General features: G+C 57.9%; 53 protein-coding genes and 2 pseudogenes (2 of these 55 cut by a window edge). 18 read left to right on the plus strand and 37 right to left on the minus strand.

Features of this window, described 5'->3' with window-relative positions:
• On the plus strand, positions 1-558 hold the 3' portion of the coding sequence (locus AC1MEK_RS16825; protein WP_480397411.1) for a substrate-binding periplasmic protein. 207 nt of this gene lie to the left of the window's left edge; only the last 558 of its 765 coding nucleotides appear in the window; its start codon lies beyond the left edge, outside the window; the stop codon is at positions 556-558.
• 121 nt (positions 559-679) lie between these two features.
• On the opposite strand, the gene AC1MEK_RS16830 is transcribed toward AC1MEK_RS16825, so the two are convergent.
• From AC1MEK_RS16830 to gcvA, 9 genes are all read right to left on the minus strand, one after another.
• Positions 680-2491, minus strand: coding sequence for an FAD/NAD(P)-binding protein (locus tag AC1MEK_RS16830; RefSeq protein ID WP_480397412.1), 1812 nt, complete (start codon positions 2489-2491; stop codon positions 680-682).
• A complete protein-coding gene (gene sbnB / locus AC1MEK_RS16835; RefSeq protein ID WP_480397413.1) occupies positions 2482-3489 on the minus strand; it encodes a 2,3-diaminopropionate biosynthesis protein SbnB in 1008 nt (335 codons plus the stop codon). Before sbnB ends, AC1MEK_RS16830 begins: the two co-directional genes overlap by 10 nt.
• Positions 3482-4501 (minus strand): 2,3-diaminopropionate biosynthesis protein SbnA, encoded by a 1020-nt coding sequence (sbnA, locus tag AC1MEK_RS16840; protein WP_480397414.1) that lies wholly within the window; start codon positions 4499-4501, stop codon positions 3482-3484. Before sbnA ends, sbnB begins: the two co-directional genes overlap by 8 nt.
• A complete protein-coding gene (locus AC1MEK_RS16845) occupies positions 4498-5856 on the minus strand; it encodes a SidA/IucD/PvdA family monooxygenase (protein WP_480397415.1) in 1359 nt (452 codons plus the stop codon). The genes sbnA and AC1MEK_RS16845 overlap by 4 nt, the downstream gene beginning before the upstream one ends.
• Before the next feature lie 53 nt (positions 5857-5909).
• The gene (locus AC1MEK_RS16850) at positions 5910-6860 is read right to left on the minus strand and encodes an ABC transporter substrate-binding protein (protein ID WP_480397416.1); all 951 of its coding nucleotides are present in this window, start codon (positions 6858-6860) and stop codon (positions 5910-5912) included.
• Positions 6857-7981, minus strand: coding sequence for an NAD(P)/FAD-dependent oxidoreductase (locus AC1MEK_RS16855; RefSeq protein WP_480397417.1), 1125 nt, complete (start codon positions 7979-7981; stop codon positions 6857-6859). Before AC1MEK_RS16855 ends, AC1MEK_RS16850 begins: the two co-directional genes overlap by 4 nt.
• A gap of 16 nt (positions 7982-7997) precedes the next feature.
• Positions 7998-9506, minus strand: a complete 1509-nt coding sequence (locus tag AC1MEK_RS16860) for a methionine--tRNA ligase (protein ID WP_480397418.1) — start codon at positions 9504-9506, stop codon at positions 7998-8000.
• Complete coding sequence (locus AC1MEK_RS16865; protein WP_480397419.1) at positions 9506-9949, minus strand: cupin domain-containing protein; 444 nt, start codon at positions 9947-9949, stop codon at positions 9506-9508. The genes AC1MEK_RS16860 and AC1MEK_RS16865 overlap by 1 nt, the downstream gene beginning before the upstream one ends.
• A 362-nt stretch (positions 9950-10311) precedes the next feature.
• On the minus strand, positions 10312-11220 hold the full coding sequence (gene gcvA / locus AC1MEK_RS16870) for a transcriptional regulator GcvA (protein ID WP_480397420.1): 909 nt from the start codon (positions 11218-11220) through the stop codon (positions 10312-10314).
• A 158-nt stretch (positions 11221-11378) separates the two neighbouring features.
• Between gcvA and AC1MEK_RS16875 the strand changes: the two genes are divergently transcribed.
• Both AC1MEK_RS16875 and AC1MEK_RS16880 read left to right on the plus strand, forming a co-directional pair.
• Positions 11379-12302 carry a DMT family transporter gene (locus AC1MEK_RS16875; RefSeq protein ID WP_480397421.1) on the plus strand — a complete coding sequence of 308 codons (924 nt, stop codon included), beginning with the start codon at positions 11379-11381 and terminating at the stop codon, positions 12300-12302.
• Between the two features lie 198 nt (positions 12303-12500).
• Positions 12501-13421 (plus strand): LysR substrate-binding domain-containing protein, encoded by a 921-nt coding sequence (locus AC1MEK_RS16880; RefSeq protein WP_480397422.1) that lies wholly within the window; start codon positions 12501-12503, stop codon positions 13419-13421.
• A gap of 112 nt (positions 13422-13533) precedes the next feature.
• Here AC1MEK_RS16880 and AC1MEK_RS16885 read toward each other — a convergent pair whose 3' ends face one another.
• The 3 genes from AC1MEK_RS16885 to AC1MEK_RS16895 all read right to left on the minus strand — a co-directional run bounded on the left by AC1MEK_RS16885 (position 13534) and on the right by AC1MEK_RS16895 (position 15067).
• Positions 13534-13788, minus strand: a complete 255-nt coding sequence (locus tag AC1MEK_RS16885; protein ID WP_480397423.1) for a DUF2790 domain-containing protein — start codon at positions 13786-13788, stop codon at positions 13534-13536.
• 109 nt (positions 13789-13897) lie between these two features.
• Positions 13898-14368, minus strand: coding sequence for a cyanase (gene cynS, locus AC1MEK_RS16890; RefSeq protein WP_480397424.1), 471 nt, complete (start codon positions 14366-14368; stop codon positions 13898-13900).
• Positions 14369-14407: 39 nt separating this feature from the next.
• Positions 14408-15067 (minus strand): carbonic anhydrase, encoded by a 660-nt coding sequence (locus AC1MEK_RS16895; RefSeq protein WP_480397425.1) that lies wholly within the window; start codon positions 15065-15067, stop codon positions 14408-14410.
• 110 nt (positions 15068-15177) lie between these two features.
• On the opposite strand from AC1MEK_RS16895, the gene cynR reads away from it, so the two are divergent.
• Complete coding sequence (cynR, locus tag AC1MEK_RS16900) at positions 15178-16065, plus strand: transcriptional regulator CynR (RefSeq protein ID WP_480397426.1); 888 nt, start codon at positions 15178-15180, stop codon at positions 16063-16065.
• Between the two features lie 122 nt (positions 16066-16187).
• Here the strand turns inward: cynR and AC1MEK_RS16905 are convergent, their stop codons facing one another.
• The 3 genes from AC1MEK_RS16905 to AC1MEK_RS16915 form a co-directional block, all read right to left on the minus strand.
• Entirely contained in the window at positions 16188-16664 is a 477-nt protein-coding gene (locus tag AC1MEK_RS16905) for a nuclear transport factor 2 family protein (RefSeq protein WP_480397427.1), read from the minus strand.
• Between the two features lie 619 nt (positions 16665-17283).
• A complete protein-coding gene (locus tag AC1MEK_RS16910) occupies positions 17284-17787 on the minus strand; it encodes a hypothetical protein (protein ID WP_480397428.1) in 504 nt (167 codons plus the stop codon).
• 62 nt (positions 17788-17849) lie between these two features.
• Positions 17850-18059: a hypothetical protein gene (locus AC1MEK_RS16915; protein WP_480397429.1), complete on the minus strand. Its 210-nt coding sequence runs from the start codon at positions 18057-18059 to the stop codon at positions 17850-17852.
• Positions 18060-18899: 840 nt separating this feature from the next.
• On the opposite strand from AC1MEK_RS16915, the pseudogene AC1MEK_RS16920 reads away from it, so the two are divergent.
• A pseudogene (locus AC1MEK_RS16920) lies at positions 18900-19411 on the plus strand (transposase); the annotation flags it as partial.
• A 149-nt stretch (positions 19412-19560) separates the two neighbouring features.
• Here the strand turns inward: AC1MEK_RS16920 and glmS are convergent.
• The 21 genes from glmS to rpmH form a co-directional block, all read right to left on the minus strand.
• Complete coding sequence (glmS, locus tag AC1MEK_RS16925) at positions 19561-21396, minus strand: glutamine--fructose-6-phosphate transaminase (isomerizing) (RefSeq protein ID WP_480397430.1); 1836 nt, start codon at positions 21394-21396, stop codon at positions 19561-19563.
• A 9-nt stretch (positions 21397-21405) separates the two neighbouring features.
• Positions 21406-22173, minus strand: a complete 768-nt coding sequence (locus AC1MEK_RS16930) for a DeoR/GlpR family DNA-binding transcription regulator (RefSeq protein ID WP_480397431.1) — start codon at positions 22171-22173, stop codon at positions 21406-21408.
• A 164-nt stretch (positions 22174-22337) separates the two neighbouring features.
• Positions 22338-23702, minus strand: a complete 1365-nt coding sequence (gene glmU / locus AC1MEK_RS16935; RefSeq protein ID WP_480397432.1) for a bifunctional UDP-N-acetylglucosamine diphosphorylase/glucosamine-1-phosphate N-acetyltransferase GlmU — start codon at positions 23700-23702, stop codon at positions 22338-22340.
• A gap of 131 nt (positions 23703-23833) precedes the next feature.
• Positions 23834-24259 carry a F0F1 ATP synthase subunit epsilon gene (locus tag AC1MEK_RS16940; protein ID WP_274132100.1) on the minus strand — a complete coding sequence of 142 codons (426 nt, stop codon included), beginning with the start codon at positions 24257-24259 and terminating at the stop codon, positions 23834-23836.
• Between the two features lie 44 nt (positions 24260-24303).
• Entirely contained in the window at positions 24304-25680 is a 1377-nt protein-coding gene (gene atpD, locus AC1MEK_RS16945; RefSeq protein WP_480397433.1) for a F0F1 ATP synthase subunit beta, read from the minus strand.
• 28 nt (positions 25681-25708) lie between these two features.
• Positions 25709-26569 (minus strand): F0F1 ATP synthase subunit gamma, encoded by an 861-nt coding sequence (atpG, locus tag AC1MEK_RS16950; RefSeq protein WP_110951681.1) that lies wholly within the window; start codon positions 26567-26569, stop codon positions 25709-25711.
• A 50-nt stretch (positions 26570-26619) separates the two neighbouring features.
• Positions 26620-28164 carry a F0F1 ATP synthase subunit alpha gene (gene atpA, locus AC1MEK_RS16955; RefSeq protein ID WP_480397434.1) on the minus strand — a complete coding sequence of 515 codons (1545 nt, stop codon included), beginning with the start codon at positions 28162-28164 and terminating at the stop codon, positions 26620-26622.
• Positions 28165-28185: 21 nt separating this feature from the next.
• Complete coding sequence (locus AC1MEK_RS16960; RefSeq protein ID WP_480397435.1) at positions 28186-28722, minus strand: F0F1 ATP synthase subunit delta; 537 nt, start codon at positions 28720-28722, stop codon at positions 28186-28188.
• Positions 28723-28734: 12 nt separating this feature from the next.
• Positions 28735-29205 carry a F0F1 ATP synthase subunit B gene (locus AC1MEK_RS16965; protein WP_166593942.1) on the minus strand — a complete coding sequence of 157 codons (471 nt, stop codon included), beginning with the start codon at positions 29203-29205 and terminating at the stop codon, positions 28735-28737.
• Positions 29206-29262: 57 nt separating this feature from the next.
• On the minus strand, positions 29263-29520 hold the full coding sequence (gene atpE / locus AC1MEK_RS16970; protein ID WP_002555987.1) for a F0F1 ATP synthase subunit C: 258 nt from the start codon (positions 29518-29520) through the stop codon (positions 29263-29265).
• Between the two features lie 135 nt (positions 29521-29655).
• The gene (gene atpB / locus AC1MEK_RS16975) at positions 29656-30525 is read right to left on the minus strand and encodes a F0F1 ATP synthase subunit A (protein WP_480397436.1); all 870 of its coding nucleotides are present in this window, start codon (positions 30523-30525) and stop codon (positions 29656-29658) included.
• Positions 30526-30541: 16 nt separating this feature from the next.
• The gene (locus tag AC1MEK_RS16980) at positions 30542-30949 is read right to left on the minus strand and encodes a F0F1 ATP synthase subunit I (protein WP_480397437.1); all 408 of its coding nucleotides are present in this window, start codon (positions 30947-30949) and stop codon (positions 30542-30544) included.
• A gap of 146 nt (positions 30950-31095) precedes the next feature.
• A complete protein-coding gene (locus AC1MEK_RS16985) occupies positions 31096-31968 on the minus strand; it encodes a ParB/RepB/Spo0J family partition protein (protein WP_480397438.1) in 873 nt (290 codons plus the stop codon).
• A gap of 9 nt (positions 31969-31977) precedes the next feature.
• The gene (locus AC1MEK_RS16990) at positions 31978-32772 is read right to left on the minus strand and encodes a ParA family protein (protein WP_480397439.1); all 795 of its coding nucleotides are present in this window, start codon (positions 32770-32772) and stop codon (positions 31978-31980) included.
• Between the two features lie 18 nt (positions 32773-32790).
• A complete protein-coding gene (gene rsmG, locus AC1MEK_RS16995; protein ID WP_480397440.1) occupies positions 32791-33435 on the minus strand; it encodes a 16S rRNA (guanine(527)-N(7))-methyltransferase RsmG in 645 nt (214 codons plus the stop codon).
• Positions 33432-35330 carry a tRNA uridine-5-carboxymethylaminomethyl(34) synthesis enzyme MnmG gene (gene mnmG, locus AC1MEK_RS17000; protein ID WP_480397441.1) on the minus strand — a complete coding sequence of 633 codons (1899 nt, stop codon included), beginning with the start codon at positions 35328-35330 and terminating at the stop codon, positions 33432-33434. Before mnmG ends, rsmG begins: the two co-directional genes overlap by 4 nt.
• A gap of 526 nt (positions 35331-35856) precedes the next feature.
• Positions 35857-37227: a tRNA uridine-5-carboxymethylaminomethyl(34) synthesis GTPase MnmE gene (gene mnmE, locus AC1MEK_RS17005; protein ID WP_480397442.1), complete on the minus strand. Its 1371-nt coding sequence runs from the start codon at positions 37225-37227 to the stop codon at positions 35857-35859.
• A 79-nt stretch (positions 37228-37306) separates the two neighbouring features.
• Positions 37307-38986 carry a membrane protein insertase YidC gene (gene yidC / locus AC1MEK_RS17010; RefSeq protein ID WP_480397443.1) on the minus strand — a complete coding sequence of 560 codons (1680 nt, stop codon included), beginning with the start codon at positions 38984-38986 and terminating at the stop codon, positions 37307-37309.
• A gap of 2 nt (positions 38987-38988) precedes the next feature.
• A complete protein-coding gene (gene yidD, locus AC1MEK_RS17015; RefSeq protein ID WP_480397444.1) occupies positions 38989-39234 on the minus strand; it encodes a membrane protein insertion efficiency factor YidD in 246 nt (81 codons plus the stop codon).
• On the minus strand, positions 39227-39631 hold the full coding sequence (rnpA, locus tag AC1MEK_RS17020; protein ID WP_480397445.1) for a ribonuclease P protein component: 405 nt from the start codon (positions 39629-39631) through the stop codon (positions 39227-39229). Before rnpA ends, yidD begins: the two co-directional genes overlap by 8 nt.
• A gap of 13 nt (positions 39632-39644) precedes the next feature.
• Positions 39645-39779: a 50S ribosomal protein L34 gene (rpmH, locus tag AC1MEK_RS17025; protein WP_002551315.1), complete on the minus strand. Its 135-nt coding sequence runs from the start codon at positions 39777-39779 to the stop codon at positions 39645-39647.
• A 586-nt stretch (positions 39780-40365) separates the two neighbouring features.
• Between rpmH and dnaA the strand changes: the two genes are divergently transcribed.
• The 9 genes and pseudogenes from dnaA to AC1MEK_RS17070 all read left to right on the plus strand — a co-directional run bounded on the left by dnaA (position 40366) and on the right by AC1MEK_RS17070 (position 52942).
• Positions 40366-41913: a chromosomal replication initiator protein DnaA gene (gene dnaA / locus AC1MEK_RS17030; protein WP_480397446.1), complete on the plus strand. Its 1548-nt coding sequence runs from the start codon at positions 40366-40368 to the stop codon at positions 41911-41913.
• Between the two features lie 35 nt (positions 41914-41948).
• Entirely contained in the window at positions 41949-43052 is a 1104-nt protein-coding gene (dnaN, locus tag AC1MEK_RS17035; protein WP_480397447.1) for a DNA polymerase III subunit beta, read from the plus strand.
• A gap of 14 nt (positions 43053-43066) precedes the next feature.
• The gene (recF, locus tag AC1MEK_RS17040) at positions 43067-44170 is read left to right on the plus strand and encodes a DNA replication/repair protein RecF (protein WP_480397448.1); all 1104 of its coding nucleotides are present in this window, start codon (positions 43067-43069) and stop codon (positions 44168-44170) included.
• A gap of 4 nt (positions 44171-44174) precedes the next feature.
• Positions 44175-46592: a DNA topoisomerase (ATP-hydrolyzing) subunit B gene (gene gyrB, locus AC1MEK_RS17045; protein ID WP_480397449.1), complete on the plus strand. Its 2418-nt coding sequence runs from the start codon at positions 44175-44177 to the stop codon at positions 46590-46592.
• Positions 46593-47417: 825 nt separating this feature from the next.
• Complete coding sequence (locus AC1MEK_RS17050) at positions 47418-48056, plus strand: TnsA endonuclease N-terminal domain-containing protein (protein ID WP_480397450.1); 639 nt, start codon at positions 47418-47420, stop codon at positions 48054-48056.
• Positions 48037-49995 carry an integrase gene (locus tag AC1MEK_RS17055; RefSeq protein ID WP_480397451.1) on the plus strand — a complete coding sequence of 653 codons (1959 nt, stop codon included), beginning with the start codon at positions 48037-48039 and terminating at the stop codon, positions 49993-49995. Before AC1MEK_RS17050 ends, AC1MEK_RS17055 begins: the two co-directional genes overlap by 20 nt.
• Positions 49992-50951 (plus strand): TniB family NTP-binding protein, encoded by a 960-nt coding sequence (locus AC1MEK_RS17060; protein WP_480397452.1) that lies wholly within the window; start codon positions 49992-49994, stop codon positions 50949-50951. The genes AC1MEK_RS17055 and AC1MEK_RS17060 overlap by 4 nt, the downstream gene beginning before the upstream one ends.
• Positions 50952-51178: 227 nt before the next feature.
• A pseudogene (locus tag AC1MEK_RS17065) lies at positions 51179-51355 on the plus strand (TniQ family protein); the annotation flags it as partial.
• Positions 51356-51388: 33 nt separating this feature from the next.
• Positions 51389-52942 (plus strand): hypothetical protein, encoded by a 1554-nt coding sequence (locus tag AC1MEK_RS17070; protein ID WP_480397502.1) that lies wholly within the window; start codon positions 51389-51391, stop codon positions 52940-52942.
• Positions 52943-53165: 223 nt separating this feature from the next.
• Here the strand turns inward: AC1MEK_RS17070 and AC1MEK_RS17075 are convergent, their stop codons facing one another.
• Entirely contained in the window at positions 53166-53339 is a 174-nt protein-coding gene (locus tag AC1MEK_RS17075; RefSeq protein WP_480397453.1) for a hypothetical protein, read from the minus strand.
• 797 nt (positions 53340-54136) lie between these two features.
• Between AC1MEK_RS17075 and AC1MEK_RS17080 the strand changes: the two genes are divergently transcribed.
• From AC1MEK_RS17080 to AC1MEK_RS17095, 4 genes are all read left to right on the plus strand, one after another.
• A complete protein-coding gene (locus AC1MEK_RS17080; RefSeq protein ID WP_480397454.1) occupies positions 54137-55150 on the plus strand; it encodes an ATP-binding protein in 1014 nt (337 codons plus the stop codon).
• 124 nt (positions 55151-55274) lie between these two features.
• Positions 55275-55580, plus strand: a complete 306-nt coding sequence (locus AC1MEK_RS17085; RefSeq protein ID WP_480397455.1) for an STAS-like domain-containing protein — start codon at positions 55275-55277, stop codon at positions 55578-55580.
• Positions 55581-56246: 666 nt separating this feature from the next.
• On the plus strand, positions 56247-56987 hold the full coding sequence (locus tag AC1MEK_RS17090) for a gluconate 2-dehydrogenase subunit 3 family protein (RefSeq protein ID WP_480397456.1): 741 nt from the start codon (positions 56247-56249) through the stop codon (positions 56985-56987).
• Positions 56988-56992: 5 nt separating this feature from the next.
• A protein-coding gene (locus AC1MEK_RS17095; protein WP_480397457.1) for a GMC family oxidoreductase crosses the window boundary here: on the plus strand, positions 56993-57671 show its 5' portion. 1085 nt of this gene lie beyond the right edge of the window; the window shows 679 of its 1764 coding nt (coding positions 1-679); it begins with the start codon at positions 56993-56995; the stop codon falls past the right edge of the window.

Here is a 57671-nt window from a genome sequence, read left to right on the forward strand (position 1 = left end):
GTCAATCGCCTGCAATCGATGCTGCAAAAGGGCGAGATCGACATCAACTACGCCGATGCGCTGATCTGGAACAGCCCTGAAGAACAGCGCCATTACCTGTTCTCCAAGCCCTACTCCACAGTCAAGGAACACCTCTACTTTCTCGCCGACCACCCCGCCGCCCATCAGAGCATCAGGCAGATGGACCACCTCACCATCGGCACCGTGCGTGGCTACACCTACTGGGCGCTGGACCCGGCGTTCGCCAGCCACAAATTGGCCCGCCTTGAGACGTCCCAGGACGATGCGCTGCTCAAGCTGCTGCAAAGCGGCCGCGTCGACGCTGTCGCGATGGTCGACGACATCTTCGACGCCCTCGTCGCCAGCAGCCACCTGAACCCCAGCCTGTTCCGCCAGGGCGCCCAACTCAGCGAAGCGCCACTGGTGTTCAAGCTTCAGCCACAGCTTGCCGGGTGGCTGCCACGCATCAACCGCGCGATCGATACATTGCGCAGCAGCGGGGAGCTGGAGCGGATCAGGGGGCGGTATTTGCCAACGCAGAAACAAGCGTCACGCTGATCCCCCGTAGCAGTCCGGCTTGCCGGCGACAGCGATCTCAAGGGCCCTGTCGCCGGCAAGCCGGACTGCTACGGGATTGTTTACGCAATCAATGTGGGAGCAAGGGCTACCGGGAGACTTGTCACACGGGAATCGGGACATGAATCCCCAACATCTCCCGCGCGATCCTATCGGCGTCCACAAAGGCTCGTGAATAACTGCCGGACGACGGCACATAATGGTTGTAATAGGTCGCGCCTTCGACGATGGGGCCGGTTATCCACAAATTGGGTCGCGCCTTGCCTTGGCTGTCCACAAACACGCCTGATCCCGAATCGCCGACGCTGTGGATAATCCCGCTGGCGCGCAGCTGGCGAATAATCCGGGGTTGAGCCTGGTCGCGATTGTCGCTGACATGGGCGGCGATCACGGCATCAAGATCGATACGACCCTCGTCTTCGACGATCGAAACAACCTCCGCCTCCTGCCTGACGCGCGAACCATGCACCCAGCGCAGAACGCCCGCCGCTTCCAGCGCCAGCAACTCCTGGTGGCGCTCTTTCTGCGGTCCTGCGACCAGGCGGTTGACCAGCGGCGCGTACTCGCTGAAGAACACTGAATGGGATGGCGCGGTCAGCCCTTTGTTATCCACAACCCGGCGCAGTTGTTCACGGCAGCTTCTCCACACTTCCGCCGCGGCCTTGAGCGGGCTGTGGTCAAGATCGGCCTGGCTTTGCTGCAGATCCGCTTCGATGAAGCTGCGCATCCACTGTGAATAACTTTCCACAGGCGGACGCAGCGCACGGGGGTTGAACAGACTTTCTTCCAGCACTGGCGCGGCGAAGCGCTGGGCGAGTTCGATGGCCTTGTTCGCCAGTTCACCGAGGAGAAACGCGGTGGCCACTTCCGACTTGATCTTCAGTGCCGACTCCCCTGCCAGCCCGGCGATCATGCCGAAGTACTCGGCGTACATTTCGGCCTTGATCAGCGGCAGGACCTGAGCTTCGAAATCGATGCCGCCGGGGTTTTCAGCACGCAGATCAGCCACTGCCGACAGGGTGAAGATCAGCGCCGAACCACCCATCCGGTGCGGGGTGATATCCGGCCGGGTGCGATAGGGCAAGCCGGAGCGCGAGTACATGAAAATTTGCGGCTCGGCGCCCGAGCGCTGATACACCAAGCCGTCTGACTCCTGCACGAAACGCCCACCTCGCCCCACGGTCAACCCGGCAACGGCGTCCATTGCCGAAAGGCCCAAGCCTTCAATACCCACGCGATCTGTGGATGAAATGCCCTGCAGCGTAAACGGCTGTGGATAAGCTTGAAGTCGCTGGGTGCCGCGCGTCGTTACGGCAGGATTGGATACGCCTTGAGCATGCCCGACAGTGATCAGCAACCAGTCGACCCCATGGCGCTGACCACTCGCTGTGGACAAGACAAACCCGCCCCAATCGGTCGACGCGATGTTATCCACAGCCTGGGCAATGTGGGTTACGCGAACCTGTTCCGGCAGGCTTTTGATGACCTCGTCATAGGTCCAGGCCAGATACTCGCCCAGCCAAGGCCGGGGCAGGAATTCATTGGGCTGCACGCGGCGTTCAGGCTTGAAGCGCAGGCACCACTCATAGAAGTTCGGCCCCGGTCGCCCGCTGAAACCGCCGAGGGCGGCCTGATCCGGGAACATGGAAATCTGCGACGCCACGGTGTTGAGCATCAGGTATTCAGGTTGCTCCACCGAATGCAGCCCGGGCCCCGGCGCATGCGGATCGAACACGCTGATCTCGACGCGGCGTTCTGTTTGCCCCGCCAGCGCACCCAGCCGCTCCAGCACAGTCAGCCCCCGTGATCCACAGCCGACGATGCCGATTCTGATGGCAGGTGCGTCACCTGATTTATCCACAGGCGTTTTTTCGGCAAACAACTTATCCAGACGCAGCGCAGTGGTCAGTTCCATCTGAGGGTTTCTCCGAAGAACGAATCGATGGCCACCGCTCGCGACTCGGCGAGTGCGGTGTCGACGATGAACTTGCTCAAGGCCAGGTCCAGCACGCCCAGGCCGAACGGCGAGAAGATCGACGGTTTACCCGGACTGAGCTTGACCTCACCCCGGATCAGTCCCGCCAGCGTGCCGTTCATGAACTCGCGGTTGCCGGTCAGTTGCTCGGCCAGATGCGGCGAAGTGTTGGCCTTCATGCAGTGCTCGACGTCGTCGCACAAGTTGTTGGCCTCAAGCAGCAACTGCGGTGCGATGTCCCGCAGGGAGATGTTCAGCACCACCTGACCTGCGCGGAAACTCATCGGCGGCGTCACGTAAGGCTCGCCTGCGGTGGTGGCGAAGATCACCAGATCAGCGCTCAGCGCCTCATCCAGCGAACCCGAGCGGGCTGTGCATAAGTCGATCTGCTCGATGTAACTGGTCAGCGCCTGGGTCGAGCCTTCATCGAAATCGTGCACGACGGCCTGGCCGATGTCCCAGCCTTCCACCGCCAGCATCCGCGCAATGTTGCGTGCAATGACCCCGGCGCCGATGAATCCTACATCCGCAGCCTTGCGCGACTGACCATTGAGCCAGTACGCGCCTGATACCGCCGACGCCGCAGTTCTGACAGCGCTGATCTGCGCGCCCTCAAGGCAGGCGTAGGGATAGCCCGTGTCGCGATGGTTGAGGATGACCACGGCCGACGCCCGCGGTTTCTGTTGCGCGACGTTGCCGGGGAAGCTGGAAATCCACTTGATCCCGGCAACGGCGTCATCGCCTTCCAGCGATGCCGGCAAGGCAATGATGCGGTTGGCCGGTTGCTGTGGAAAACGCAGGAAGTAGCTGTCGGGGTTGAGGGTCTGGCCGTCGTGATGCTGCAGATACACCTGCTCGACGCGGGCAACCATGGTGTGCGCCTGATCCTCGAGGATGTCTTTGATCACCGCCCCGGGGATGACATGAAAATCAGACATGGGCCGTCTCCCCTTCAAACGTGTGCACATGGTTTTTCAGGTAGCGGCTGATGGGCTGTGAGCTCAGCGCCACCAGCTCGGCGCGGCCGAATTTCTGCATCACCCACTCGTCGTTGTAGAGGGTTTCCAGGTAGCGCTCGCCGGCATCCGGGGAGATCGCGACCACCACGGCATCCTTGGGAATCTGCGCACAAGGTGCGGCTAGCCCGGCCACCACTGTGCCGGTCGAGCCCCCCGCCAGCACGCCGTTGGACTTGGCCAGCCAGCGGCACATCGCAACCGTGGCGCGCTCATCGACCACCTGCTGCTTGTGCAAATGATTGGCGCGGAAGATCGGCGGCATCTGGCTCGATCCCAGCCCCGGAATGAAGCGTTTGCCTGGCGCCTGGCCAAAGGTCACGGAGCCTGCACTGTCGACGGCGATGATCTTGGTGCGCGGCGAATGCTTGCGGAAATACTGCACACAGCCCATCAAAGTGCCTGTAGTCCCGGCGCCCACCACCAGGTAGTCCAGCGCCGGAAAGGCGATATGAATCGACCGCGCCGTGGTCTGCTCGTGGGTCCTGGCGTTGGCCGGGTTGCTGTACTGATTGAGCCACAGGTAGCGCGGGTCGCGGCTCACGGTGTCGCGGATGTAGCGAATCCGCGTCCCCAGATAACCATCGTTGTCGTCACGCTCGGTGACGATCACGATCTGCGCGCCGAAGGCTTCCATCATCTTGATGTTGTGCAGGTTGGTGTTCGGGTCGACCACGCAGCAGAACTTGTACCCCCGCTCGGCGCAGATCATCGCCAGCGCCACGCCCAGGTTGCCGGATGACGACTCGATCAGCACGGTGTCCTTGTGGATAAGTCGGCGCTCGGCGTAGGAGTCGATCAGGCCGATGGCGGTTTTCATCTTGATCGAGCCCGCCGGATTGCACGACTCCAGCTTCAGATGCAGGTTCTCGAAGCCCAGCCCCTTGAGGCGGACGAAGTTCGAATCGCCGACGATGTGGGAGATGAAATTCATGGGCGGGCCTCGGCGCGAGCGGGTTTGGGCATGCGGGGGTGAGCGACGACAGGCGCCAGTTGCCGTGGCTGGGTCGCCAGCAACGCTTCGGTCAGTTGCTGGGCGCGCAACGCGACCATGGAAAACGACTGCGCATCGCTGATGCCGTGGGTCTTCTCCGAGGTGCCGTTGGCCAGAATCTGCACGCCTTCGCTGTTTTGCAGGCTGACCCGGTACTGGCGATCCACCGCCAGGCTGCCGTCCTCATCGCGCAGCAGCCAGGGTTGCAGCAGCGTCAGCAATGGCGGCACGGCCAGTTGCTCGTAGCCAGTGCCCAGCACGATGCCATCGACATACAGCGTGCTTTCCAGGCCGGTGTTGCTGTCGCGCAGCACCACCGAATAGGCATCGCCGACCTTTTCCACAGACACGACGTGCGACCAGGTGTGCAGGTTCAGGCGCTGATGGCCGCTGACCTCGCCTTCGTACATGAAGGAGTACAACGCCTGACTCTCATCGGCGTCGATGCCTGCGTAGTTGGTCGAGCGAATCTCATCGAACACCTTGCTGCGCCGAGCAGGTTCCAGCTGATGGAAGTAGTCCACCTGCTCGGGCAGGAACGCCATGTTGGGAAACTGCCCCAACTGGCCGACCCGGAAACCGACGCCGCGATGCACCGAGTGCACTTGCGTGGTCGGCGCCGCCCCCAGCAGATGTGCCACCGCCTCACCTGCGCTTTGCCCGGAACCCAATACCAGCCAGCGCTGGGCGATAGGGCCGCCGCCCAGATGAATGTTTTTCAGGTACTGCGAGGTGTGAAACACCCGGCCACCCAGATGAGCGCTGAAGGCTTCGGGGATTCGTGGCAGGCTGCCGTGGGAAAGCACCAGGCGTCTGGTGCGATAAGTTCCTTGCGCCGTGACGACATCGACCGCTTTCAAGATGCCTTTTTCCGCCACCGGCAGCACATCCAGGACGCCCTCGTCGTAGGCCACGTAGTCCCTAAGCTGTGCGGCAACCCAACCGATGTAGTCGGACCATTCCACACGGCTTGCAGGACGCCCCAACAGGCCGAACTTGTACAGGCGGCCCTTCTCTTTCAGATACATGGCGAAAGAGAAACGGCTGCGCGGGTTGCGCGGGGTCACCAGGTCGCGGAACACGTGGTGGTTGATGTCGGTGCCGGCCAGCAGAAACGCGCCATGCCAGGTCGAATCGCGGCCCTTTTCGAAGAACCGCACATTGGCGAAAGGCTTTTTACCGTTGTCTTCGGCTTCATCCTCCAGCGCGCAGGCCAATGCGATACCGGCAGGCCCGAAACCGACCGACACGACGTCCAGTTCCTGGCGCAATCCCTCGTTTTCAAACTGATTCATGATGGTTCTTCCTGAAAAGGTTCAAAGACTTGGCGGGCGACTGACGGCCCGATTCAACTCAACAGCCGTCGTTCATGAAGGCGCTCGCCCTCGAAGACCCACAACGAAACCCGGGCGTGATCGTTTTCCCCATTGCTGAAGCTGATAGGGCCTGCCGGCGTGGCGAACTGATCGAAACGCAACGCATTGAGCAGACCGCGGTGCCCGTTTGCGGCCATGTCGACCAATGCAAACGCCGCCAGCGTTTCAATGGCATAGACCGGGGCCTGCTCGCCGAAGAGGCGTTGATAGGTCAGGTCCACCGACTGTGCCTGGGGCAGATCGCTGGCCACCGGAAAACTCACGACATACACCGTGCCGGCCTGCTCAACGCCACTGACCAGCGCATTCGAGGCCGCGTCATCGGTGAAAAACAGCGGTAATCCACACCCGCCAGCGCGGTTTTCCACAAGGAACTGATGACTCGCTTTCAGTCGTCCACAGAACACCAGCGCGTCGGCGTTTGACGCGTCCTGGACGATCTGCATTGTGGATAAGTCTGCTGCAGCGTCTTTCAGCTCCTGCAGCTGGCGCTGGCCATGCAGGCTGGGATCGGCAAACAGCGCCAGCTTGTACAGGCCCTGGCTCTCGGCAAACTGCAGCAGCCGTTTGGCGAGGACGCGATCAGAGGCGCAGATGCGGAAAGTGGTGCTGCCGTCCTCGGTCAGCGCCGCGCAGGTGGACGCCGGCAGGATCAGCGGAATCTGCGCCTGTGCATAGGTTTGCACCACGGCTGCTGCGGATTCGGAAGCGAAATGGCCGATCACCGCGTCCACGCCCGCTTCGATGAAACGCTCGGCAGCCGCACGCCCACCGGCGGCATTGGCGCCATCGTCGAAATACAGGTGCCGGGCCCGGCTGACGTTGCCGAACAGATGACTGGAGAGATAAACCCCGCGCAAGAAGCTGCGGGCGTGCAAGGTGGTGCCGACGTCCAGCGCGGCGCAGATTCCCAGGCGCATCATGACAAGGCCACCTCGGCAAAACGCGAAGGGCTGAACGCTTCCATGATCGAACGGTGGCCGGCATCCAGCTGCACGCCGGCCATCAGCCCGCCCAGTTCCGAGGCCAGCAGTTCGGCCACGCTCGGCGCCATCTTGAAGCCGATGCCGCAGAACCCTGTCGCCAGGTAAAGATGGCTGTTGCGCGAGGCGCGGCCAATCAGCGGCCTGCCGTCTTCGGTGTAGGCGTCCCAGGCGATCCGGGTGGTCACCGGCAAATTGTGTTGCGGGTCGTATCCGAGCCTGGCGATGCGCTCGACCACGTCCTGCTCGTTATCCAGCAGCGACATATTGAGCTGCTCGACCCGCGCGGCCCGATGGCGCCGCTGCCCGCCGACCTGCATCAGATTGCGCCCCAGCGGCAGCAGATAGGTGTTCAGGTTGTGGGCGATTACCGGCATGCTCGGCGCCAGATCGCAACTGATACGGGTAAACGGGATGGTGCGCGCGTGCACGGCGCCGCGCGGCCTGGACAGCGGGCTGCTGGCGCCACAGGCATCGATCACCCAAGTGGCTTCAAGGCGCAGTTTTCCGGCATTGACCTGCACGGCCCCGTCCAGCTCCAGGCAGTTATCCACAGCCAGCTGATCGAGAAAAGTGGCGTTCTCCCGCACATAGCGGCACAGGCTGCCCACCGCCATGCGCGCATCGACCATGCCAGCGTTGCGCTCGATCAACAGGCACTCGCCCGGGCAAAAGGCGGCGAACCGACCGTTGTCCAGCGCCTCCACCGAGGCATGCAGCTCGACGTTCTGCGATCCCTCGCTGCCCACCGCATCCAGATACCTGCCGCACACTTCGGCGCTGGCGATATAGGCCACGCCGGTGCGCTTGAGGGCCGCTTCGAACAGCCTGTGAACGATGCCGGTGCGGGCATCATTCACACCACGGCCAGTCAGCGGGCGCAGCAGCGGATCAAGCTCCAGGCTGCGCACGATGCCACCGGTGTCCCGGGTCGCGCCCTGGCCGCCGCCGATACCTTTCTCGATCAGCGCCACGTCCAGGCCGTTCTCGACCAGCGCGGCGGCGATCGAAGCCCCCATCACGCCGGCGCCGATCACGATCACATCGAAGGAGGTTTTCATCCACATGCCTCCCCGGTCAGATCTCGTACTCGACGGCGCTGACGTACACCAGTTGGTGAAACACCTCGTTCTCGGTGAAACGGCAGTAACGCAGGATCTGCTTCGCCAGTTCAGGGAAAACTGGCGCGCCGATCGCCCCGATCAAGGCCATGTACGGCAGGATCCGCTTGCCCAGCAGTTGCCGGTCGCGGGCGGCGTTGATGACGTCGGACAGCAGCACCGCCAGGCCCTTCATGCTGAAGTGATCCACCGAGGTGACCTCGAACCAGCGCGCCACCAGAATCTTGATCGCGGCGGCGTCGGCCGATGCCAGCTTTAGGTTGTCGCCATCGATACGTTCGCGCTCGGCCTGTGCGGCCAGCTTGACCAACACTTCGCTGAAGATCTCCTTGCGCCAGGCGGCAAACTTATCCACATCGAAGTCATCGGTGTCCTGCTCGGGCGCAATCAGCGCCAGATAGAACCGCGCGCTATCGGTGCAGGCGTCGGCCACCAGATCCCGCGCCCAGATGGCGTAGTTGCGGCTTGTGGATAAGTTTTTGCCGTTAAGCGTGAGGAACTGGTTGGTGTAGAAGGTCTGGCGCATGCGATAGCCGTGCAGGGTCTGCAACAGCGCCGGGTACACCATCATGTGGCTGAACGCGCAGTCGTAACCGAGGAAATGCACCAGCCGGCCCTTGCCCGAGCGACAGTATTCGTCGTATTCCCACGGCGCGTGCTTATGCTCGTTGAGGTACTCGCGGAACGCACCCAGATACCCCGACAAGCCCATCACCCAGGTATGAATGCGCCGGCTGCCATCGGGCTTGAGATCCAGCCCGCCGTCGTGTGGCCGGGTGATGCCCCAATCCACCGGGCCGAGCTCGAACTCTTCGTTGAGGAAGCGGCGAATGAACGGGCGCAGCGGCACGTGTTCGAAGCTGCTTTTCAAGTGAGAGCGGAAGTTGGACAGCGCCAGGAACTCGCGCTCCACCGGCCGCCAGATCATCGCCGCCGAGCACAACTTGCAGCGGAAGTTGCTCATCTTCGAGGCATTGGGCGTGTGCGCGCATTCTTCGCACTGGCTGGCATCGGAGTCCGAGCCGCAGTGATCGCAATTGCCCCGGCCAAACGCTTCGTAGCCCCACTTGTCGCAATGTTCGCAGTACGGCTCGGGGCTGACTTTCTTGTAAATGGCACCCGCCTTCACGGCGTGCTCGTACATCTCGTCGACGGCTTTCTTGAAGTAGTTGTTGCGGTACGGCCGCATCCAGAAATCGACTTCGATCCCCATCTTTTTCAGGGTGTCGTTGATCTTGTCGGTGTTCTCCAGCGCCAGTTCCTGGGGCGCACGATCGAGCTCGATGCCGCGTCGCAGCATGTACGACTGATAGTCGTCGGAGTACGACACCAACGTGCAGTCATGGCCGCGCTGGCGCTGGGCGCGGGTGTAGATGTCCGCGGCCAGAAACGGGCCGGCCATGTGGCCAATGTGCAGGTCGCCGTTGGGAGTGGGCGGGGTGATGGTGACCAGGAGTTTGCCCATTACGAAGCCCTCTGCCCGGAGACATCGTGGATCGCCGCCTTCTGCAGGGCGAACTCGTTCAGCGCCAGCGCCTCCTGGGCATCTTCGTCGAGGAAGCGATTGGCCGAATCGCGATCCCACCAGACCACGTAGAAGTGGAAGTCTTCGTCGCTGTCGTTGAGCACGTAATGGTCGGTGTGTTTGGGGATGGCGGCGATGTCGCCCATGGTGAAGGGATAGGTCTGATCCCCGACCACCAACTTGGCCGTCCCCTGGATGCCGATAAAGAACTCTTGGTCGATCTGGGTGTGGGACAGCGATTTAGTATGGGGGCGCACGACGCACCAGCCGCCACCGATGGGCGTCGGATAACCGTCCCAGGGCAACAGCCGGGAGCCGTCCAGATCGTATTCATGGACCAGTTTGTCCCAGGCCATGGGACGGAAGATTTGGAAGTCAGTCATGAAGTTCTCCTTAACCCCGCAGCATCGCTGCTCGTTGTTTTATTGGCGCCATGGAATGAGCAATAACGCCGCTGAATAAGGAGATAAGCTGAAGAAATTCGCAGGACGGAGCAAACAAGAAATACGCAAGCGCCAGTTAAGTCTGACTTAACTCAACTTTGCTTAATTGTTTAATTTATCAAGCTGTTATAAGCGCTTTCCGACATAAGCGTTTGAGAATGAAGCAGGACTTAACTGTCGCTATAAACAACAACCCGTAGCAGCACGGCTTGCCGGCGGGAGCGGTGTATCAGTTGTAAATGGTTGCCTGACCCATCGATCCCGCCGGCAAGCCGTGCTGCTACGAGAAGTGCAGCGCATCTTTAGCGCGTGGTGAACTCACGCTGGCTGGCGATCGCCTGCGACACCAGCCAGTCGCGGAACTGGCGGCTGGATTTGGGCAGGATGGCGGTCTCGTCATACACCAGGTAATAGGCGATCGGCGTGTCGATCGCCGCGCGAAACGGCACCACCAATCGCCCCGACGCGAGCTCTTCGCGCACCAGCGAACGGCGCACCAGCGCGATGCCCATGCCTGCCAGCGCGGCCTCGATCACCCCGTTGGAGTCGACGAACACCGAGCCGCGGTGCACCGCCGCTTCGCCGTCTTCGATGCCCACGGCGCGCAGCCACAACGCCCAGTCTTCGCGGTGTTCATCGTGCAACAGGTTGTAATTCGTAAGGTCGATGGGCGAGGACAAATAGCGCGTGTCCGGCAATAAACCGGGGCTGCAGACCGGCTGCAGGCGGTCGTTGATCAGCATTTCCACTTCCAGCCCCGGATAGCGCCCCAGGCCGTGGCGCACCGCGAAATCGACGCCATCGCCGAGCAAATCCACCAGACGATTGGTGGTACTGATCAGCACTTCGATGCCTGGGCACTGGGCGTGGAAATCCGGCAGCCGCGGCAATAGCCACTGCATCGCAAAGCCACTGGTGCAACTGACGGTAATGGTATTGGGGCCGTTGTCGCTCATCAGCCGCTGGGTCGCATCGCTGATCTGGCCGAGCGCAGGCCGCACGGCGCGCAGGTAGATCTTGCCCTCGGGGGTCAATTCCAGGCGTTTGGTGTTGCGGATGAACAGCGTGACGCCAACGGCTTTTTCCAGCTTGGCGATCTGTTGGCTGATCGCCGCCGGCGTGACAAACAGCTCGCCCGCCGCACCTTTCATGCTCGCGTGACGCCCCGTCGCTTCAAAGCAGAGTAATGCGTACAGGGGCGGGAATTTCATGCAGATCCTTGAGTTAAGAAAATCTAATGTGCTTAAGAAAAGCTCGCTTGAGCACAGCTTCCGACACTGCTCAAATCATCACACCGAGGCTCTGCGAGCGTCAATCGACACGTTTTCGCACCGCCGCTTTCAATGTTTTGCATCAGGAAGGAAGTGTCATGAGGCCATCTGATTATGTCCGGTTACTTCTCCTTGCCGCGATCTGGGGAGCAAGTTTCCTGTTCATGCGCGTGGCCGCGCCAGTATTGGGCGCATTGCCCACCGCGTTCTTTCGGGTATTACTGGGCGCCATCGGTTTATTGGTGATTCTGGCCATACTCAAGACGCAACATGACTTCCAGGGCAAACTCAAGGCGACGATGGTGCTGGGCGTTATCAACTCCGGCATTCCATTTTTGATGTACAGCATGGCGGCCCTGATGTTGCCCGCCGGATATTCAGCCATCCTCAACGCCACCACACCGCTGATGGGTGTGCTGATTGGCTCGATGTTCTTCAGTGATTCGCTGACACCGAAGAAAATTGCCGGCGTGTTGATCGGCTTGCTGGGCATCACCCTGCTGACCACCACCGGCCCGATGACCTTCACCAACACCGTGGTGCTGGGTGCGCTGGCCTGTCTGGTCGCCACCAGTTGCTACGGCGCAGCGGGCTTTTTGACCCGCCAGTGGATCGCCGATCAAGGCGGCCTCGACGCGAAACTCGTAGCGTTCGGCAGCCAGATCGGCGCCACGCTGTTCCTGGCCCCGTTCTTCGCCATCTCCACCACGGTCAATCCGCCGGACAGCTGGGGTGATTCGACGGTCTGGCTGTCGCTGGCGGCCGTAGGTTTCATCTGCACGGCCTGTGCGTACATTCTCTATTTCCGCCTGATCGCCGACATCGGCCCGGTTCGCTCGCTGACCGTGACCTTCCTGATTCCGCCATTCGGCGTGCTCTGGGGCGTGCTGTTCCTCAATGAAACCCTCTCGGCCGGCCACCTGTACGGCGGCGGGCTGATCTGCCTGGCGGTGTGGTTCGTGCTTAGCAAGAGCAAACCCAAGCCAGCGCCCGAAGCGCAGGACACCCCCGCGACCAGCTGATTCGCGAGTTATCCACAGCAACAGGTTAAAGGCGCTCGTCCTGGCGAGCGTCGGCCGGGGCACGGCTATGCCCGTTTTTCGGCAAGGCACCGTCCGGTCATGGAATAAAGCAGGCTTTGGAAGCAGCGATATGGCGATTCAGGCAGGCCTTCAAACCCTCGATTCACGCGGCTGTACCCTTCGGGCGGAGTATGCACGATGAGCAGAGCGATCCCCTTGATAGCCCTTCGCACCTTCGTCGAGGTGTGCAAAGTCGGCAGCATGAAACGCGCGGCCGACCACCTGTGCGTCTCCCCGGCGGCCATCAGCCAGCAGATCAAGGGCCTTGAAGAACAGATCGGCAAGCGCCTGTTCGAGCGCGACGCCAAGGGCATCCAGCTCACCACCAGCGGCCGCACGCTGTACGACGAACTGAGCGGGACCTTCGATGTGATCGAAAAAGCCTGGTCCGGCGCTGCGCTCAAACAGCCCCGGCAGACTCGGCTGGTCATCAGCACTACCTCCACCATCGCCAGCTCCTGGCTGATTCCCGCGCTCGGCAGCTTCAAGGAACGCTGCCCGAACATCGAGATCTCGATCCAGATCTGCAACGGCCTGTCCGACCTCAAGCACGGCCATGTGGATATCTCCATCCAGCGGGAAATGGCCGCCAGCCCCGACAACCACGCCACCCGCCTGTGGTCGTCCTACCTGATCCCGGTGTGCAGCCCAGACCTGCTGGCCAAACAGCGCAGCATCGAAAGCCCGCAGGACTGCCTGACTTATCCACTGCTGCAAGACACCGAACGCAATTACTGGAAGGTGTGGATGAACGCCTTCGGCATGGGCAACCGCAAAATGATCCAGGGCTCCAGCTACGGCGACGAGTCCCTGTTGATAAGTGCCGCCTGCGCGGGCCAGGGCATTGCACTGGTCAACAGCGTGTTTGCCTCCGAAGCGCTGCAAACCCGGCGTTTGGTGCAAGTGACCGATGCGACTTCAGAGCTGAAATTCGACTACTTCGTGTACTGCGCCAGGGAACGGCGGGAGGAATGGGCGATTGTGGAATTCATGAAGTGGGCGGTGCAGCAGGCGGGGAAATCGGCGAGGGGTGCAGTGGTTGAGGTGGATGCGGCCTAGTCGGGAATTTATCCACAGGGTAAGGCTTCCCTCTATGTCACCGTCCTGAATGGGTGAAGTCTCCCGCCTCTGGCGTCGAGTGTTCGGACGCCAGACTGGCTCGCGGGAGGCGTCAATTGGTGCAGCCATTGCCGATGGTGAGGTATTCCATGATGTGGCGCTCGCCCTTGGAATCGTCGTAGGTCAGCTGGACCGGCACCACATTGCAGACATTGGGTACTTGAGTCGCCGCCACCACATTGGCGATATCCAGGTGCTGCGCGTAATCATAAGACTCGACCTTGACTTGTGCGGTCTGGGTCTCCTGCTCGGCTGCCATCGCGACAGAACCGAGGCAGCCGAGGAACAAAACGAGTAACAGTTTCATGGCAATCACCTTATTGAGGGCGTGAGAAGGCCGGAGCACATCAGGGGTGCTCAGTCGTCATAAAGGGTTTGGGATGGCCCGGCGCCGTCAGACGCCGGGCTGGGTTACATCAGAAAGGCTTGGTCGGCAGGTACTTGCCGTCCAGAGTGATCACCGCGCGATGGCCGCCGTCAGGGTCTTCAACCTTCTTGATGTCCAGCTTGAAGTTGATGGCGCTGATGATGCCGTCGCCGAACTTCTCGTGAACCAGCGCCTTGAGGGTGGTGCCGTAGACCGACATCATTTCGTAGAAGCGGTAGATGGTCGGATCGCTCGGGATGCCTTCGAAAAAGCTGCCGCGGATGGGCATCGATTGCAGCAGAGCGACTTGATCATCATTCAGGTCGAGCTTCTTGCCCACGACCTTGGCGGCGACAGCCGGCAGCGGATGCTGGCCCAGCAGGGCTGCCGTGACGAAGGCTTCGGACAGGCCGGTGCCGTCAACGATTTCGGCGAAGGAGAGGTCCTTGCGGGCCTTGGCCAGAATGATGATTTCGGTCAGTTCCTGGCGAGCGGTACGGGTGGCTTGAGTCTGGATCATGGTGAATCTCCTGGTGAGGTAAGGGTGCAGGCAAAGGGTTCAGGCGACGTGCCTGGCTTGGTGGGAAACGGCGTGGACTTCCGGGTTTTCTGCCAGGGACACGAATGTCCCGGTGCGGCCATCGAAGGCGTCGATGCGGCCGGTCTCGATGTCGTAGATCCAGCCATGCAGGGTCACGCGGCCTTCTTCGAGCGCCAGGCGAACGGATGGGTGGGTCTGGATGTTGGCCAGTTGCGCGATGACGTTCTCGCGCACCATGGAAGCGACTTTGCTCGGCTTGTCCGCATGCTGGCGGGCTTCGTTGACCACCTTGGCCGAGTCGGCGTAGCGCAACCAGCCGGCGACGGCGGGCATGTGATCCAGGCACTTGCAGGTGGCAATGGCGGTCATCGCGCCGCAGTCGGAGTGGCCGCAGATCACGATGTCGGCGACGTTGAGGCCGGCCACCGCGTATTCGACCGAGGCCGAAACACCGCCTGGCTCCGGGCCGTAGGAAGGCACGATGTTGCCAGCGTTGCGGATGACGAACAGATCGCCCGGCTCGCGCTGGGTGACCAGCTCAGGCACCAGTCGGCTGTCCGAGCAGGAGATGAACAGCGCTTTCGGCGCCTGCTGGTTGGCCAGGTCCTTGAACAGTTTGACCCGCTCAGGGAAGGCGTTTTTTTGGAACTTCAGAAAACCGTCGATGATCGCTTTCATGGTTGCTGTCTCAATGTCGCTGGGTGTGAGACAAAGATTAAGCAGCGCATGACATAAGGTAAAAGTCTCATTTATTATGCTTTAGATCAGATTATCTTATGAGACCAGGCATGCTCGCTCGCCACATCCAGTACTTCCTTGCGGTCGCGCAACACCTGAGTTTCACCAAGGCTGCAGCGGCGCTGCACGTGTCGCAGCCAGCCCTCTCGCAGCAGGTCAGGCAGTTGGAAGAAAGCCTTGGCGCGCAGCTGTTCGACCGCTCCGGACGCACGACGCGTCTGACTGACGCCGGGGATGTCTACCTGCTCTATGCGCGACGTGCCTATCAGGAGCTGCAGGAAGCAAAGCGCGCCATCCACGATGTCAGCGACCTCACCCGTGGCTCCTTGCGCGTCGCCGTGACGCCGACGTTCACGACCTATCTGGTAGGGCCACTGATCGAGGCGTTTCACGCCCGCTACCCGAAAATCACCCTCAACCTCAAAGAGATCTCTCAGGAGCGCATCGAGGAGCTGCTTCTGGCAGGAGAACTGGACCTGGGGATCGCGTTCGATGAAATACACACACCGGACATTGATGCCACTCCCCTGCTGAACGAAACCCTCGCGTTAGTGGTAAGCCGCAGGCACCACCTGGCCGAAGAACGCTCTATTGGGTCGAGCGGCCTGAGCGCGGAGTCTCTGGTGCTGCTCAGCACGGAGTTTGCCACTCGCGAACAGATCGACCGCTACTGCCGCAAATACGACATTCGTCCTCAAGTGCAGATGGAGGTCAACGCCTTGGGCGCGGTGATTGAAATCGTTCGCCGGACAAATCTGTCGACCTTGTTGCCGGCCAAGATTGCATTGGCCCATGACGATCTTGTGGCGATTACACTGGAGCCGGAACGCTTGCAGCGAACAGCCGTTCTCATGCGGCGTAAAGAAGCCTTTATGAGCGCGGCGGTAAAAGTTTTCATGGAATTGGCTAAAGAGGTTTGCGCAGAACTTGATGAGTGAAGTTGTGCGCAGCGTCTGGAAAAAAGACTCGCGGGACTAAACTAAAAAACCCGCCGTTTGGCGGGTTTTTGCATGGCAGGAAACTTGATCCTTTTGGAGTAAAAGATCAGCTTCAGGACAACTTACAGCCCCAGGTCACTCAGGCTTGGATGATCATCAGGACGACGGCCTAGTGGCCAGAAGAACTTGCGCTCGCTTTCCTTGATCGGCATGTCGTTGATGCAGGCAAAGCGGCGGTGCATCAGGCCATCGGCTTCGAACTCCCAGTTTTCATTGCCGTAGGAGCGGAACCAGTTGCCCGAATCGTCGTGCCACTCGTAGGCGTAACGAACGGCGATGCGGTTGTCGGTGAAGGCCCAGAGCTCTTTGATCAGACGGTAATCCAGTTCTTTCTTCCACTTGCGAGTCAGGAAGCCCTGGGCTTCTTCGCGATTGTTGGCAAACTCGGCACGGTTACGCCACTTGGTGTCCAGCGTGTAGGCCAGTGCGATTTTTTCAGGATTGCGGGTATTCCAGCCATCTTCAGCAAGGCGAACTTTTTCAATCGCCGACTCGCGAGTAAAAGGAGGAAGTGGCGGGCGAGCTTGTTCGTTGGACATGGTGGTGCCTCCAGTCTTTTGGATAGTTACAGTTAATTTAGTGTTTCCGGAACTTCAAGCGCGGGGGCGCCGTACTTCTTCAAGCAAAACTTTTGCAGTTGTTCTTGCGTTATAAATGGCGGATGAGGTCGTCTGACTCAAGCCAACTTTTAATTACCTGAAAAATACCGCTAACGTGTTCTTTTTTCGTCGTTGGCTTATCCATGAATCTAGGGTAGAACGATCGTTCTCCCTGGTCAAGCACAGGCTTCAATTTTTTTGGATTGCGGTTTTTTGGGGGGAGCACAGCGGAGAGATCCGGCCGCATCAGTTCATCGATGTGCTGGCGGATTTCGGGCGTTTGAACGTTGAACCTTGAGCTGCGCCCAGAACAGGGACCTCAAGGCAAACCGCCGCTGGCTGCCTGACCGGTAATTAATGCCGGGACGTAGTGTGTCGACGGCGTCGTGCCGCAAGCCCCACGTACACATCGCACAGCAAACTGATTGAGCAGTTCGGATAGCACAACGACTGCGCCATAGCCTTCGATGTAATGATCGAAGCGGCCCTCATTCACTCGACTGCTCCGACCATGTTCCGACTGGTCAACGGAAGGGGGGGCACATCTCCAGATAAGATGTCATTTGGAATGCGCCTCTGTCACATGGCCGACCTTGAAAAAACGTAGCAACCTGAGGCTGCGGCCGATAATCAAACCATTGATAAGTCCAGCCCCAAATGCCGAATAGGCCGCCAGCGACACGTCCTCCGCCAGCTCAGGATGCATCTCCTGCTGATAACCGCTGTAGTAACGCCAGGCGAAGAAACACCAATACACAATCAGCACTTTGATCGTGCCACCCAGCACCAGGCGCTCACCCTCGCGCTTCACGTTGTGATACGAGTAGAAGCGTAAAGCCAGCCACCATCCCGGCAGAAATCCCAGGGCATAAACCGAGAGCGGAATCACGAACCCATGGGAGAGCTTCAGCGAGGCCAAGGAAATGGCTACGAATATCACCGGGGTAATCTGTAGCGACCTTTCCGACTCATAACTCCTGAAACAGGCAATGACGCCGTAATACGTCACGACGAAGAAAACCGCATAAACCCACAGCGGCGTACCACGCAAAATGTCCAACATACAGCCCCCCTGGCGTTGCACATGCCTGAGACAAACAGTGACGATCAGCACGCAATCGAAAGTTAATTTCGATGGTCGAGCAGACGGTTGAGCTCACCCCGTGGGTTATAGGAGAAGTCTGCATTACTCGCCCATTTGACCACTGCAACGCCGCGCGTCACCGCCACCTTCAACTTCGGAATATGGAAGAGCTCATCTTCCAGGCGTGCTGACCAGGAGGCATTCATGATCGATGGCTCGACATCGACGAGCACCGGCCCAAAAAGTGACATATACCCTTCCTTCCTGATTTATGGTCATTTCGCCGCTTCGAAGGTGACGCTGCCGCCGCTCACGAGGGTCAGGTTCTTAGCACTGTCGAGCTTGGCGTTCTGATAGTGCTGATCGCTGACCAATGGTTGCTGAAACTCGATGAATTCTCAGGGCTTGCGATCTATAAAGATTTAAGACTTGTCTGAACATGACGTAAGACTCTTCCTGCATGCATATCGCCAATATTGCGCGGCCTGAGCTTGATCTGAGCAGGATCCATCAACGGGGTGGGCAGCAACGCTATCAAACTATTAGCCCCAATTTGGCGACAGCTGCCATAGTGATGTGGAACACCGTTTACTTAAAGCGCTGTACAAACACATAGCACGGACATGAAGATTCCATTGATGAATAATTTTTACAGTACCTGTCGCCGTTAGTGTTCTGTTCTCGAAATATTTTTCCTAATTTCTCACCTACACTTCAGGTGCTATTCCTACCTCGGAGAATCCTGGGCGAAGTCGTTTACCTACGGACGCTTATCAGTGCCACTGCGAGAGTAATATCTATACCTAATAGATATTATGCCCATATGAAATTCCAAGAACACATAAGGATTGTAATGAATAAAAAACAACAAAATCCCATTATCTTGAATGCGGAGGAACTTAGATCAGACATGTTCTTAAATATCTTTTAAAGACAAGTCCCCAAGAACCAAACGAAGAATATTATTTTTCTACGATAAAACTAACACCATCCGATAACTCCGGATTAAGAATAATACTTTCAAAGAGCAACCCAAATTTTTATCTTAGGTATTGATGAAGTACGCCGTCACCACCTGACCCGAGCCACCCATGAGCCAAATGAGCTTTTCCACCACCGAATGCGTAGGCAAGCACAAACAATCCCGCCGCGAACGCTTCCTCGCCGAGATGGAGCAGGTCGTGTCTTGGAGCGGTTTACTCAAACTTCCCGAGCCCTTCTATCCAAAGGCCGACGGTGGTCGAAAACCCTATCCGCTGGAAACCATGCTGCGATCCGGCAAGGAAAGAAGCGCTCTATGAAATTACCTTCATGCGTCAGTTTGCACATCTGAGGCTGGAAAAACATCAACTGGCGCCCGCGATCCTGCGGTCATCAATGGCTATTTTCAGGAAAAAAGCCTGTCGCTTCGCTAGGGAACGATCGTTGATGCCACCATTATTCACGCGCCCAGTTCGACCAAGAACGAAGACGACAAGCGCGATCCCAAGACGTATCAGACCAAAAAGGTAACCAACACGACTTCGAGATGAAAACCCGTAACGGTGCCGATGTAGAGTCAGGCCTGATTCACCACGTTCATAGCACTGCGATGAACGTGGCGTATTCCAGATGACTCGCTAATCAGGCTGTATCTGTTTTACGGTCTCGCAAGACGACGTCTGAGAGGTCAAGCGGCCGCCTGCGACAGTTTTAATTCACATGCAATCATTCTAATTCTCTGAATTTATAAAGAATGTAACTGTGGATAACTTATTCCACAGTCACCGACTTCGCTAGGTTGCGCGGCTGGTCCACGTCAGTGCCCTTGAGCACTGCGACGTAATACGACAGCAACTGCAGCGGAATGGTGTACAGGATCGGCGTCAGTGCATCGATGATGTGCGGCATGGCGATGACGTGGGTGCCCTGACCGTTGTTCAGGCCGGCCTGTTCGTCGGCGAAGACGATCAGTTCGCCGCCGCGGGCGCGGACTTCCTGCAGGTTGGATTTGAGTTTTTCCAGCAGCTCGTTGTTGGGCGCGACGGTGACCACTGGCATGTCGCTGTCCACCAGCGCCAGCGGGCCGTGTTTCAGTTCACCGGCCGGGTAGGCTTCGGCGTGGATGTAGGAAATCTCCTTGAGCTTCAGGGCGCCTTCCATTGCCACCGGGAATTGCGCGCCGCGGCCCAGGAACAGGGTGTGGTTCTTCTCGGAGAACAGTTCGGCGACCTTTTCCACGGTGCTGTCCATGGCCAGCGCTTCGCCCAGGCGGGTCGGCAGGCGGCGCAGCTCCTCGACAAGCTCGGCTTCGACACCGTCGGCCAGCGTGCCTTTGACCTGACCCAGCGACAGGGTCAGCAGCATCAGGGCGACCAGTTGAGTGGTGAAAGCCTTGGTAGAGGCGACGCCGATTTCCGGGCCGGCCTGGGTCAGCAGGGTCAGGTCGGATTCGCGCACCAGCGAACTGATGCTGACGTTGCAGATGGCGAGGCTCGCCAGGAAGCCCAGCTCCTTGGCATTGCGCAGCGCGGCCAGAGTGTCGGCGGTTTCTCCGGACTGCGAGATCGAAACGAACAGGGTGTCGGGCTGGACCACGACCTTGCGGTAGCGGAATTCGCTGGCGACTTCGACCTGGCACGGAATGCCCGCCAGGCCTTCGAGCCAGTAACGCGCGACCATGCCGGCGTGGTAGCTGGTACCGCAGGCGACGATCTGTACGTTGCGCACTTTGGCGAACAACTCAGCCGCTTGCGGGCCGAAAGCCTGCACCAGCACCTGCTGCTGGCCGAGGCGGTTTTCCAGGGTGCGCTGCACGACTTTTGGCTGCTCGTGGATTTCCTTGAGCATGAAGTGGCGGAACTCGCCCTTGTCGGCGGCTTCGGCGCCTTCGCGGTACTGCACGGTTTCTCGCTCGACCGGCAGGCCTGCGGCGTTCCAGATCTGCACGCTGTCGCGACGGATTTCGGCGATATCGCCCTCTTCCAGGTAAATGAAACGGTCGGTGACCTGACGCAGCGCCAGTTGGTCGGAGGCCAGGAAGTTCTCGCCCAGGCCCAGGCCCACCACCAGCGGGCTGCCGCTGCGGGCGGCGACCAGGCGGTCCGGCTGACGCGCGCTGATCACGGCCAGGCCGTAGGCGCCATGCAGTTCCTTCACGGTAGCCTTGAGGGCTGCGGTCAGGTCAGGCGTGTCCTGCAGTTTGTGGTGCAGCAGGTGGACGATGACTTCGGTGTCGGTGTCGGAGGTGAACAGGTAGCCCAGGCCCTTCAGGCGCTCGCGCAGCGGCTCGTGGTTTTCGATGATGCCGTTGTGGACAACGGCCAGCTCACCGCTGGAGAAATGCGGGTGGGCGTTGTGCTCAACCGGCGCACCGTGAGTGGCCCAGCGGGTGTGGGCGATGCCCAGACGGCCGGCCAGTGGCTCGCCGGCCAGCGATTGCTCCAGCTCATTGACCTTGCCCACGCGACGACGGCGCTCCAGCACACCGGCGTTGCTGAACAGCGCCACACCGGCACTGTCGTAGCCGCGGTATTCAAGGCGCTTGAGGCCTTCGAGCAGGATGGCAGTGACATTACGTTCAGCGACGGCGCCGACAATTCCACACATGGTCTTCTCCTAGGATACGGCGGCGCAGATCAAGGTGACGCCGCGGGCCTGAATTTGGTCGCGAGCCTCCTGGGGCAGGCGATCATCGGTAATAAGGGTATGGACGCTGCTCCAGGGCAGTTCCAGATTGGGGATCTTGCGCCCGACCTTGTCGGCTTCCACCATCACGATCACTTCACGGGCGACTTCGGCCATGACGCGGCTCAAGCCCAGCAATTCGTTGAAGGTGGTGGTGCCTCGTGTCAGATCGATGCCGTCGGCACCGATGAAAAGCTGATCGAAGTCGTAGGAGCGCAGGACCTGTTCGGCCACCTGCCCCTGAAACGACTCGGAGTGCGGGTCCCAGGTGCCGCCTGTCATCAGCAAGACTGGCTCGTGCTCCAGTTCACCGAGCGCATTGGCGACGCTGAGCGAGTTGGTCATCACCACCAGGCCAGGCTGCAGGCCCAGCTGCGGAATCATCGCGGCGGTGGTGCTGCCACTGTCGATGATGATGCGCGCGTGTTCGCGAATTCGCCCCACCGCTGCACGGGCGATGGCTTGCTTGTACTTGGACACTGGCTGCCCGGGCTCGCCGATCAGCTCCTGCGGCATGGGCACGGCACCGCCGTAGCGACGCAGCAGCAAGCCATTGCTTTCGAGTGCGGCCAGATCCTTTCGAACCGTAACTTCGGAGGTTTCAAAACGCTTGGCCAGGGCGTCGACACTCACTTCGCCCTGCTCGTTCAGCAAGGCAAGGATGTTATGGCGGCGTTGAGGTGTATTTCGTTTCGACATTTCGCTTAAAAGTTTCGTTTCGAAAGATAACGATGCGAATAGAAACCTATCGAAAGATTTTCGTCAAGCAGGAGATTGCGAGAATGTTGCCGAGGGTGGCACAGCGGGGCTGAATCCGGCCTGAACACCGTTGTGGCGTCAGGCCGATTTCACTTGTGGATAACTTACTTCTTGATCTTGACCGGACGCTTCCAGCCATCGATGTTGCGCTGGCGGGCGCGCGCGACAGCCAGTTGCTCGGCCGCAACGTCCTGAGTGACGGTGGAGCCTGCAGCCGTGGTGGCGCCGGTCGAGATATTCACAGGGGCGACCAGCGAGTTGTTGGAGCCGACGAAGACGTCTTCTCCCAGCACGGTCTTGTGCTTGTTGGCGCCATCATAGTTGCAGGTGATGGTGCCCGCGCCGATGTTGCTGCGCGCGCCGATCACCGCATCGCCCAGATAAGCCAGGTGGCCAGCCTTGGCGCCCTCGCCCATGTGCGCATTCTTGAGCTCGACGAAGTTACCCACATGGGCCCGCGCCTCCAGCACGCTGCCCGGACGCAGCCGCGCGAAGGGACCTGCATCGGCGGATTCACCGACGATAGCGCCTTCCAGGTGGCTATTAGCCTTGATGATCGCGCCCTTGCGCAGAGTACTGTCCTTGATCACGCAGTTCGGGCCGATGGAAACGTCGTCCTCGATGACGACCTTGCCTTCGAGAATCACGTTGATGTCGATCAGCACATCGCGACCGACCGTGACCGCTCCCCTGACGTCGAAGCGGGATGGATCACGCAGGGTCACGCCCTGGGCCATCAGGCGGTTGGCCTCGCGCAGCTGATAATGGCGCTCGAGCTCAGCCAGCTGCTTGCGGTCGTTGGCGCCCTGCACTTCCATGGCGTCCAGCGGTTGCGCCGTGGCGACGGTCAGGCCATCGGCGACCGCCATGGCGATGACGTCAGTCAGGTAGTACTCGCCCTGGGCGTTGTTGTTCGACAGGCGCCCCAACCATTCGGCCAGACGCTTGCCCGGCACCGCGAGAATGCCAGTGTTGCCTTCCTTGATGGCTTTCTGGGCGTCGGTGGCGTCCTTGTGCTCGACGATGGCGCTGACGCGGTTCTGTTCATCCCGCACGATGCGGCCGTAACCGGTGGGGTCGTTCAGATTGACTGTCAGCAAGCCCAGTTGCTGATCGTTGACCAGGGTCAGCAGACGGTTGAGCGTCTCGACCTCGATCAGCGGCACATCGCCGTACAGGATCAGCACGGTGTCAGCGCTCAATTCAGGCACCGCCTGGGCAACCGCGTGGCCGGTCCCGAGCTGTTTGTCCTGCAGCACGAAGTTCAGATCCTCTGCCGCGAGCCGCTCACGCACCAGGTCTGCGCCATGACCGATCACCACCTGGATGCTTTGCGGCGAGAGCTGGCGGGCGCTGTGGATAACGTGGCCGAGCATGGAGTTGCCGGCGACCGGATGCAGAACCTTGGGCAAGGCCGAACGCATGCGTGTGCCTTGGCCAGCGGCAAGAATGACGATATCGAGGGACATGAACGGATTCCAGACGAGCGCAGCCAAGGCTGGGCAGATTCAAACGAAGGGGGGCCAATCAAAAGGCCTGAAAAAGAAAAAGGGTAGCCGAGGCTACCCTTTTACTCAATCGCGCATGGAAGTCGCCGGCCTCAGCCGCCGAACTTCTTGCGAATTTGCTGTACGGTACGCAGCTGGGCTGCGGCTTCCGCCAGACGTGCAGCAGCAGATCCGTAGTCGAACTCCGCGCCGCGTTCATGCAGTGCTTTCTCGGCAGCCTTGACGGCTTCCTGAGCAGAGGCTTCGTCCAGGTCAGCAGCGCGTTGCACGGTATCGGCAAGCACTTTGACCATGTTCGGTTGAACCTCAAGGAAACCACCGGAGATGTAGAACACCTCGGCTTCTCCACCCTGCTTGATCAGACGGATCGGGCCCGGCTTCAGATCAGTGATCAGCGGCGCGTGACCTGGAGCAATACCGATATCACCCAGGTTACCGTGTGCAATCACCATCTCGACCAGACCGGAGAAGATCTCTCCTTCCGCGCTGACGATATCGCAATGGACTGTCATAGCCATTTGCTTGCCTCAACCTGATTGGCGCCCGTTGCCGGGCGCCTGGATTACAGTTTCTTGGCTTTCTCGATCGCTTCTTCGATGCCGCCGACCATGTAGAACGCTTGTTCTGGCAGATGGTCGTACTCACCGGCGAGGATGCCTTTGAAGCCAGCAATAGTGTCTTTCAGGGAAACGTATTTACCCGAAGCACCGGTGAAGACTTCAGCCACGAAGAACGGCTGCGACAGGAAGCGCTGGATCTTACGAGCGCGGGATACGAGTTGCTTGTCGGTTTCCGACAGCTCGTCCATACCCAGGATCGCGATGATGTCTTTCAGCTCTTTGTAGCGCTGCAGCACGTACTGAACACCGCGAGCGGTTTCGTAGTGGTCGTTGCCGATCACGTTCGGGTCCAGCTGGCGCGAAGTCGAGTCCAGTGGGTCAACCGCCGGGTAGATACCCAGGGAAGCGATGTCACGGGACAGAACGACGGTGGCGTCCAAGTGGGCGAAGGTGGTCGCTGGCGACGGGTCGGTCAGGTCGTCCGCAGGTACGTAAACGGCCTGGATCGAGGTGATCGAACCTTGCTTGGTCGAAGTGATGCGCTCTTGCAGCACGCCCATCTCTTCAGCCAGGGTCGGCTGGTAACCTACTGCCGAAGGCATACGGCCCAGCAGTGCGGATACTTCGGTACCGGCCAGGGTGTAACGATAGATGTTGTCGACGAACAGCAGAACGTCGTTACCTTCGTCACGGAACTTCTCGGCCATGGTCAGGCCGGTCAGAGCAACGCGCAGACGGTTTCCCGGCGGCTCGTTCATCTGCCCGTATACCAGTGCCACTTTGTCCAGAACGTTGGAGTCCTTCATCTCGTGGTAGAAGTCGTTACCCTCACGAGTACGCTCACCCACACCGGCGAACACGGAATAACCGCTGTGCTCGATGGCGATGTTACGGATCAGTTCCATCATGTTTACGGTCTTGCCGACACCGGCACCACCGAACAGACCGACTTTACCGCCCTTGGCGAACGGGCAGACCAGGTCAATAACCTTGATGCCGGTTTCCAGCAGGTCGTTGCCGCCTGCCTGCTCAGCGAACGAAGGCGCGGCGCGGTGAATGCCCCAGGTCTCGTCGGCTTCGATCGGACCAGCTTCGTCGATCGGGTTGCCCAGAACGTCCATGATGCGGCCCAGGGTGCCCTTGCCGACCGGAACGGAAATGGCGGCGCCGGTATCGGCAACGTCCAGACCGCGTTTCAGGCCTTCGGTGGAACCCATCGCAATGGTACGAACCACGCCGTCGCCCAGCTGCTGCTGAACTTCCAGAGTGGTCTCTGCGCCTTGTACTTTCAGCGCGTTGTAGATGCTCGGTACGCTGTCGCGTGGAAATTCCACGTCGATCACGGCGCCGATGATTTGAACGATACGTCCGCTACTCATTAGCTGGATCCTCTGAATATTTGAACCGTTAAACCGCGGCAGCGCCGCCGACGATTTCCGAGATCTCTTGGGTGATCGCTGCCTGACGCGCCTTGTTGTAGATCAGCTGCAAATCGCTGATCAAATCACCGGCGTTGTCGGTGGCGTTCTTCATTGCGATCATCCGCGCGGCTTGTTCAGCTGCGTTGTTCTCGACCACCGCCTGGTAGACCTGCGACTCCACGTAACGGACCATCAAGCCGTCCAGCAGCTCTTTGGCGTCGGGTTCGTACAGATAGTCCCAGTGGTGCTTGAGTTCTTGATCCTGGGTGGCGACCAACGGAATCAACTGCTCGACCGTTGGCTGCTGAGTCATGGTGTTGATGAACTTGTTGGATACCACGGACAGGCGGTCAATACGGCCCTCCAGGTAGGCATCCAGCATCACCTTGACGCTGCCGATCAAGTCGTTGATCGAAGGCTCTTCGCCCAAGTGGCTGATCGCAGCGACGACGTTACCGCCGAAGTTGCGGAAAAACGCCGCACCTTTGCTGCCAACCACGCACAGATCGATCTCTACGCCGTTTTCACGGTTCTTCGCCATGTCCTTGACCAAAGCCTTGAACAGGTTGGTATTCAAGCCACCGCACAGACCACGGTCACTGCTTACCACGATATAACCGACGCGCTTGACTTCGCGGTCGATCATGAACGGGTGGCGGTATTCCGGGTTAGCGTTGGCAAGATGACCAATCACCTGGCGGATGCGCTCCGCGTAAGGACGGCTAGCAGCCATGCGCATTTGAGCCTTGCGCATTTTGCTGACCGCCACTTTTTCCATGGCGCTGGTGATCTTTTGCGTGCTTTTGATGCTCGCAATCTTGCTGCGAATCTCTTTTGCGCCTGCCATGTAACACCTATCAGGTTAGCAAGCGGGAGCCGTCAGGCTCCCGCTGCGGCTTACCAGGTTTGGGTGGCCTTGAACTTCTCGATACCGGCTTTCAGGCCCGCATCGATTTCGTCATTGAAGTCACCCTTCACGTTGATCTTGGCCATCAAATCGGCGTGATCGCGGTTGAAGTAAGCAATCAGCGCTTGTTCGAAGCTGCCGACTTTGGCGATTTCAACGTCGGTCAGGAACCCACGCTCAGCGGCATACAGCGACAGCGACATGTCGGCGATCGACATTGGCGCGTATTGCTTCTGCTTCATCAGCTCGGTAACGCGCTGACCATGCTCAAGTTGCTTGCGGGTCGCTTCGTCCAGGTCAGAAGCGAACTGGGCGAATGCCGCCAGTTCACGGTACTGAGCCAGAGCGGTACGGATACCACCGGACAGCTTCTTGATGATCTTGGTCTGAGCGGCACCACCTACACGGGATACCGAAACACCGGCGTTCACTGCAGGGCGGATGCCCGAGTTGAACATGGCCGATTCCAGGAAGATCTGACCGTCGGTGATGGAAATCACGTTGGTCGGAACGAACGCGGAAACGTCGCCAGCCTGGGTTTCGATGATCGGCAGTGCAGTCAGGGAACCGGTTTTGCCGGTCACTGCGCCGTTGGTGAACTTCTCTACGTACTCTTCCGAAACGCGGGATGCGCGCTCCAGCAGACGGGAGTGGAGATAGAACACGTCACCTGGGTATGCCTCACGTCCTGGTGGACGACGCAGCAGCAGGGAGATCTGGCGGTAAGCCACAGCCTGCTTGGACAGATCGTCATAAACGATCAGTGCGTCTTCACCGCGGTCGCGGAAGAATTCGCCCATGGTGCAACCGGCGTAAGGCGCCAGGAATTGCAGCGCAGGGGATTCCGAAGCACTGGCAGCCACGATGATGGTGTTGGCCAGTGCGCCGTTTTCTTCCAGCTTGCGAACAACGTTGGCGATGGTCGATTGCTTCTGACCAACAGCTACGTAGACGCAGAAGATGCCGCTGTCTTTCTGGTTGATGATCGCGTCGATCGCCAGAGCGGTCTTGCCGATCTGACGGTCACCGATGATCAGCTCGCGCTGGCCACGGCCGACCGGGATCATGGCGTCAACAGCCTTGTAGCCAGTCTGTACAGGCTGGTCTACCGACTTACGCCAGATCACGCCTGGAGCAACTTTCTCGACCGCGTCGGTCTCGGTGTTGTTCAGCGGACCTTTGCCGTCGACAGGGTTACCCAGTGCGTCGACTACGCGACCCAGCAGTTCCTTACCAACAGGAACTTCCAGGATGCGGCCAGTGCACTTGGCGCTCATGCCTTCAGCCAGAGTGGTGTAAGCGCCCAGTACCACAGCACCCACGGAGTCTTGCTCCAGGTTGAGTGCCATGCCGTAGACGCCGCCCGGGAACTCGATCATTTCGCCGTACATAGCGTCGGCCAGACCGTGAATCCGCACGATACCGTCAGACACGCTGACGACAGTGCCTTCGTTGCGGGCTTGGGAGGCTACATCGAGTTTCTCGATGCGGCCCTTGATGATTTCACTAATTTCGGAAGGATTGAGTTGCTGCATTGCTCTGCTGCCCCTTCAAACTCAAGATTTCAATGCTTCGGCTAGTTGCGCGAGTTTCCCGCGAACTGAGCCATCGATAACCAGGTCGCCGGCGCGGATGATGACACCACCTATCAGGGCAGCATCCTCCGCAGCGTGCAGGCGCACTTCCCGGCCGAGCCGTGCACTGAGAACCTTGGCGAGTTTGTCTTGCTGTTCTTGGTTCAATGCAAAAGCACTGGTGACATCCACATCTACCGACTTTTCCTGTTCGGTCTTGTACAGATCGAACAGTGCGGAGATCTCCGGCAACAGCTGGAGACGGTCGTTTTCAGCAACGACGTGGATGAAATTCTGTGCCTTGGCATCGAACTTGTCGCCGCACACTTCAATGAAAGTGGCGGCCTTGTCTGCGCTCGTCAGTCGCGGGGCCTTGAGCAGGCGCTGCATGGTGTCGTCTTGCGACACAGCAGCAGCCAGGCCGAGCATGGCTGACCAATTGGCCAGTTGCTGGTGGGCCTGGGCATGCTCGAAGGCTGCCTTAGCGTAAGGTCGGGCCAACGTGGTCAGTTCTGCCATGATCGCCCTCGCTTAAATTTCTGCAGCCAGTTTGTTAACCAGCTCCGCGTGCGCGTTTTGATCGATTGTGGCACCCAGGATCTTCTCGGCACCGTTGACGGCCAGGCTACCCAGTTGGGCGCGCAGTGCGTCTTTGACACCGTTCAGTTCCTGCTCGATCTCGGCCTGAGCCTGAGCCTTGATGCGGTCAGCATCGACACGAGCCTGTTCACGGGCTTCATCGACGATCTGGTTACCGCGTTTCTTGGCCTGCTCAATGATTTCAGCTGCCTGAGCTTTCGCTTCGCGCAGTTGCTGACCCGCTTTGTCTTGGGCCAGCTCCAGGTCGCGAGCTGCTCGGGTGGCAGCGTCCAGTCCATCCGCGATCTTCTTCTGACGTTCGTGCAAAGCCGCGATGACCGGAGGCCACACGAACTTCATGCAGAACAGCACAAAAATGAAGAACGCAACGGACTGGCCAATCAGGGTTGCATTAATGTTCACGCCAACACCTCGCTCGTTCGTTGTCCATCACACCAATCAACTCGAAAAATCGAGCGATTAGCCAGCGAGCTGACCAACGAAGGGGTTCGCAAAGGTGAAGAACAGAGCGATACCAACGCCGATCATGGTTACGGCGTCGAGCAGACCAGCCACGATGAACATTTTGACTTGCAGCATTGGAACCATTTCTGGCTGACGCGCTGCGCCTTCCAGGAACTTACCGCCCAGCAGGCCGAAACCGATTGCAGTACCCAGAGCGCCCAGGCCGATCAGCAGTGCAACAGCGATAGCAGTTAGACCAACTACAGTTTCCATCTTTCCTCCCGACTTTTACGTCGTATTGGTTAGGTTTTCTTAGATTAAAGCGGTAAAGCAAAATCGTTTCTTACATCAGCCCTCGCGGGCGCCCCCTCACCTGAGTGAGGGGATCATCAGACTCGCGGGCGAGTCTTAATGGTTATCTTCGTGAGCCATCGACAGGTAGACGATGGTCAGCATCATGAAGATGAACGCTTGCAGGGTGATGATCAGGATGTGGAATACAGCCCACGCCCATTGCAGGACCACGCCCAGACCGCTGAGCCAGAGCAGGCCGCTGCCGAACATGACCGCGATCAGGATGAACACCAGCTCGCCGGCGTACATGTTGCCGAACAGACGCAGTGCCAGAGAGATCGGTTTGGCGACCAGCGTCACGAATTCAAGCAGGAAGTTGACAGGAATCAACAGCGCCTGGACCGCAACGTTCTTGCTGCTGAACGGATGCAGGGTCAGCTCGCCGATGAAACCGCCGATGCCCTTGATCTTGATGCTGTAGAAAATGATCAGCGCGAAGACCGACAGCGCCATGCCCAGCGTGGCGTTCGGGTCGGTGGTCGACACGGCGCGGAACGGGATGTGGTGGTCACCGGTGATCATGACAGCCAGTTGAGGAATCCAGTCGACCGGGATCAGGTCGATGGCGTTCATCAGGAAGACCCAGGCGAAAATGGTCAGCGCCAGCGGAGCGATCACGGCGCTGCGGCCATGGAAGCTGTCTTTCACGCTGCCGTCGACGAACTCGACCAGCACTTCAACGAAGTTCTGCAGGGCGCCTGGCTGGCCGGAGGTCGCTTTCTTGGCGGCCATGCGGAAGAACAGGACGAAAATCAGGCCCAGTGCGACCGACCAGCCCAGAGTGTCCAGGTGGAAAGCCCAAAAGCCCATTTCCTTTGCTTCGGCTGCGGAATGCGCGAAGCCCCAAGTGCCGTCAGGCAAATGACCGAAGGTCAAGTTCTGCAAGTGGTGCTGGATATAGCCCGAAGCTGTTTGCTCTGCCATGGTGCCCTCAAACGCCCTAAGGTCTCAAAAGTCTTGTTTTCATGAGCAGGGGTGCGAACCAGCTGACCAACTGGGTCAGCATGAACACGCCGAAAACCGCCAGTGGAGCCAGCGGTTTCACGCCTGCAAAGGTCAGTGCAAACAGCACTGCCGTAAAAATCAGTTTGCCCGCCTCGCCGGCGTAGAACGACCGAACGATGGCTTGCGCGGCCCTGGCACCGGAAAACCGGAACGCCTTATGGGCAAAGTACAAATTGGGCAGCCAAGCTATCAGGCCTCCGCAAAGTCCTGAATATCCAGCTACGACTCCATGCCACTGCCAAAGCGTCACCGCGGCCAGCAGCAGCACAATCAATTGGGCCAGCAATACCGGGAAAACAGCCAGGCGATGGAATGGCAAGCGGTTTGGCGTGCGTGTCTCCATCACATGGGCTCCTCTTATGCCAGCCGCCAAAATCAATAACTTGGCATAATTTGTGCCGACAAAATGCGCGCAGAGTATAGGGGCGGTTCAGCCCCTATTCAACTGCCGGGTAGTGATTTCCGACTACACGCTACTTATGTTTTGTTTCAGCGAATGTGAGCGAGAACGCCCTGCAACTCGTCGAGCGAGTTATAACGGATCACCAACTGGCCTTTACCCTTCTGGCCATGGCGGATCTGCACGGCAGAGCCCAGCCGCTCGGCCAGACGCTGTTCGAGACGAGTGATATCCGGATCGGCTTTTGCCGGTGCCGCAGGCTCCTGTTTACCACTCAACCACTGGCGTACGAGTGCCTCGGTCTGGCGCACGGTGAGACCGCGTGCGACAACATGTCGCGCCCCGTCGACCTGCCGTTCTTCCGGCAAGCCGAGCAATGCACGGGCGTGGCCCATTTCCAGGTCGCCATGGGACAGCATGGTCTTGATCACATCAGGCAGCGAGATCAGGCGCATCAGGTTGGCCACGCTCACGCGCGACTTGCCCACCGCTTCGGCCACCTGTTGTTGCGTCAGCTGGAATTCCTGCTGCAGACGCTGCAGGGCGATGGCTTCCTCGATCGGGTTGAGGTCCTCGCGCTGGATGTTCTCGATCAGCGCCATGGCGATGGCCGCTTCATCCGGCACGTCGCGCACCATCGCCGGGATGGTTTCGCTGCCGGCCTGCTGGCTGGCACGCCAGCGGCGTTCACCGGCGATGATTTCAAAGCGGTTGTCGGCGATCGGGCGGACCACGATCGGCTGCATCACGCCTTGGGCCTTGATCGAGTTGGCCAGTTCTTCCAGCGCCTGCGGGTCCATGTCCCGACGCGGCTGGTATTTGCCGCGCTGAATCAGGTCCAGCGGGATGTGTTGCAGTTCGCGCTGGTCGGCCTGAACGGCCTGTTCTTCCAGTGCGGCGACGGTGGGACTGCTCAGCAGTGCGTCCAGCCCACGTCCAAGTCCACGTTTCTTGACGGCCATGGGGGTTCCTTAAGAGGGCTGGGCAGCGGCGCGGGAAGCGCGACGCTGGCGGCGGACCATTTCACCGGCCAGCGCGAGGTACGCCAGGGCGCCCCGCGATGACTTGTCGTAGGCCAGCGCCGGCATGCCGAAGCTCGGCGCTTCGGCCAGGCGGATGTTGCGCGGGATCACGGTGTCGTACAGCTGGTCACCAAAGTGTTCCTTGAGCTGCGCCGATACATCGTTGATCAGGCTCAGGCGCGGATCGTACATGGTGCGCAGCAGGCCTTCGATTTTCAGCTCGGGGTTGAGCAGCTCGCCGATGCGCTTGATGTTATCCACAAGGTCACTCAAACCTTCCAGCGCGTAGTACTCGCACTGCATGGGGATAATCACGCCATCGGCGGCGACCAAAGCGTTGAGTGTCAACATCGACAGCGACGGCGGGCAATCGATGAGGATGTAATCGTAGTTTTCCCGGATCGGCGCCAGGGCGGTGCGCAGGCGCGCCTCTTTCATCTGCATTTCCAGCAGATTGACTTCGGCGGCGGTCAGGTCGCGGTTGGCCGGCAGCAGTTGATAACCGCCGTGCTCGGAAAAGTGCATGGCCTGATTCAGGTCGCATTCGCCGATCAACAGATCGTAGACCGAATGCTCCAGGCCATGTTTATCCACACCGCTACCCATGGTGGCGTTGCCCTGTGGATCGAGATCGATCAACAACACCCGACGCTTGGTAGCGACCAGCGACGCTGCGAGGTTGATGCAAGTGGTGGTTTTACCCACACCACCCTTTTGGTTCGCTATCGCGAATACCTTAGCCATTCTTGCGTGTGTTCCCTGTCATGCCGTGCGGCGCAGTATCAGCAGATGCCGTTGACCTTGGCAACCGGGTACGGCCAAGGCTTGCGCGCTTTCCAGATTGAAATCTGCGGGCAATGCTACCAGTTCATCGGCAGGATGCAGACCTTTCATTGCCAGCCAGCGTGTATTGGTATCGCCCATGTGGCGCGTCCACTGGGTGAAGTCTTCCAGACTGCTGAATGCGCGGGAAATGATTCCGGTGAACGGTTGCTCGGGTTGATACGCTTCTGCACGGCTGTGGATAACATTCAGGTTATCGAGCTTGAGCTCGAGTTTGACCTGGGTCAGGAAGCGGGTTTTCTTGCCATTGCTGTCCAGCAGCGTGACTTGCATGTCCGGGAACATGATCGCCAGCGGAATGCCAGGCATGCCGCCGCCGCTGCCGACGTCCAGCTGCCGCTCGCCGTCGATGAACGGTACGACGCTCAGGCTGTCGAGCAGGTGCCGCGAAACCATTTCGTCCGGATCGCGCACGGCGGTCAGGTTGTAGGCCTTGTTCCATTTGATCAGCAAGGCGAGGTAGCCCAGCAACTGGCTGTGCTGGGTTTCACTCAACTCGACGCCCAGTTCGCGGGCGCCCAAGGTCAGTTCTTCTGCGTGCTGCGGGGTGACCATAGAACTCAAGCGCTTTGCTCCAACTGACGGCCCGCGCCGCGTTTTTTCAAGTGAATCATCAACAGGGAAATCGCCGCCGGGGTAACGCCCGGGATCCGCGACGCCTGGCCGAGGGTCTCGGGACGAGTTATCCCCAGCTTGCCCTGGATTTCCTTCGACAGGCCGGAAATCGTGGTGTAGTCGATGTCTTCCGGCAGCCGGGTGTTCTCGCTGGCGCGCAGGCGAGCGATTTCGTCCTGCTGGCGATCAATGTAGCCGGCGTACTTGGTCTTGATCTCAACCTGCTCGGCGACCTGTGGATCGATTTCGTTCTCACCGGTCAGCGCGACCAGCCCGGCGTAGTCGATTTCCGGGCGGCTCAGCAGGTTGAGCAGGTTGTACTCGTGGGTCAGCGGCGTACCGAAATGAGCGGCAACGGCATCGCCCTGCTCGGTGCCCGGACGAATCCAGGTGGATTTCAGGCGCTGCTCTTCGCGTTCGATGCCTTCGCGCTTGGCGCAGAAGGCCGCCCAACGCGCGTCATCGACCAAACCCAGTTCGCGACCTTTTTCGGTCAGGCGCAGGTCGGCGTTGTCTTCGCGCAGAATCAGGCGGTACTCGGCACGGGATGTGAACATCCGGTACGGCTCTTGAGTGCCCAGGGTAATCAAGTCATCCACAAGCACACCGATGTACGCCTCATCGCGGCGCGGGCACCAGCTTTCCTTGCCCTGCGCACGCAGTGCCGCGTTGGCACCGGCGAGCAGGCCTTGCGCACCGGCTTCTTCGTAACCGGTGGTGCCGTTGATCTGCCCGGCGAAGAACAGGCCGGCAATGACTTTGGTTTCCAGGCTGTACTTCAGATCCCGCGGATCGAAGTAGTCGTACTCAATGGCATAACCCGGCCGCACGATGTGGGCATTTTCCATACCGTGAATCGAACGCACGATCTGCAACTGCACGTCAAACGGCAGCGAGGTCGAGATGCCGTTCGGGTAAAGCTCGTGAGTGGTCAGCCCTTCCGGCTCGATGAACACCTGATGGCTGGCCTTGTCGGCGAAGCGATGAATCTTGTCTTCGATCGACGGGCAATAGCGCGGGCCGACGCCTTCGATCTCGCCGGCAGCCGAATACATCGGCGAGCGATCAAGGTTCGCGGCGATGATTTCGTGGGTGCGGGCGTTGGTGTGGGTAATCCAGCAGCTGACCTGACGCGGGTGCTGCGCCTTGTTGCCCATGAACGACATCACCGGAATCGGCGTGTCGCCCGGTTGTTCGGTCATCACCGAGAAATCCACAGAGCGGCCATCGATACGCGGCGGCGTACCGGTTTTCAGACGACCGACGCGCAGCGGCAGTTCACGCAGGCGGCGAGCCAGGGCAATGGACGGCGGATCACCGGCGCGGCCACCCGAGTAGTTCTGCAGACCGATGTGGATAAGTCCGCCCAGGAAGGTCCCGGTGGTCAGTACCACGGAGTCGGCCATGAAACGCAGGCCCATCTGAGTCACCACGCCGCGCACCTGATCCTGCTCGACGATCAGGTCATCGCAGGCCTGCTGGAATATCCACAGGTTCGGCTGGTTTTCAATGATTTCGCGAATGGCGGCCTTATACAGAATGCGGTCCGCCTGGGCACGAGTCGCGCGTACCGCCGGGCCTTTGCGGCCATTCAATACGCGAAATTGAATACCACCCAGGTCAGTTGCGGTTGCCATTGCACCGCCCAGCGCATCGATCTCTTTGACCAAATGGCTTTTGCCAATGCCACCAATGGCCGGGTTGCAGCTCATCTGCCCGAGGGTTTCCACGTTATGCGTAAGCAGCAGGGTTTTTGCACCCATGCGCGCAGACGCCAGTGCTGCCTCGGTACCGGCATGACCGCCGCCGATGACGATCACTTCAAAACGGGAAGGGAAATCCACCACGCACCTCGTGCCTGTTTTTTCGGGGGAATAGGAAATTGGCGGCAAGTATAGGGACTTCGCCCCCCTTAAAGGAACCTTTTGCGCAAAATTTAACCAGCTGTGGATGAATGGCGGTCAATAGAAATTAAAAAGGAAAGAAATTTATAAAAGCTTTGTTTTTATTTTTATGTATATAGAGCACCCTTTCTGTGGATAGATTGCTACAGCCCATATTTTCCAAGGTGTACAGATTTTATAAAGGCTGTGGTCATCTGTGGATGAGCCCCTTGGATAAGCCGTTTAAGCCTGTGGATTAAGTGATCGGTTGTCCACAAGGGCGTTTATCCTCAAGCGGATAGCCCACTTATCAACTGAGTTGAATCGAGGTTATGCACAGCGCTTATCCGTAGGGATTTGCAGCAACCTAAAGCCCGGGCACGCGCGAGCGCATCTGGCGATCGAGCCGCAGATGGCGAGAAAAGAGGTTCAGGAGGGAATCAGGCAGGTCGCGACTGTCCCCGCCTGTGGAAAAGCTTGAAACGTGTTACTTGCCGATGCAGAAGCTGGAGAAAATGCGCCCCAACAAATCGTCGGAGCTGAATGCGCCGGTGATTTCGCCCAGATACTGCTGGGCCAGGCGCAAGTCTTCGGCCAACAGCTCGCCAGCCCCCGCCAGCGTCAGTTGGGTACGGCCGTGTTCGAGCGAGGCGCTGGCGCGTTGCAGAGCTTCCAGGTGACGACGACGGGCGCTGAAGCTGCTTTCTGCCGTCTGTTGATAACCCATGCAGGCCTTTAGGTGTTCACGCAGCAGCTCCAGCCCTTCCCCACCGGCCTTGGCGCTGAGGTTGATGGTGACGTGGCCATCAGCACTGACCTCAAGCCCCACAGTGTCGCCACTCAAGTCGGCCTTGTTGCGGATGAGCGTGACATGCGCAGGATCCGGACGCTGATCCAGGAACTCTGGCCACAGCGCGAATGGATCAGCAGCTTCCGGAGCGGTCGCATCGACCACCAGCAGCACCCGGTCAGCCTCGTTGATCGCCTTGAGGGCACGCTCCACGCCAATCTTTTCCACATGGTCATCGGTGTCACGCAGGCCCGCAGTGTCCACAACATGCAGCGGCATGCCGTCGATGTGGATATGTTCGCGCAGCACGTCGCGAGTGGTGCCGGCGATCTCGGTGACGATCGCCGCTTCGCGACCGGCCAGGGCATTGAGCAGGCTCGACTTGCCCGCGTTCGGCCGGCCGGCGATCACCACCGTCATGCCATCGCGCAGCAACGCGCCCTGATTGGCTTCGCGTACCACTGTGGATAATTGCTCGCGAACGGCATCGAGCATGCTCAGCACGTGGCCATCGGCAAGGAAGTCGATTTCTTCTTCCGGGAAATCGATAGCGGCCTCGACGTAGATCCGCAGGCTGATCAGTTTCTCGGTGAGGCTGTGAACTCTTTGCGAGAAGGCCCCCTGCAAAGATCGCAAGGCATTGCGCGCCGCCTGCGCGGAGCTGGCTTCGATCAGGTCGGCGATGGCCTCGGCTTGGGCCAGATCGAGTTTGTCATTCAGGAACGCCCGTTCGCTGAACTCACCCGGGCGCGCCAGCCGGGCACCGAGTTGTACACAGCGTTGCAGGAGCATGTCGAGCACGACGGGGCCGCCGTGGCCCTGCAGCTCCAGGACATCTTCACCGGTGAAAGAGTTGGGCCCCGGGAAATACAGCGCAATACCTTCGTCGATCACCAGTGCGTCGTGATCCTGAAACGGGCCGTAATGGGCATGACGCGGTTGCGGCTGCTTGCCGATGATCGCCTGTGCACAAGCGCCCGCCAACGGACCCGAGACACGCACAATACCGACGCCACCCCGGCCCTGGGCCGTGGCGATGGCTGCGATGGTTTCACGAGGGACATTCATGGTCCGGCTCCTGACTGACTGACAGATAGCAAAACGCCCCACTAGGGGGCGTTCTGTTTTTACTTATTCACAGGGTAGATCAGGCCGCGGCGTTCTTGGCTTTCGCCTCGATGCTGCGGGTGATGTACCACTGTTGTGCGATGGACAGGGTGTTGTTCACAACCCAGTACAGCACCAGACCGGCCGGGAACCACAGGAAGAAGAAGGTGAAGATGATCGGCATCAGCTTCATGACCTTCGCCTGCATCGGATCCGGCGGCGCAGGGTTCAGACGCTGCTGGATGAACATGGTCGCGCCCATGATGATCGGCAGGATGAAGAACGGATCCTTGATCGACAGGTCGGTTATCCACAGCAGCCAAGGTGCCTGGCGCATCTCAACGCTTTCCAGCAATACCCAGTACAGCGACAGGAACACCGGCATTTGCACCAGAATCGGCAAGCATCCGCCCAGCGGGTTGATCTTCTCTTTCTTGTACAGCTCCATCATCGACTGGGACAGTTTCTGACGGTCGTCGCCGTGTTGTTCTTTCAGCGCGGCCAAGCGAGGAGCAACGGCGCGCATGCGGGCCATCGACTTGTAGCTGGCGGCCGACAGCGGGAAGAACAGACCCTTGATCAGCATGGTCAGGAAGATGATCGACCAGCCCCAGTTGCCGACGATGCTGTGGATATGTTGCAGCAGCCAGAAGATCGGCTGGGCAATGAACCACAGAATGCCGTAGTCGACGGTCAGTTCCAGGCCTGGGGACAACTCTTTGAGCACAGCCTGGCTTTTCGGACCGGCGTACAGTGTCGCGGTCGTTTCAGCCTTGGCACCCGGCGCAACGGTCAACGCAGGACCGGTGAAGCCGATGATGTAGTTGCCGGCGCTGTCCTTGCGAGTGGTCACAGTGTTGCTGTCACTCTTCGCAGGAATCCACGCGGTCACGAAGTAGTGCTGCAGCCAGGCCACCCAGCCACCCTGAACGGTGTCTTTGACCGAAGCCTTGTCGATATCTTTCATCGAAACCTTTTTGTAAGGCTCCGAAGGTGTCCACATGGCCGCACCCAGATAGGTGGCGGTACCGGTGGCGGTGGTCGACGAAGGATCGGAGCTCGCATCGCGCTTGAGCTGGGCGAACAGGTTACCGTTCCACGCCTGGGCACTCTGGTTGTCAATCAGGTAGGTGACGGTCAGGTCATACAGCCCGCGCTTGAAGGAAAAACGCTTGATGTAGTTGACGCCGGCGTCGCTGAATTTCAGGTCGACGACCAGGTCGTTCTGGCCGTCAGCCAGTTGATAACTTTTCTGCGTGGCGACATAGACAGGACGGCCACCGGCACGTGCGTCCGGACCGTTGATGCCGGTCAGGCCGCTCTGGGCCAGGAAAATACGCTCGCCACCGTTATCGAACAGCTGGAACGGAATTTCCGGATGGTCCTGACGACGTGGATAAAGCGGCAGGCGCAGCTGCACCACGTCACCACCTACCGGGTCGATTTCCAGGTTCAATACGTCGGTTTTCACCTGAATCAGGTCTTTGCTGGCAACTACCGGGGTTTCGGCAGGCGCTGCAACTTCACCTGTTGCACTCGGTACGTCCGCGTTGGCGGCGGCATTACCTTGCGGGGTGTCAGGAAGAGCGGAGGTATTGGTGCTGGCAGCAACATTCTGAGTCGGCAAGGCAGCCTGACCGTAGTCCTGGTTCCATTTCAGGACACCGACATAGGTCACGATTGCCAGGGCGACGATCAGGATTGTGCGTTTGATATCCATGATTACTCGGCCATCGAAGAGGAACGGGAGGTGGGAGCTGGTGGAACCGGGTCGAAACCACCGGGATTCCACGGATGGCAGCGACCTAAACGACGCAAGGTCAGCCAGCCGCCGCGTACCAGGCCATGAGTTTCAATGGCTTCGTACGCATAGCAGGAGCAACTGGGGTAGAAACGACAGTGATTGGCCATCAGAGGACTAATGGCGTAGCGGTAAAACTGGATCGGAACGAGCGCCAGTTTACGCATCTGGACTGTCTACCCCCGCAGTTTCGGTCTTGGTTTCTGTGGTCGGTCGGCTACGCGCCAGACGTTTCCAGAGCTTGCCGAAATGCTGAATCAATTCGGGGTTTTCAATATCACCCAAGCCTTTACGCGCGACGACGACGATATCCCAACCAATCAGGTTGTCCTGATTGTTGCGAAATGATTCGCGCATCAAGCGTTTCAGGCGATTGCGTTCAACGGAGAGCTTGACGCTCTTCTTCCCGATCACCAGGCCCAATCGACCGTGATCAAGACCGTTTTCACGCACAAGGAGCAGGAGATTCTTCCCCGGAATCTTGCCGGTTGGGGAGTCAAAGACTGCCTTGAAATGCCGGGGTGTCAGCAGACGTTTTTCCCGACTGAAGTCTCGACTCACCACCTGTGCCGGTCAATCAAACTGCCAGACGCTTACGGCCTTTGGCGCGACGACGCGACAGGACTGCACGGCCGTTTTTGGTAGCCATGCGAGCACGGAAACCGTGGGTGCGGGCGCGCTTGATGGTGCTCGGTTGGAAAGTACGTTTCATGGTGTGTTACCTGGTTCGTCCACAACGGGCCGGAATGACCCCGTTTTAAGAGAGCGGGGATTCTAGAGAAAGCAGGCCCGCAGGTCAATTTCCAACCAGCGTTTCTCGCATTTACTTCTTATATGGGTACAGGAAGGGTTCGCGGCCCTGGTTCGGACACTCAGCCTGGCAAAACATAAAAATAGAGAAGGAAAGTATTTAAAGCTTTTCTGTAAAGCTTATAAGAGCTAGGGTGGACAGGTTCTGTGGATAAGTCGATATAGCCCTTGTAAATCGCTCTGTACAGAGAATCACAACTCTGTCCAAAAGCGGTGTCGGAGCTGTGTCGCCCCGGAGGAAAAGCTGTGAGCGGAAAGCCGGTTTATCCACAGGCTGGTTATCCACAAATTTGCGACCCGAGTTATGCAACGAGGTCATTGAGGGTTATCCACAGACCTCATGGACATGCCATTGGTCGGTTTTCAACCCTATAAGATGTTGATTTTGAGGTGCCTTCGAGCCACCTACATGTGGATAAGTCTGTTGTGGGTGGTTACAATGGGCGCTTGTTTTCGCCTCACCGGCTTTCGAAACGTAGGGGATATCCGTGTCAGTGGAACTTTGGCAGCAGTGCGTGGAGCTTTTGCGCGATGAGCTGCCTGCCCAGCAATTCAACACCTGGATCCGTCCGCTACAGGTCGAAGCCGAAGGCGACGAATTGCGCGTCTACGCGCCCAACCGGTTCGTCCTCGACTGGGTAAACGAGAAGTACCTCGGCCGCCTGCTCGAGCTGCTTGGCGAACACGGTCAGGGCGTGGCACCTGCCCTTTCCTTATTAATAGGAAGCAAACGCAGCTCCGCCCCGCGTGCCGCACCGAATGCTCCGCTGGCAGCTGCTGCTGCTGCCTCGCAGGCGGCGCAGAATGCTGCCGCTGCCCAGTCGAGCAATGGCGCGACGCCGCCTGCCCCTGCCGCAGAACCGATGTCTGCCCCGGCGCCGATGGTGCAGGAGTCGCTGGATGTCGACGATGAACCGTCCCGGGCGAGTTTCGATCCGATGGCGGGCGCCGCTTCGTCACAGGCCCCGGCACGTACCGAACAACGCAGCGTCCAGGTAGAAGGTGCGCTCAAGCACACCAGTTACCTGAACCGGACCTTCACCTTCGAAAATTTCGTCGAGGGTAAATCCAACCAGCTGGCCCGCGCGGCGGCCTGGCAGGTGGCGGACAACCCCAAGCACGGCTACAACCCGTTGTTCCTTTATGGCGGTGTCGGTCTGGGTAAAACCCACTTGATGCATGCTGTGGGTAACCATCTGCTCAAGAAGAATCCGAACGCCAAGGTTGTGTACCTGCATTCGGAGCGCTTCGTCGCGGACATGGTCAAGGCGCTGCAGCTCAATGCCATCAACGAATTCAAACGCTTCTACCGCTCGGTCGACGCGCTGCTGATTGACGACATTCAGTTCTTCGCCCGCAAAGAGCGTTCGCAGGAAGAGTTTTTCCACACCTTCAACGCCCTGCTCGAAGGCGGACAGCAGGTCATTCTCACCAGTGACCGTTATCCGAAAGAGATCGAGGGCCTCGAGGAACGTCTCAAGTCGCGCTTCGGCTGGGGCCTGACCGTTGCGGTCGAGCCACCGGAGCTGGAAACCCGCGTCGCCATTCTGATGAAGAAGGCTGACCAGGCGAAGGTCGAGCTGCCGCACGATGCGGCGTTCTTCATCGCCCAACGCATTCGCTCCAACGTCCGTGAACTCGAAGGTGCGCTCAAGCGCGTCATCGCGCATTCGCACTTCATGGGCCGGGACATCACCATCGAGCTGATCCGCGAATCCCTCAAGGACCTGCTGGCGCTGCAAGACAAGCTGGTCAGTGTGGATAACATTCAGCGCACCGTCGCCGAGTACTACAAGATCAAGATCTCCGACCTTCTGTCGAAACGTCGGTCCAGATCGGTGGCTCGCCCGCGCCAGGTCGCGATGGCGTTGTCCAAGGAATTGACCAACCACAGTCTGCCAGAAATCGGCGACGTGTTTGGCGGCCGCGATCACACCACGGTGCTGCACGCCTGCCGCAAGATCAACGAGCTTAAAGAATCCGATGCGGACATCCGCGAGGACTACAAGAACCTGCTGCGTACTCTGACTACGTGATGCCGACGCAGCTTATCAAGGCAAGGGACTAGACCATGCATTTCACCATTCAACGCGAAGCCCTGTTGAAACCCCTGCAACTGGTCGCCGGCGTTGTCGAACGCCGCCAGACCTTGCCGGTTCTGTCGAACGTATTGCTGGTTGTCGAAGGCCAGCAGCTGTCGCTGACCGGTACCGACCTCGAGGTCGAACTGGTCGGGCGTGTCCAGCTGGAAGAGCCTGCCGAACCCGGCGAGATCACTGTGCCTGCGCGCAAGCTGATGGACATCTGCAAAAGCCTGCCCAACGACGCCTTGATCGATATCAAGGTCGACGAGCAGAAGCTGGTGGTCAAGGCCGGTCGCAGCCGTTTTACCTTGTCGACCCTGCCGGCCAACGACTTCCCGACCGTGGAAGAAGGCCCTGGTTCGCTGACCTTCAACCTGGTGCAAAGCAAACTGCGTCGTCTGATCGAGCGCACCAGCTTCGCCATGGCTCAGCAGGATGTGCGCTACTACCTCAACGGCATGCTGATCGAGGTTCAATCCGGCGTGCTGCGTGCGGTCGCGACCGATGGCCATCGTCTGGCGATGTGCTCCATGGCCGCCGAAATCGAGCAGGCCGATCGTCACCAGGTCATCGTTCCACGCAAGGGTATCCTTGAGCTGGCACGCTTGCTGACCGAGCAGGATGGGCTGGTCAGCATCGTTCTGGGTCAACACCACATTCGTGCGACCACCGGTGAATTCACCTTTACCTCCAAGCTGGTCGACGGCAAGTTCCCGGATTACGAGCGCGTTCTGCCCAAGGGCGGCGACAAACTGGTGGTCGGTGATCGCCAGGCGCTGCGCGAAGCGTTCAGCCGTACCGCGATTCTGTCCAACGAAAAGTACCGCGGCATTCGTCTGCAACTGGCCAGCGGCCAATTGAAGATCCAGGCCAACAACCCTGAACAGGAAGAGGCAGAAGAAGAAATCGGCGTTGATTATAACGGCGGCACGCTGGAGATCGGCTTCAACGTCAGCTACCTGCTCGACGTGCTGGGCGTCATGACCACTGAACAGGTGCGCCTGATTCTGTCGGACTCCAACAGCAGTGCGCTGGTGCAGGAATCCGGCAACGATGACTCGGCTTACGTCGTCATGCCGATGCGTCTGTAATCAGCAGAACCTAGATGTCTCTCAGTCGCGTCTCGGTCACCGGGGTGCGCAATCTGCACCCGGTGACCTTCTCCCCCTCTCCTCGCATCAATATTCTTTATGGCGCCAACGGCAGTGGCAAAACCAGTGTGCTGGAAGCCATACATCTGCTTGGTCTCGCCCGCTCATTTCGCAGCACCCGCCTGCAACCTGTCATTCAGTACGAGCAACCTGCCTGTACGGTTTTCGGTCAGGTCGAACTGGCCGAGGGTGGCCACAGCAACCTGGGAATTTCCCGCGATCGGCAAGGCGAATTCCAGGTGCGCATCGACGGCCAGAATGCGAAAAGCACCGCTCAGCTCGCTGAAACCTTGCCGCTTCAGCTGATCAACCCGGACAGTTTTCGCCTGTTGGAAGGTGCTCCCAAGATCAGAAGGCAATTTCTGGATTGGGGAGTGTTCCACGTGGAACCTCGATTCATGGCCACTTGGCAGCGTCTGCAGAAGGCGCTGAGGCAGCGAAACTCGTGGCTTCGGCATGGTACACTTGACGCCGCTTCGCAGGCGGCCTGGGACCGTGAACTGTGCCTGGCCAGCGATGAAATCGACGAATATCGTCGCGCGTACATCAAGGCACTGAAACCTGTCTTCGAACAAACGCTGAGCGAGTTGGTGCAGCTCGAGGGGCTGACGCTCAGTTACTACCGCGGCTGGGACAAGGAAAAGGATTTGAGCAGTGTGCTCGTCTCTTCCCTTCATCGTGACCAACAGATCGGTCACACCCAGGCCGGACCGCAACGCGCAGACCTCAGACTTCGACTCGGCGGCCATAACGCTGCCGACATTCTGTCTCGCGGCCAACAGAAGTTGGTGGTCTGTGCCTTGCGCATTGCTCAAGGACATCTGGTCAGCAAGGTACGTCGCGGCCAATGTATTTATCTCGTCGATGACTTGCCATCGGAGCTCGACGAAAACCACCGCAGCGCGCTATGTCGCCTGCTGGAAGAATTACGCTGCCAGGTTTTTATCACCTGTGTAGATCATGAATTGTTGAGGGAAGGCTGGCAGACGGAAACGCCAGTTGCGTTGTTCCACGTGGAACAAGGCAGTATCACCCAGACCCACGACCATCGGGAGTGAATGCATGAGCGAAAATCAAACGTACGACTCGTCCAGCATCAAGGTGCTGAAAGGACTCGATGCCGTACGCAAGCGTCCCGGTATGTACATCGGCGATACGGACGATGGCAGCGGTCTTCACCACATGGTGTTTGAGGTGGTGGATAACTCTATCGACGAAGCGCTGGCCGGTTATTGCGATGACATCACCGTCATCATCCACCCGGACGAATCCATCACTGTGCGCGACAATGGTCGCGGCATTCCGGTCGATGTGCATAAAGAAGAAGGCGTTTCCGCAGCCGAAGTCATCATGACGGTGCTGCACGCCGGCGGTAAGTTCGACGACAACTCCTACAAAGTATCCGGCGGTCTGCACGGCGTAGGTGTGTCGGTGGTGAACGCGCTGTCCGAAGAGCTGAACCTTACAGTGCGCCGCAGCGGCAAGATCTGGGAACAGACCTACGTTCATGGCGTGCCGAAAGAGCCGATGAAGATCGTCGGTGACAGCGATACCACTGGTACCGAAATTCACTTCAAGCCCTCGGCTGAAACCTTCAAGAACATCCACTTCAGCTGGGACATCCTGGCCAAGCGGATTCGCGAACTGTCCTTCCTGAACTCAGGGGTGGGTATCGTCCTGCGCGATGAGCGCAGCGGCAAGGAAGAGCTGTTCAAGTACGAAGGTGGTCTGCGTGCGTTCGTTGAGTACCTGAACACCAACAAGACTGCGGTCAACCAGGTGTTCCATTTCAGCGTTCAGCGTGACGACGGCGTGGGCGTCGAGATTGCCCTGCAGTGGAACGACAGCTTCAACGAAAACCTGCTGTGCTTCACCAATAACATTCCTCAGCGCGATGGCGGTACTCACCTGGTGGGCTTCCGCTCGGCACTGACGCGTAACCTGAATAACTACATCGAGCAGGAAGGTCTGGCCAAGAAGCACAAGGTCGCGACCACCGGTGACGATGCCCGCGAAGGTCTGACCGCGATCATTTCGGTCAAGGTACCGGATCCGAAGTTCAGCTCGCAGACCAAGGACAAACTGGTGTCCTCCGAGGTCAAGACCGCAGTCGAACAGGAGATGGGCAAGTACTTCTCTGACTTCCTGCTGGAAAACCCGAACGAAGCCAAGGCCGTTGTCGGCAAGATGATCGACGCCGCCCGTGCCCGTGAAGCGGCGCGTAAAGCTCGCGAAATGACTCGCCGCAAGGGCGCGCTGGATATCGCCGGCCTGCCGGGCAAACTGGCTGACTGCCAGGAAAAGGACCCTGCCCTTTCCGAACTGTATCTGGTCGAGGGTGACTCTGCAGGCGGTTCCGCCAAGCAGGGTCGTAACCGCAAGACCCAGGCCATCCTGCCACTCAAGGGCAAGATTCTGAACGTGGAAAAGGCACGCTTCGACAAGATGATTTCCTCCCAGGAAGTCGGCACCCTGATCACTGCGCTGGGCTGCGGTATCGGTCGCGAAGAGTACAACATCGACAAGTTGCGTTATCACAACATCATCATCATGACCGATGCTGACGTCGACGGTTCGCACATCCGTACCCTGCTGCTGACCTTCTTCTTCCGTCAGTTGCCGGAGCTGGTCGAGCGCGGCTACATCTACATCGCCCAGCCGCCGCTGTACAAGGTCAAGAAAGGCAAGCAAGAGCAGTACATCAAAGACGACGAAGCCATGGAAGAGTACATGACGCAGTCGGCTCTGGAAGATGCGAGCCTGCACCTGAACGAATCGGCCCCGGGCATTTCCGGTGAAGCGCTGGAGAAGCTGGTTCACGATTTCCGCATGGTCATGAAGACGCTCAAGCGCCTGTCGCGCCTGTATCCACAGGAACTGACCGAGCACTTCGTCTACCTGCCACCGGTCAGCTTGGAGCAGTTGTCGAACCACACCGCCATGCAGGATTGGCTGGCCAAGTTCGACGAACGCCTGCGCAACGGCGAGAAGTCCGGCCTGGTCTACAAGGCCAGCCTGCGTGAAGACCGCGAGCGCAACGTGTGGCTGCCAGAGGTCGAGCTGATCTCTCACGGCCTGTCGAGCTACGTTACGTTCAACCGCGACTTCTTCGGCAGCAACGACTACAAGACCGTCACCGCACTGGGCGCGCAGATCAGCACGCTGCTGGAAGAAGGTGCCTATGTGCAACGTGGCGAGCGCAAGAAAACCGTCACTGAGTTCAAGGACGCACTGGCCTGGCTGATGGCGGAAAGCACCAAGCGCCACACCATCCAGCGATACAAAGGTCTGGGTGAGATGAACCCTGACCAGCTGTGGGAAACCACCATGGACCCAAGCGTGCGCCGCATGCTCAAGGTCACCGTGGAAGACGCGATCGCTGCCGATCAGATCTTCAACACCTTGATGGGTGACGCCGTAGAGCCGCGCCGCGACTTCATTGAAGCCAACGCGCTGTCGGTATCGAACCTGGACTTCTAAGGCCAATGTAGGTTCACAGAATAGCTGCACGGTTTCACAAATAGTTGACCGGCCGGGGTCCAGTCCTGGTCTCCGCCGATCATCCATCAAGCCCGCTTCGCGGGCTTTTTTTTTGCCTGGATGATCCTGTCGGAACGCCCTACTCTTCTCGTCTGAAGTGGCGATGCATTAGGAAAGGATCAGGTAGCCGCCCGTATAGGCTGAAAAGGTCAGCGAGCTAATCTCAGGTGTTGAGAGGCTGATGCGTTGAAATAATACTTGAGCCAGTAAGTTGTTAATTACTGTTACTTGTTAAGTATTTATTTTGAGAAACTTAGTATCGAGGCTTCTTGAGCAGAAATTCCCCGGTTAGTTTTATTGTGGATTTCGGAGAGATGTTGGAATAAGATCAATGACCATTTTTTCTGCTTTGCTTAGAAGATTCGTAATCGAATCAGCGAGTTGAAGCGAAAATTTAAAATCAGATTTCAACTGCGTTGACGATCCATATGTGATCGTTTAGAACAAATGAGAGCAAGCCGATTGCTTGAGATTCTGATCAGTCATAAATGTCATGACCCATGAGCAGAAAAGGAGAGCCCAAAATGTAGAAAAACGCGACCAATCCTGAGAGGACTGACCGCGCTTAGCGAAGCAGACTTGCGTCCTGAGAACCCGCAATGTCTGCTTTTTCAAAGCGGCTGTCAATCCTCTCCCATCTTTTCGACCTTAGCGAGGCTACTCGACGGCACAGTGTTGCCTGTCGAAAGGCGCCGCTACGCCTGCCCTGCGTCTTGATTTTTTGACGCAGCGTCGGCGCTCGTTCCGAGATTTTGGAGGTGTTCTATGACAGTAAGAAAGGTAGTCACGCGGCGTTCTAATCACTACCGAGGCTATTTCCCATCGCTCAAAAATAAGAAGCCAGTGCCTTGGGAGTCCCAGCTGGAGGGGGCCTTTTTTCGGCTTCTTGAGCTGTCCTCTACGGTCACCAGCTACGTCCCCCAGCCTAGTGAGGAGCGTGTTCCATCTCTCCAAGGCTACTTCAAATACTACCCAGACGTACGGGCTTTCCTAGCGGATGGACGCGAATGGTGGTTTGAAGTGAAGCCTTATGACCGCTTGAAGATAGCCAGCGTCAGGCAGCGACTGGATGCCGTTGAGCGCTACTTCAACGCCACCGGCCGTAACTTTTCAGTGGTTACTGAGAAGTTGGTTGAAGCTGAACCGTTGGCGACGAATCTTCGAAGGCTGATGTATCACCGGCGCGGTCCAGAGCTTTCGCGCCAGATGCTGGAGGGGTTAATGGCTCCCTTCAACGAACAGCCGGCTATGACCCTTGCAGATTTGCTCTGCGTGGTTGGCGTCAGCAAAGCGTGGCGCTTATTAGGCCTTGGCCTGGTTGGCATTGACCTTGATAAATCAATCGAGACTGACTCCCCGGTCTTCCTCCAAGGAGGGCACCGCCATGCAAACCTTTTCCCTTAGGGTGAAATTGGTCGTCATCGTCCGGGGCGTCCTGATGGTGCTTGAGAAGCGGCTGATTGATCGAAAGCTGCTCTTTTTCGATGAGCTTGGTGAGCCCACGAAGTTATCTGAGAAAGAGTTCTATGAGGGCTACGAGCGCCGCGAGATCGAGATCTCCGCTGATCAGCCTTATCTCGGGAAGGTTCCGTATGTACGGAACGTCCCTCCAGATATTTCATGCTTCCCCAAAAAACATGGGGATGAAGCATTGCGTCGACGCAAGTATCTGGACGACCTAACTATGCGCGGTAAATACAAGCTGCCGGGTGATGAAGACATGATAAATAAACTTAGAGAAATCGCAAAAAAGATTGGGGATGCGTGCGCACCCTCGATTTCCACCATTAGACGTTGGGCCGCTAAATACATCGGCCAGAACGTAGTGAAACTAATCCCTCAACATGCCAAAAAAGGCCGAGCTCCCGCGATAAACGGAGAGCTCGAAGTTATTCTTCAAAGGGTGATTAATAGCACCTACCTGCGGGATACGATGCCTTCGGTTAGCGTAGTTATTGCAGAGTTCGAGGATCAGATTAGGAAGATAAACCAAAGTCGTTTGCCCTCGGACCAGCTCAAGATCCCAAGCGGAATGACCGTTCGAAGGTACATCTTCAAGCTTGATCCATATCTAGTGGACAAGGAACGGCTCGGAAAACACGCGGCAGATAAAAAGCACCGCGTGGCGGCGGGAGTGCTTCGCGTCCATGAGATTTTGGAACGTTGGGAAATCGATCATACCTTGCTGGACGTGCAGCTTGTGGATGAGGCCTCTGGGCTGTGCATCGGGCGTCCCTATTTGACGATCGTTCTTGATCGCTTTTCGCGAATAGTGATGGGATATCTGCTTCACCTTTCGGCTCCAAATACGGAAACCGTGCTTCGTGTGATCGAACGCTCAATTCGGCCAAAAACCGAGCTTCTGAAGCGCTTTCCCAAAGTGAGAAATGAGTGGTCGGCATGTGGGCTGCCAGCTCGGATAGTCCCAGACAACGCGGCGGAATTTCACGCGGGTGATCTCATCATGGGGTTCAATGAACTGGGTATTGAGATCATGTACCCCGCATCCAGGGCCCCGGAAAGGAAAGGTGCGGTTGAGCGCTTTTTCAGCACTCAGAATCTGGGGCTGATCCACAACCTCCCGGGTACCACGTTCTCGAATATCCAGCAGCGTGGGGATTACGATTCTGAGAAGAATGCATGCTTCACGCTCCCGCAACTGGAGGCGGTGGTGGTGAAATGGATCGTGGATGGTTACCACCAGACTCCTCATCGTGGGCTGGCTAACAGGACCCCGGCTCAAGTCTGGGGCACTAGTGAGCCGAACCATGTCATTAGCCTTCCCGCCGATTTGGATTCGTTGGAGTGCATATTGGCCAGGCGGACCGCTGTAAAGGTTCACCATTACGGCATTGAAGTAGCAAAAGTGGGCTACCACTCAACGGAGCTTGCTGAACTGCGTACGCGTTTGGCGGATGGAGAAAAAGTAAACGTTCGATACCGAGACGAAGCCGGGCACGTCTGGGTTCATGATCGTTTCAGAAACCTGTTCTTCAAAGTCCCTGCCAAAGACGAGCGTATGGTCGGTAAAAGTAGAGAACTTTGGAAGTCTGCCGAAAAAGCGCTGCGGGAAAAATACAACGAGCAGCCTAGCTTCGAGGCTACACACAGGTGTTATCAGGAAATTATGGAAGACGCGGACGAGGCCCGCCGATCGCAAAAGCTCAGAGTGCGACGCGCAGCTGCCAGGGCCAAGATTGACAAAGAGGGTCGCGTGACCGAAGGCACGCCTCCACCCAAGGTGCTCGGTGAAGTGGAATGGGCCGATGACCCTATTCCGCAAATTCCTCCAGCAGCCTTCAAGGTCTCGGTTCGTCGGCCAAATGGGAGGTCTAACGTATGAACGCCATTGGTCTGCATGAAAGCTTTGAGCACGCTGAATACAGCTTCACGCTTCGGCATCGGTTTATTCACAGCCCTCAGGCCGTACGAGCGTTGACACGACTCGGCGAAATCCACGGCGACAGCCGGCGTACCGGAGCAAGTAAGGGCTTACTTATCCAAGGCCCTAGCGGTGTGGGCAAGAGCACATTGGTCAAGGAGTACATCCGGTCACTGGAGGAGTCGGAGGGGAATGTCCCAGAGAAGCGGACAGTTTTGTTCGTTGAGATGCCGTCTTCTCCCACCAAGAAGAATCTGGCAGCAGCCATTTTGGCAGAGTTGAAGGACCCCTTCGCAGAGGCACGGGGACATTCTGCAGAGGTTAAGTTCGCACGGGTAGTCCTCCTCCTGAAAAACCTTCGCGTGGAAATGTTGGTCCTCGATGAGGCCCAGCACCTTGTCGATTATCGTCGTAACGGTGCGTATGAGGCAGCAGACTGGATCAAGAGTCTGATGAATGAGACCAGCATCGCGTTTGTGCTGATTGGCCTGAAGCGCACCGAAAATCTGCTGCTGGCAAACGAGCAACTGCGACGCAGGTTTTCGGCCACGGTGGCTTATGACCGCTTCACCTTCACTGCTAATACGTCTCTGCATTTCGCGATGCTAATGCGAGCCATCGAGGGAGAGTTGCCTGTTCAAGCCATCAGCTTTGTAGAGCCAAAGATGGTCAAACGTTTCTACATGGCCTCCTATGGACTGATTGACTACCTCATAAAGGTTGTGGACAGGGCTGTTTGGCTTGTTCAAGTCCGAGGCCTTGCTGGGATTGAGCTTCCAGTGCTTGCCGAGGCCTTTGAGGACGAGGTTTGGAGCTACGTCACCGAGGAGCGGAACCCCTTCAGTGTGAGTTTCAATTTCCAGCCCCTGTTTGGGAAGCGGGAACCGTTTGAAAAGTTTGAAGAGAGCATTACGTGACGGTCAGGGGCCGGGCTTATCAGCCCGGCCCTACTCTCTGAGCTTTATCTCTTCGATTTCATGGATGTGTAGGAATGTTTGGTCTTTTAATCAACCCACGACCGCACCACGACGAAAGTCTTTTGGGATACCTGCAGCGCCTGGCGAAAGCCAACGGATTACCCAGAAAAGAACTGCTGACAGCTTTTGCACGAGCCAGCGAGCCCGAGGTTACGGACTGGCTGCAGATGATCGAAGGACCACTGAGCTGGCCTGCGTTCGCTGCTGAGTTTCGTGATCCTCGGCCCAAGGGGGTCAAATTATGGACAACTCACCACGCACGGTACTGCCCTATCTGTTTGAGTGAGGCCGGGTACTGGAGAGACAGCTGGGGCTTGACCCTGGTTACAACGTGTTCTGTGCACGGCACTGAGCTCCAAGGGCGGTGCCCCAACTGCATGAAAGAAACCGATCCAAGTGCAATGAGTGCAAATAGTTGCCAAACGTGTGGCACCTCATTGTGTGGGACAACTAACGAGATCGTGCCGGCGAGTGATCAAGCCGCCTGGCTCACGTCTGGCTTTGAAAAAAGGCTTTACGCTGACTCGTTGCCAGCTAATGTGGGATTGGCTGCTCTTACCTACAAACAGTTTCACGAGTTGTCATCTCGCCTTGCTGTCAGAGCTGTGCGCACGGAGAGCTCTCAGCCTCTGAAGGTTGCTGATTCGGGTTCACTAGAGAATTCGAGGCTCATGGCGAATGCAGCGGGTGAGGTTCTCATGAACTGGCCCAGGGCATTCAGAGAAATGCTCAGCGACCTGAAGGAAGTCTACTCCGAACATGGACACTGGACTCTCGGCCGGTCGTTCGGCCCGATATACCATGATATCCATCGTAATCTGAATGATCCCTGTTTTAGCTTTCTTCGACGGGAATTTGAATCATTCGTGCAGCACGCTTGGGAGGCACCGTTAGCGAAGCGAAATCGCCATTTGAGCGAAGAGACAATAGAGGGACATCGCTGGGTCTCTATCCCTTCTGCTGCGAAAGCCTGTGGCGTAACGGTGTCAGCTGTAAAACGTCTCCATCAGCATGGACAGATAGATTATCGGGAGAAGACGCATAAAAATCGTGTCTATACGGTTGTGGATTTGAATCAGTTGCAGGCGATTTCGCGACAGATCCAAGATGCGGCAGATATGAAACAAACCGTGAATTTGCTAAGCCTTTGTCAAAAGCGTGTTAGGCAGCTGCTAGCCGTCGGTATCCTCCGGTTCTTTGGTGGAAAACCACGTCCAGGTGAAAAGTGGCTCATCGACTACCGCTCAATCAACGAATTAATTGACGAGAAGCTGCCCATCAGCGCTGACCAGGATCTGGCGACGATCAACTACTTGGCCAAGTATTCGCTGCCAAAGGGCGGCGGAATGGCCGAGTTGGTTCAGGCAATCCGTGCAGGCGAACTTCGTGCTTACCGATTGGCTGAGACTGGCCCGGTTGCTGTGGGAAAGTGGTTACTTAAGCCGCATGAGCTTGCATCGTGGCAACAAGCTCGACGGGAGGGCAACAGACCGGCCCTACTAGGTCTATCGGTGGTCAAAGCAGCTGCGGTACTGGGTGTTAAAGAAGAATGCGCTTACGCCTTTGTTCGGCTTGGCCTGCTATGGAGCACCAAAGTTGAACGAGGCAGGCGTATACAACTGATGATAAAGCCCCAAGCGATCGAAAGATTCAGGCGGGGCTATATTTTGGGACCTGAGATAGCAGCATACCTAGGGACGTCGACCAAGGAAGCGTTCAAGCTCCTTTGGAACGCTAGGCTTCACCCCGTTGCGGGACCATCTCTACCAAATGCAGCATGCCGGCAATATGTATGGGCGAGAAGCAAGAAACTGATTGAATACCTAATGGGTAAGGCTATGCAGAGCGACCAACCAGACTTCATCACCCTTTTATCCGCCCCGATCACTCAGCCTCGCAATAGCCGATACAGAAACGTAGGAACAAGATAGTTATCAATCTCTCTCTTGCTGGATTGTTAAAACCACCGAACCCAATCTGGAGAATCTTACGTCCCGTCTTGCTGAATTTCGCCCGTTGGAACAAAAAGTTGGGACCAATTGGCAGTTGAAAGCGCTGACATCAGGATCTATCGGGCACTGGAACCTCTTCCCTAGAGAGGTTCGCTACCATTTGGGCTCGTCAATTAGCCAATGAGAGACCGGCGATCGCTTATCAGGGCTTATCGGCATCCACATCGTTCGAGGAGAGGCCAGACCTGCGCCGCTCCTCATCGATTCTATTGAGCTCTGTCCGCACCTCGTTGATCGCACCTACCACTGGCGCAAAATAGATCCGAGGAGCCTCCTTTGCGGTCTTCAGAAGTTCTGAGAAGAAAGTCGTCTTCATCCATCGCTCTCCTAAGCCATCATCGATCTGTTCACCATAGACCTCGCCCGCATAGATGGGAAGGCGGCCTGGCCCGGAGATCACTGTTCGGCGTGACCTGCGCACTGGCACCATCGAGAGATGATTTTTTGATCACCTCTGAAGTACCTGATGTTCTCTGGGCCGTAACGGATTATTCACCTGCATATCCACAGAAACTGTGGATAACTCCAACAACAAATCCAGAGCTACATGAAGCTCGGTCGAATGTTGGCTTGGTGAGCTTAGAGATCAAGCCTCGTTTCCGGTGCAAGATTTCTGATCATGCAGGCCTTCTGCCATGCAGGCACTTCAACAGCCAAAGTGCTGTAGATAGCGTTCTGACCTGCTGGCAGGACTCAGGCAAAACTTAGCCATGGCAAGCATGGAGCATCTGTAGACCGGCAATCGGACTGGTTTGACACTAGGGCTTAGATCGACGAGCTTGTATACGAGCGCGAAACCAGTGGCTTCTCAGCGGCTTTCATTGGTGTAGGAACCCCGTTGATGGCTGAGACATCAGCGTAGGGTGAGACCTCAAAAAAGCCCAGTGAGCCTCAGCTTACCGGGCTTTTTGCTGTGTCAGTGAAGGTTCGAGGCTGATCATCCTCAGACCCTGCAAAAAAGCTTTGAAAAGTCGCCAGCACGTCCCGTTTAGACTGCCAACAGTATGCTGACTTGGTCCGTCACAAATCTGGTAAGTGCCTATATGTAGGCAATAGGCTACTATCTGGACCATTCTGAACTTGAAGAGACTAGCTCCATTGCCAAGGAATTGCATGCAGGCCATTGATATTGAAGATGCAATCGTTTTGCCATGGGGGCTTGGTTCAAGATCGCCGCATGATTTATTCTCGGTATGCACCGAGATCGTCCATTGTCCCGGTGACATTGTGTTGGACGCCAGTAACCTTACTTACGTTGACCCACTGGGAATGGCAACATTACGAGCTCTCCTCGAGGATCAGCTTAATCAGAAGCGAGTCTCGATCCAGTTCCTGAACAAGGACCTGACCTCTTACCTGGCTCGGATGGATTTTTTCAAGGACATAGATGTAGAGGGCGTGGATCTTTCAGCCATTGGTGGTAGGAATGATCGGAGCGGCTCGCTGGTAGAGATCACCAAGATTAGCGAACACCACCAAGCGGAAGAAGCTGCATCCCGGCTAGCTAGATCTATCACTGGGAGGCTAACACAGTCAGATCCGGATGCTCCTGTCGACGAACTCACCGGAAAGAACGAGTTTGACTCCTACCGAGGGCCACTGGAGTACTCTCTCAAGGAACTGCTGGAAAACTCGCTAACCCACGCGCGTAGAGAAGGACGGGGCGATGCCGCTGTGTGGCTCACCTGTCAGTTTTACCCAAAATTGAACCTTGTGCGCATGGCCATCGTCGATAATGGGTGTGGATTTCTCGCAACTCTGAATAATCACCCCGAGCTCGAGGACCGCACGCATCTACACGCAATCGAAGCGGCGCTCAAGCCACGGGTAAGCTGCAATCGAGGTGCGATGGCCAGGATCCTCGGCAGTGAGAACCAAGGTATAGGGTTAACGACGACAGCAAAAATTGCGGGTGCGGCTGGTGGTGGTCTGGTGATCGTGAGCGGCAATGGGATACATGACACTAAACGTCGATATTCTGGGCAGCTGCGGGATGCACAGTGGAATGGTGTATCGATTGCGTTCACCTGTACTCGTGATTTGTTGCCTACGATTTCGATAAGCGACTTGCTGCCTAGAGATGATGCCGCCAATGCTGATCTTGATCTGGATCTAGATTTTCGGTAGCTCTGGCTTTTTGATGGCGCGGGGGCTAGAGTCGTTCAGGCATGGAGCGGTAAAGGAGAGCCTCGGGGGGACCTGAGGGATTTCGAGAAAGACAAAAGGACTAAGCAATACAAGGGGTTACGACATGCAAACTCAAATTCGCTTAAGCAGAGACGGTTCTATCCGAACGTACGGAATGCGAGCTTCAGCTATCCCCTATCGTACCGAAATTGAACGCTCGCTCAGTTCTGGTGAGCGCGTTGTCATAGATTTCGCTGGGAACGATGTTACTCAGTCCTTCGTCGACGAGTTGATTGGGGCGTTAATTTTGAAGGAAGGGCGTCAGGTGGTTTCTCGCCTTGCCTTTGAGAACTGCACTAATGATGTCAAAGGAATCATCAAATTTGTGGTCCATGATCGAGTTCGTCAGCTGCAGAAAATTCCCGCGTGACAGATCAGCTTCAGATTGAGGCCCTCATTATTGAGGGCCTTTTAATTGGTGCCAAAAGTGCCTGCCCTCTGAAATTCACTCTCCTGCACCAATCTCAGCTCCGCTTCGAGAACATTAACTCTCATCTCTCGTGTAGACCTTTGCCACCTTCCCACCGGGATTTCAAATTCAAGCCGCGTCCAATGAGCAATCTCTACCCCTTGCTGAGTTACGGTTTTGGCTTCGGCGATCTCTCAGTCGACGCAGAGCGTTCAGACTACGTCCGGTATTCACAGATAGCGTGACGAGGATCGCCCGTTGGCAGGGTCGGCCCCCATCAGATTTTCCCCAAACCCCGATGCCAATCTCCCCATGGATCTCCTTGCAGAACGAGACGGTTCATGGTCTCATTTCTGCAACCGCAAATTATCAATAATATAATCGACTTAATGCTCAATTCTGAGGCACGCTGCTCGCAGCCTTGCTTGAGAGTGCCAGTTGCAGAGCCGAATTCCAGAAAATGCGGCCAAACCGCCCCCCACCGAGTGCTGGATTAGGGCACGAAAAGACCAAAACCTTGGTTAAGCATGAGGCTGTCGAAGCGCTCTTTGAAATGACGCTTGGACGGCTCTATTGCGGTCATCTGCAAACGGTGATTCTGGGTAGATGCCGCTAGAGGAAAATTGTATGACCGAACCATCCAAGGGCCTGACACGTCGCCAGATGCTGCTTTCATCAGCAGCCTCTCTCGCGGTAGGAAGCGCGAGCGCTGCTACCGTCACTGGCGTACCTCAGTGGCTTCCCTTTGACCACAACGGCCCACTGTATCTTGACGATAAGAAACTCCAGTTTCTGACCCCAGATGAAGCCTACGAGCTCGGGGCTATAGCAGACCGGCTTATCCCGGGCGATGAGCTGAGCGTCGGCGGGAAAGAAGCTGGCTGTGTGCAGTTCATAGATCGACAGCTATCTGGCGACTATGGCGACGCGAGTCGGCTTTACATGGAGGGGCCCTTCATGGAGGGCACCCCCGAGCAAGGTGACCAATCACCGCTTGTCCCACGCGAGCGTTATCGCTTGGGGTTGGCAGAGTTGAAAGCCTACTGCCAAGAGCACTTTCAGAAGCCCTTCAGCGGCCTCCCTGCCGAGGCTCAGGACAAAGTTCTCTCCCAACTGGAAGTGGGCACCATTTCCTTCAAAGCCATCCCATCCAAGATGTTTTTTGACCAGGTTCTGAAAAACACCATGGAAGGGTTCTTCGCCGACCCAATCTACGGTGGGAACAAAGAGTTCGCCGGTTGGAACATGGTCGGCTTTCCAGGTGCCCGCTACGACTACCGGGAGTACGTCGGCAAGCACAACCAGAAATTGTCGTTTGAGCCGCTGGGCATCATCGGCAGCTCGGCCTGGAATCGGAAGAAAGGTTAATGAACATGGCTAAGAAACTTCCCGCCACAGATGTAGTGGTGGTTGGCCTAGGTTGGGCCGGTTCCATCATCGCTAACGAATTGGCCGACGCAGGCCTGAATGTCATCGCCTTGGAGCGCGGGCCTTGGCGAGACACCGCCAAGGATTTCAACGTTGCAACAGCCGGCGATGAACTGCGCTACAACACCCGCCTCGACTTGATGGTTCAGCCTCGCCAGAGCGCGATCACCATGCGCAACAATCCCTCGCAGGTGGCGCTGCCGATCCGCGCTTGGAACTCGTTCCATCCTGGAAACGGTGTGGGCGGAGCAGGCAATCACTGGTCCGGCATTACGTTCCGCTTCCAGCCCGCTCACTTCCGCCTGCAAAGTCATTACAAGGAGCGCTACGGCAAGGAGATTTCAAAGGAACTGACTCTGCAGGACTGGGACGTAACCTGGGACGAGATTGAACCGTTCTACACCGCGTTTGATCGCCTTGCCGGCATCTCAGGCAAAGCCGGCAACATCAATGGCAAGATCATCGAAGGCGGCAACCCGTTTGAAGGCGCTCGCTCAGAGGAATACCCCAATCCACCTCTTGATCAGCCTTATGCACCGACGCTATTCGCTGATGCCGCCAAGAATATGGGATACAGCCCTTTCCCTGTGCCGTCCGCGCTGCTGTCTCGCGGTTATACCAACC

Source organism: Pseudomonas sp. 2, from assembly GCF_056627435.1.

Bases quoted from the DNA above. Each gene is read 5' to 3' on its own strand.
- AC1MEK_RS16830 (WP_480397412.1), bottom strand. From the start codon at position 2,491: ATGGAACTGACCACTGCGCTGCGTCTGGATAAGTTGTTTGCCGAAAAA.
- sbnB (WP_480397413.1), bottom strand. From the start codon at position 3,489: ATGTCTGATTTTCATGTCATCCCCGGGGCGGTGATCAAAGACATCCTC.
- sbnA (WP_480397414.1), bottom strand. From the start codon at position 4,501: ATGAATTTCATCTCCCACATCGTCGGCGATTCGAACTTCGTCCGCCTC.
- AC1MEK_RS16845 (WP_480397415.1), bottom strand. From the start codon at position 5,856: ATGAATCAGTTTGAAAACGAGGGATTGCGCCAGGAACTGGACGTCGTG.
- AC1MEK_RS16850 (WP_480397416.1), bottom strand. From the start codon at position 6,860: ATGATGCGCCTGGGAATCTGCGCCGCGCTGGACGTCGGCACCACCTTG.
- AC1MEK_RS16855 (WP_480397417.1), bottom strand. From the start codon at position 7,981: ATGAAAACCTCCTTCGATGTGATCGTGATCGGCGCCGGCGTGATGGGG.
- AC1MEK_RS16860 (WP_480397418.1), bottom strand. From the start codon at position 9,506: ATGGGCAAACTCCTGGTCACCATCACCCCGCCCACTCCCAACGGCGAC.
- AC1MEK_RS16865 (WP_480397419.1), bottom strand. From the start codon at position 9,949: ATGACTGACTTCCAAATCTTCCGTCCCATGGCCTGGGACAAACTGGTC.
- gcvA (WP_480397420.1), bottom strand. From the start codon at position 11,220: ATGAAATTCCCGCCCCTGTACGCATTACTCTGCTTTGAAGCGACGGGG.
- AC1MEK_RS16875 (WP_480397421.1), top strand. From the start codon at position 11,379: ATGAGGCCATCTGATTATGTCCGGTTACTTCTCCTTGCCGCGATCTGG.
- AC1MEK_RS16880 (WP_480397422.1), top strand. From the start codon at position 12,501: ATGAGCAGAGCGATCCCCTTGATAGCCCTTCGCACCTTCGTCGAGGTG.
- AC1MEK_RS16885 (WP_480397423.1), bottom strand. From the start codon at position 13,788: ATGAAACTGTTACTCGTTTTGTTCCTCGGCTGCCTCGGTTCTGTCGCG.
- cynS (WP_480397424.1), bottom strand. From the start codon at position 14,368: ATGATCCAGACTCAAGCCACCCGTACCGCTCGCCAGGAACTGACCGAA.
- AC1MEK_RS16895 (WP_480397425.1), bottom strand. From the start codon at position 15,067: ATGAAAGCGATCATCGACGGTTTTCTGAAGTTCCAAAAAAACGCCTTC.
- cynR (WP_480397426.1), top strand. From the start codon at position 15,178: ATGCTCGCTCGCCACATCCAGTACTTCCTTGCGGTCGCGCAACACCTG.
- AC1MEK_RS16905 (WP_480397427.1), bottom strand. From the start codon at position 16,664: ATGTCCAACGAACAAGCTCGCCCGCCACTTCCTCCTTTTACTCGCGAG.
- AC1MEK_RS16910 (WP_480397428.1), bottom strand. From the start codon at position 17,787: ATGTTGGACATTTTGCGTGGTACGCCGCTGTGGGTTTATGCGGTTTTC.
- AC1MEK_RS16915 (WP_480397429.1), bottom strand. From the start codon at position 18,059: ATGTCACTTTTTGGGCCGGTGCTCGTCGATGTCGAGCCATCGATCATG.
- glmS (WP_480397430.1), bottom strand. From the start codon at position 21,396: ATGTGTGGAATTGTCGGCGCCGTCGCTGAACGTAATGTCACTGCCATC.
- AC1MEK_RS16930 (WP_480397431.1), bottom strand. From the start codon at position 22,173: ATGTCGAAACGAAATACACCTCAACGCCGCCATAACATCCTTGCCTTG.
- glmU (WP_480397432.1), bottom strand. From the start codon at position 23,702: ATGTCCCTCGATATCGTCATTCTTGCCGCTGGCCAAGGCACACGCATG.
- AC1MEK_RS16940 (WP_274132100.1), bottom strand. From the start codon at position 24,259: ATGGCTATGACAGTCCATTGCGATATCGTCAGCGCGGAAGGAGAGATC.
- atpD (WP_480397433.1), bottom strand. From the start codon at position 25,680: ATGAGTAGCGGACGTATCGTTCAAATCATCGGCGCCGTGATCGACGTG.
- atpG (WP_110951681.1), bottom strand. From the start codon at position 26,569: ATGGCAGGCGCAAAAGAGATTCGCAGCAAGATTGCGAGCATCAAAAGC.
- atpA (WP_480397434.1), bottom strand. From the start codon at position 28,164: ATGCAGCAACTCAATCCTTCCGAAATTAGTGAAATCATCAAGGGCCGC.
- AC1MEK_RS16960 (WP_480397435.1), bottom strand. From the start codon at position 28,722: ATGGCAGAACTGACCACGTTGGCCCGACCTTACGCTAAGGCAGCCTTC.
- atpE (WP_002555987.1), bottom strand. From the start codon at position 29,520: ATGGAAACTGTAGTTGGTCTAACTGCTATCGCTGTTGCACTGCTGATC.
- atpB (WP_480397436.1), bottom strand. From the start codon at position 30,525: ATGGCAGAGCAAACAGCTTCGGGCTATATCCAGCACCACTTGCAGAAC.
- AC1MEK_RS16980 (WP_480397437.1), bottom strand. From the start codon at position 30,949: ATGGAGACACGCACGCCAAACCGCTTGCCATTCCATCGCCTGGCTGTT.
- AC1MEK_RS16985 (WP_480397438.1), bottom strand. From the start codon at position 31,968: ATGGCCGTCAAGAAACGTGGACTTGGACGTGGGCTGGACGCACTGCTG.
- AC1MEK_RS16990 (WP_480397439.1), bottom strand. From the start codon at position 32,772: ATGGCTAAGGTATTCGCGATAGCGAACCAAAAGGGTGGTGTGGGTAAA.
- mnmE (WP_480397442.1), bottom strand. From the start codon at position 37,227: ATGAATGTCCCTCGTGAAACCATCGCAGCCATCGCCACGGCCCAGGGC.
- yidC (WP_480397443.1), bottom strand. From the start codon at position 38,986: ATGGATATCAAACGCACAATCCTGATCGTCGCCCTGGCAATCGTGACC.
- yidD (WP_480397444.1), bottom strand. From the start codon at position 39,234: ATGCGTAAACTGGCGCTCGTTCCGATCCAGTTTTACCGCTACGCCATT.
- rpmH (WP_002551315.1), bottom strand. From the start codon at position 39,779: ATGAAACGTACTTTCCAACCGAGCACCATCAAGCGCGCCCGCACCCAC.
- dnaN (WP_480397447.1), top strand. From the start codon at position 41,949: ATGCATTTCACCATTCAACGCGAAGCCCTGTTGAAACCCCTGCAACTG.
- recF (WP_480397448.1), top strand. From the start codon at position 43,067: ATGTCTCTCAGTCGCGTCTCGGTCACCGGGGTGCGCAATCTGCACCCG.
- gyrB (WP_480397449.1), top strand. From the start codon at position 44,175: ATGAGCGAAAATCAAACGTACGACTCGTCCAGCATCAAGGTGCTGAAA.
- AC1MEK_RS17050 (WP_480397450.1), top strand. From the start codon at position 47,418: ATGACAGTAAGAAAGGTAGTCACGCGGCGTTCTAATCACTACCGAGGC.
- AC1MEK_RS17055 (WP_480397451.1), top strand. From the start codon at position 48,037: ATGCAAACCTTTTCCCTTAGGGTGAAATTGGTCGTCATCGTCCGGGGC.
- AC1MEK_RS17060 (WP_480397452.1), top strand. From the start codon at position 49,992: ATGAACGCCATTGGTCTGCATGAAAGCTTTGAGCACGCTGAATACAGC.
- AC1MEK_RS17070 (WP_480397502.1), top strand. From the start codon at position 51,389: ATGAAAGAAACCGATCCAAGTGCAATGAGTGCAAATAGTTGCCAAACG.
- AC1MEK_RS17075 (WP_480397453.1), bottom strand. From the start codon at position 53,339: ATGAAGACGACTTTCTTCTCAGAACTTCTGAAGACCGCAAAGGAGGCT.
- AC1MEK_RS17080 (WP_480397454.1), top strand. From the start codon at position 54,137: ATGCAGGCCATTGATATTGAAGATGCAATCGTTTTGCCATGGGGGCTT.
- AC1MEK_RS17085 (WP_480397455.1), top strand. From the start codon at position 55,275: ATGCAAACTCAAATTCGCTTAAGCAGAGACGGTTCTATCCGAACGTAC.
- AC1MEK_RS17090 (WP_480397456.1), top strand. From the start codon at position 56,247: ATGACCGAACCATCCAAGGGCCTGACACGTCGCCAGATGCTGCTTTCA.